At 46.5% G+C, this 56854-nt stretch carries 52 protein-coding genes and 1 pseudogene (1 of these 53 cut by a window edge); 43 read left to right on the top strand and 10 right to left on the bottom strand.

Annotation, left to right across the window (positions count from 1 at the left end):
- The 6 genes from J3U76_RS03775 to J3U76_RS03800 all read left to right on the top strand — a co-directional run.
- Window positions 1–78: the 3' portion of a prepilin-type N-terminal cleavage/methylation domain-containing protein gene (locus tag J3U76_RS03775; RefSeq protein ID WP_208004495.1), read on the top strand. 435 nt of this gene lie to the left of the window's left edge; 78 of the gene's 513 nt are visible here — the last part of the coding sequence; its start codon lies beyond the left edge, outside the window; the stop codon is at window positions 76–78.
- Between the two features lie 13 nt (window positions 79–91).
- Window positions 92–658 carry a type IV pilus modification PilV family protein gene (locus J3U76_RS03780; RefSeq protein WP_208004496.1) on the top strand — a complete coding sequence of 189 codons (567 nt, stop codon included), beginning with the start codon at window positions 92–94 and terminating at the stop codon, window positions 656–658.
- Window positions 655–1518 (top strand): PilW family protein, encoded by an 864-nt coding sequence (locus tag J3U76_RS03785; protein WP_208004497.1) that lies wholly within the window; start codon window positions 655–657, stop codon window positions 1516–1518. Before J3U76_RS03780 ends, J3U76_RS03785 begins: the two co-directional genes overlap by 4 nt.
- Window positions 1508–1987 carry an MSHA biogenesis protein MshP gene (locus tag J3U76_RS03790; RefSeq protein ID WP_208004498.1) on the top strand — a complete coding sequence of 160 codons (480 nt, stop codon included), beginning with the start codon at window positions 1508–1510 and terminating at the stop codon, window positions 1985–1987. Before J3U76_RS03785 ends, J3U76_RS03790 begins: the two co-directional genes overlap by 11 nt.
- Before the next feature lie 9 nt (window positions 1988–1996).
- Window positions 1997–5875 (top strand): DUF6701 domain-containing protein, encoded by a 3879-nt coding sequence (locus tag J3U76_RS03795; RefSeq protein ID WP_208004499.1) that lies wholly within the window; start codon window positions 1997–1999, stop codon window positions 5873–5875.
- 271 nt (window positions 5876–6146) lie between these two features.
- Window positions 6147–7931, top strand: a complete 1785-nt coding sequence (locus J3U76_RS03800; protein WP_341534303.1) for a putative bifunctional diguanylate cyclase/phosphodiesterase — start codon at window positions 6147–6149, stop codon at window positions 7929–7931.
- Between the two features lie 496 nt (window positions 7932–8427).
- Here the strand turns inward: J3U76_RS03800 and mnmH are convergent, their stop codons facing one another.
- Together mnmH and selD are read right to left on the bottom strand one after the other, a co-directional pair.
- Complete coding sequence (gene mnmH, locus J3U76_RS03805) at window positions 8428–9531, bottom strand: tRNA 2-selenouridine(34) synthase MnmH (protein WP_341534304.1); 1104 nt, start codon at window positions 9529–9531, stop codon at window positions 8428–8430.
- The gene (selD, locus tag J3U76_RS03810) at window positions 9524–10561 is read right to left on the bottom strand and encodes a selenide, water dikinase SelD (RefSeq protein ID WP_208004501.1); all 1038 of its coding nucleotides are present in this window, start codon (window positions 10559–10561) and stop codon (window positions 9524–9526) included. Before selD ends, mnmH begins: the two co-directional genes overlap by 8 nt.
- Window positions 10562–10703: 142 nt before the next feature.
- On the opposite strand from selD, the gene J3U76_RS03815 reads away from it, so the two are divergent.
- From J3U76_RS03815 to arsB, 4 genes are all read left to right on the top strand, one after another.
- Window positions 10704–11036, top strand: a complete 333-nt coding sequence (locus J3U76_RS03815) for a metalloregulator ArsR/SmtB family transcription factor (protein WP_208004502.1) — start codon at window positions 10704–10706, stop codon at window positions 11034–11036.
- Window positions 11036–11527, top strand: coding sequence for an arsenate reductase ArsC (locus tag J3U76_RS03820; RefSeq protein ID WP_208004503.1), 492 nt, complete (start codon window positions 11036–11038; stop codon window positions 11525–11527). Before J3U76_RS03815 ends, J3U76_RS03820 begins: the two co-directional genes overlap by 1 nt.
- On the top strand, window positions 11524–12243 hold the full coding sequence (arsH, locus tag J3U76_RS03825) for an arsenical resistance protein ArsH (protein WP_208004504.1): 720 nt from the start codon (window positions 11524–11526) through the stop codon (window positions 12241–12243). Before J3U76_RS03820 ends, arsH begins: the two co-directional genes overlap by 4 nt.
- 101 nt (window positions 12244–12344) lie before the next feature.
- Window positions 12345–13373 (top strand): ACR3 family arsenite efflux transporter, encoded by a 1029-nt coding sequence (arsB, locus tag J3U76_RS03830; RefSeq protein WP_208004505.1) that lies wholly within the window; start codon window positions 12345–12347, stop codon window positions 13371–13373.
- Between the two features lie 183 nt (window positions 13374–13556).
- Here the strand turns inward: arsB and J3U76_RS03835 are convergent, their stop codons facing one another.
- Window positions 13557–15077 carry a fumarate hydratase gene (locus tag J3U76_RS03835; RefSeq protein ID WP_208004506.1) on the bottom strand — a complete coding sequence of 507 codons (1521 nt, stop codon included), beginning with the start codon at window positions 15075–15077 and terminating at the stop codon, window positions 13557–13559.
- 159 nt (window positions 15078–15236) lie between these two features.
- Here J3U76_RS03835 and pabB point away from each other — a divergent pair, with 159 nt between their 5' ends.
- The 3 genes from pabB to J3U76_RS03850 all read left to right on the top strand — a co-directional run bounded on the left by pabB (window position 15237) and on the right by J3U76_RS03850 (window position 18832).
- Window positions 15237–16625, top strand: a complete 1389-nt coding sequence (gene pabB / locus J3U76_RS03840; protein WP_208004507.1) for an aminodeoxychorismate synthase component I — start codon at window positions 15237–15239, stop codon at window positions 16623–16625.
- Between the two features lie 78 nt (window positions 16626–16703).
- Window positions 16704–17267, top strand: coding sequence for a CoA pyrophosphatase (locus J3U76_RS03845; protein ID WP_208004508.1), 564 nt, complete (start codon window positions 16704–16706; stop codon window positions 17265–17267).
- Between the two features lie 164 nt (window positions 17268–17431).
- Entirely contained in the window at window positions 17432–18832 is a 1401-nt protein-coding gene (locus J3U76_RS03850) for an L-serine ammonia-lyase (RefSeq protein ID WP_208004509.1), read from the top strand.
- 772 nt (window positions 18833–19604) lie between these two features.
- Here the strand turns inward: J3U76_RS03850 and metG are convergent.
- Window positions 19605–21644, bottom strand: coding sequence for a methionine--tRNA ligase (gene metG / locus J3U76_RS03855; protein WP_208004510.1), 2040 nt, complete (start codon window positions 21642–21644; stop codon window positions 19605–19607).
- Between the two features lie 248 nt (window positions 21645–21892).
- On the opposite strand from metG, the gene apbC reads away from it, so the two are divergent.
- The 4 genes from apbC (at window position 21893) to J3U76_RS03875 (ending at window position 26199) form a co-directional block, all read left to right on the top strand.
- Window positions 21893–22966, top strand: a complete 1074-nt coding sequence (gene apbC, locus J3U76_RS03860; RefSeq protein WP_208004511.1) for an iron-sulfur cluster carrier protein ApbC — start codon at window positions 21893–21895, stop codon at window positions 22964–22966.
- A 94-nt stretch (window positions 22967–23060) separates the two neighbouring features.
- On the top strand, window positions 23061–23642 hold the full coding sequence (gene dcd / locus J3U76_RS03865) for a dCTP deaminase (protein WP_208004512.1): 582 nt from the start codon (window positions 23061–23063) through the stop codon (window positions 23640–23642).
- A 26-nt stretch (window positions 23643–23668) separates the two neighbouring features.
- Window positions 23669–25627, top strand: a complete 1959-nt coding sequence (locus tag J3U76_RS03870) for an AsmA family protein (protein WP_208004513.1) — start codon at window positions 23669–23671, stop codon at window positions 25625–25627.
- Window positions 25628–25704: 77 nt separating this feature from the next.
- Window positions 25705–26199 carry a low molecular weight protein-tyrosine-phosphatase gene (locus J3U76_RS03875; RefSeq protein ID WP_243454035.1) on the top strand — a complete coding sequence of 165 codons (495 nt, stop codon included), beginning with the start codon at window positions 25705–25707 and terminating at the stop codon, window positions 26197–26199.
- A 320-nt stretch (window positions 26200–26519) separates the two neighbouring features.
- Here J3U76_RS03875 and J3U76_RS03880 read toward each other — a convergent pair whose 3' ends face one another.
- Both J3U76_RS03880 and rne read right to left on the bottom strand, forming a co-directional pair.
- Complete coding sequence (locus J3U76_RS03880) at window positions 26520–27512, bottom strand: transposase (protein ID WP_208004515.1); 993 nt, start codon at window positions 27510–27512, stop codon at window positions 26520–26522.
- A 252-nt stretch (window positions 27513–27764) separates the two neighbouring features.
- Window positions 27765–30929 carry a ribonuclease E gene (rne, locus tag J3U76_RS03885; RefSeq protein WP_208004516.1) on the bottom strand — a complete coding sequence of 1055 codons (3165 nt, stop codon included), beginning with the start codon at window positions 30927–30929 and terminating at the stop codon, window positions 27765–27767.
- 333 nt (window positions 30930–31262) lie between these two features.
- Between rne and rluC the strand changes: the two genes are divergently transcribed.
- Both rluC and J3U76_RS03895 read left to right on the top strand, forming a co-directional pair.
- Window positions 31263–32213 (top strand): 23S rRNA pseudouridine(955/2504/2580) synthase RluC, encoded by a 951-nt coding sequence (gene rluC, locus J3U76_RS03890; RefSeq protein ID WP_208004517.1) that lies wholly within the window; start codon window positions 31263–31265, stop codon window positions 32211–32213.
- Entirely contained in the window at window positions 32213–32857 is a 645-nt protein-coding gene (locus J3U76_RS03895) for an HAD family hydrolase (RefSeq protein ID WP_208004518.1), read from the top strand. Before rluC ends, J3U76_RS03895 begins: the two co-directional genes overlap by 1 nt.
- 53 nt (window positions 32858–32910) lie before the next feature.
- On the opposite strand, the gene J3U76_RS03900 is transcribed toward J3U76_RS03895, so the two are convergent.
- Window positions 32911–33489: a Maf family protein gene (locus J3U76_RS03900; RefSeq protein ID WP_208004519.1), complete on the bottom strand. Its 579-nt coding sequence runs from the start codon at window positions 33487–33489 to the stop codon at window positions 32911–32913.
- Window positions 33490–33672: 183 nt separating this feature from the next.
- Between J3U76_RS03900 and yceD the strand changes: the two genes are divergently transcribed.
- From yceD to J3U76_RS03975, 15 genes are all read left to right on the top strand, one after another.
- Window positions 33673–34194, top strand: coding sequence for a 23S rRNA accumulation protein YceD (gene yceD, locus J3U76_RS03905; protein WP_208004520.1), 522 nt, complete (start codon window positions 33673–33675; stop codon window positions 34192–34194).
- A 21-nt stretch (window positions 34195–34215) separates the two neighbouring features.
- Window positions 34216–34386 carry a 50S ribosomal protein L32 gene (rpmF, locus tag J3U76_RS03910; protein WP_208004521.1) on the top strand — a complete coding sequence of 57 codons (171 nt, stop codon included), beginning with the start codon at window positions 34216–34218 and terminating at the stop codon, window positions 34384–34386.
- A 6-nt stretch (window positions 34387–34392) separates the two neighbouring features.
- Window positions 34393–35403, top strand: coding sequence for a phosphate acyltransferase PlsX (gene plsX / locus J3U76_RS03915; protein WP_208004522.1), 1011 nt, complete (start codon window positions 34393–34395; stop codon window positions 35401–35403).
- 5 nt (window positions 35404–35408) lie between these two features.
- Window positions 35409–36368 carry a beta-ketoacyl-ACP synthase III gene (locus J3U76_RS03920; protein ID WP_208004523.1) on the top strand — a complete coding sequence of 320 codons (960 nt, stop codon included), beginning with the start codon at window positions 35409–35411 and terminating at the stop codon, window positions 36366–36368.
- 46 nt (window positions 36369–36414) lie between these two features.
- Entirely contained in the window at window positions 36415–37365 is a 951-nt protein-coding gene (gene fabD / locus J3U76_RS03925) for an ACP S-malonyltransferase (protein ID WP_208004524.1), read from the top strand.
- Window positions 37366–37461: 96 nt separating this feature from the next.
- Window positions 37462–38196 carry a 3-oxoacyl-ACP reductase FabG gene (gene fabG / locus J3U76_RS03930; protein WP_208004525.1) on the top strand — a complete coding sequence of 245 codons (735 nt, stop codon included), beginning with the start codon at window positions 37462–37464 and terminating at the stop codon, window positions 38194–38196.
- Window positions 38197–38354: 158 nt separating this feature from the next.
- Window positions 38355–38591, top strand: a complete 237-nt coding sequence (gene acpP / locus J3U76_RS03935; protein WP_208004526.1) for an acyl carrier protein — start codon at window positions 38355–38357, stop codon at window positions 38589–38591.
- Between the two features lie 71 nt (window positions 38592–38662).
- Entirely contained in the window at window positions 38663–39904 is a 1242-nt protein-coding gene (gene fabF / locus J3U76_RS03940) for a beta-ketoacyl-ACP synthase II (protein ID WP_208004527.1), read from the top strand.
- A gap of 58 nt (window positions 39905–39962) precedes the next feature.
- Window positions 39963–40793 (top strand): aminodeoxychorismate lyase, encoded by an 831-nt coding sequence (gene pabC, locus J3U76_RS03945; protein ID WP_208004528.1) that lies wholly within the window; start codon window positions 39963–39965, stop codon window positions 40791–40793.
- Window positions 40777–41790 carry an endolytic transglycosylase MltG gene (gene mltG, locus J3U76_RS03950; protein ID WP_208004529.1) on the top strand — a complete coding sequence of 338 codons (1014 nt, stop codon included), beginning with the start codon at window positions 40777–40779 and terminating at the stop codon, window positions 41788–41790. The genes pabC and mltG overlap by 17 nt, the downstream gene beginning before the upstream one ends.
- Before the next feature lie 5 nt (window positions 41791–41795).
- Window positions 41796–42419, top strand: a complete 624-nt coding sequence (gene tmk, locus J3U76_RS03955) for a dTMP kinase (RefSeq protein ID WP_208004530.1) — start codon at window positions 41796–41798, stop codon at window positions 42417–42419.
- Window positions 42404–43384 carry a DNA polymerase III subunit delta' gene (gene holB, locus J3U76_RS03960; RefSeq protein ID WP_208004531.1) on the top strand — a complete coding sequence of 327 codons (981 nt, stop codon included), beginning with the start codon at window positions 42404–42406 and terminating at the stop codon, window positions 43382–43384. Before tmk ends, holB begins: the two co-directional genes overlap by 16 nt.
- A gap of 47 nt (window positions 43385–43431) precedes the next feature.
- Window positions 43432–44223 (top strand): TatD family hydrolase, encoded by a 792-nt coding sequence (locus J3U76_RS03965; protein ID WP_208004532.1) that lies wholly within the window; start codon window positions 43432–43434, stop codon window positions 44221–44223.
- 79 nt (window positions 44224–44302) lie between these two features.
- Window positions 44303–44713 (top strand): NfeD family protein, encoded by a 411-nt coding sequence (locus tag J3U76_RS03970; protein ID WP_208004533.1) that lies wholly within the window; start codon window positions 44303–44305, stop codon window positions 44711–44713.
- An 18-nt stretch (window positions 44714–44731) separates the two neighbouring features.
- Complete coding sequence (locus J3U76_RS03975; RefSeq protein WP_208004534.1) at window positions 44732–45685, top strand: SPFH domain-containing protein; 954 nt, start codon at window positions 44732–44734, stop codon at window positions 45683–45685.
- Window positions 45686–46287: 602 nt separating this feature from the next.
- On the opposite strand, the gene J3U76_RS03980 is transcribed toward J3U76_RS03975, so the two are convergent.
- The 3 genes from J3U76_RS03980 to J3U76_RS03990 form a co-directional block, all read right to left on the bottom strand.
- Window positions 46288–47280 carry an integron integrase gene (locus J3U76_RS03980; protein WP_243454036.1) on the bottom strand — a complete coding sequence of 331 codons (993 nt, stop codon included), beginning with the start codon at window positions 47278–47280 and terminating at the stop codon, window positions 46288–46290.
- Between the two features lie 339 nt (window positions 47281–47619).
- A complete protein-coding gene (locus J3U76_RS03985) occupies window positions 47620–48060 on the bottom strand; it encodes a hypothetical protein (protein WP_007991293.1) in 441 nt (146 codons plus the stop codon).
- A 175-nt stretch (window positions 48061–48235) separates the two neighbouring features.
- Window positions 48236–48694 (bottom strand): hypothetical protein, encoded by a 459-nt coding sequence (locus tag J3U76_RS03990; protein WP_188927230.1) that lies wholly within the window; start codon window positions 48692–48694, stop codon window positions 48236–48238.
- A 139-nt stretch (window positions 48695–48833) separates the two neighbouring features.
- Here J3U76_RS03990 and J3U76_RS03995 point away from each other — a divergent pair, with 139 nt between their 5' ends.
- The 9 genes and pseudogenes from J3U76_RS03995 to J3U76_RS04035 all read left to right on the top strand — a co-directional run.
- The gene (locus J3U76_RS03995) at window positions 48834–49271 is read left to right on the top strand and encodes a hypothetical protein (protein WP_208004535.1); all 438 of its coding nucleotides are present in this window, start codon (window positions 48834–48836) and stop codon (window positions 49269–49271) included.
- 127 nt (window positions 49272–49398) lie between these two features.
- Window positions 49399–49710 (top strand): heavy metal-binding domain-containing protein, encoded by a 312-nt coding sequence (locus J3U76_RS04000; protein ID WP_208004536.1) that lies wholly within the window; start codon window positions 49399–49401, stop codon window positions 49708–49710.
- Between the two features lie 127 nt (window positions 49711–49837).
- Complete coding sequence (locus J3U76_RS04005; RefSeq protein ID WP_208004537.1) at window positions 49838–50365, top strand: GNAT family N-acetyltransferase; 528 nt, start codon at window positions 49838–49840, stop codon at window positions 50363–50365.
- A gap of 128 nt (window positions 50366–50493) precedes the next feature.
- On the top strand, window positions 50494–52704 hold the full coding sequence (locus J3U76_RS04010) for an AAA family ATPase (protein WP_208004538.1): 2211 nt from the start codon (window positions 50494–50496) through the stop codon (window positions 52702–52704).
- 2 nt (window positions 52705–52706) lie between these two features.
- A complete protein-coding gene (locus J3U76_RS04015; protein WP_208004539.1) occupies window positions 52707–54509 on the top strand; it encodes a UvrD-helicase domain-containing protein in 1803 nt (600 codons plus the stop codon).
- 178 nt (window positions 54510–54687) lie between these two features.
- On the top strand, window positions 54688–55638 hold the full coding sequence (locus J3U76_RS14660) for a DUF5655 domain-containing protein (RefSeq protein ID WP_208004540.1): 951 nt from the start codon (window positions 54688–54690) through the stop codon (window positions 55636–55638).
- Window positions 55639–55711: 73 nt separating this feature from the next.
- The gene (locus tag J3U76_RS04025) at window positions 55712–56038 is read left to right on the top strand and encodes a type II toxin-antitoxin system RelE/ParE family toxin (protein ID WP_208004567.1); all 327 of its coding nucleotides are present in this window, start codon (window positions 55712–55714) and stop codon (window positions 56036–56038) included.
- Window positions 56031–56336, top strand: coding sequence for a helix-turn-helix domain-containing protein (locus J3U76_RS04030; RefSeq protein ID WP_208004541.1), 306 nt, complete (start codon window positions 56031–56033; stop codon window positions 56334–56336). Before J3U76_RS04025 ends, J3U76_RS04030 begins: the two co-directional genes overlap by 8 nt.
- Window positions 56337–56453: 117 nt before the next feature.
- Window positions 56454–56854, top strand: a pseudogene (locus J3U76_RS04035) (hypothetical protein); the annotation flags it as partial.

The raw sequence follows: 56854 nt of genomic DNA on the forward strand, positions 1-56854 counted from the left end.
GAGAGCGGCTGTGAATTACTTGTTGGCAATAAATATAAACTGCGCATCGAATCGGAGGGTTATATACATGGTTTATAAAGGTGCGCACTTAATGACGGTTTCGAATAAACAAGCGGGCTTTTCCTTGTTCGAACTAGTATTAGGCATTGTGTTGCTGGGTATTTTGATGGCTGGCTCCTTGGCCATGCTGATTAACCTAGCACCTAAAACCGTTGATCCGGCGATGGAAGTGCGCGCTGCACAATTGGCGCAGCGCTTGTTAAACGATATTTCACTGCAAAAGTATGATCACAATAATAGCCATCTTGCCTGTGGCACTACCAATGCAGAGCTATGTACGCTGCCAGAAAACTATGGGCCTGATGTTGCTGAGTTAGCATTAGCCGATTTTAATGATGTGGATGATTACGATACCACTGCCATTTGTGCGGCCAGCTTTAAACCCAGCAGCTGCAATAATGACTGGATTGCCGCTTGTTGGTTTACCGAGCAATGTGATGATAACAGTAATGCTTATAGCGGTTTTATGGTGAACATTGCCGTTAAGCCCCATGTGTTTGACACGCAAGCAGACTCCGCTAAGCAAATAGAGATTGCCGTACGCCAACCCAGTGGCAACGTATGGCAATATGCGGTACTAAGGGGTAACTACCCATGAGCCTTTTCATAAACTCAGCTACCAGCGCTCCTATTAGTAAACAGCGCGGCTTTACCCTAATAGAGCTGGTGATCGCCATGACCATTATGGCGGTGGTGTCGGTGTTTTCGATTAAATTTATCACCAATAGCGTGGGTATCTATCAGCAAGGTAAAGATCGCGAGCAATTAATGAGCGATGTGCGCTTTGGCATAGAGCGACTCAACCGCGAAGTGCGCAACGCCGTACCCGGCTCATTGCGTATTGAAGATATAGCAGGTAATAAAAAAGGCACTGATGCTTGTGTGCGTTTTTGGCCTATCGACACCGCTCGGCGTTATACAGATATTGAGCCGGGCACACCCTCTACAAAAGATAACGTGATTATACCCGCTCGACCCGATGAGTTAGATGAAAGTGGTCACCGGACTGATAAGCTTGAATATTACCCCAGCAGCTGGATGATTATTTCGCCCATCGGTTTAGACTCAAGAGACCAAGTTTGTCTTGATGCCCCAGCGGACACCGCTTGCGCAGTGCAGATTATTGCTGAACCAATACCTGCAAATGGTACAGACTTAGAGTTTTCGGTCGATAAAATATCAAGGTCCAGTAATCAACGAGTATTTTTTGCCAAAGACCAAGTGCGTTACTGCATTACGGCAGAAAAAAAACTTACTCGAGCCAATGGGCTGATTGGCGAGTCTTTTGACCAACCAGTACTCATGGCCGAACATATTTCCAAGGGAGATTTCTCCGAGGGCAGCAATACAGGTGAAGACGCAGATTTATATTCGCAGTTAACCTTTAACTTAACCGCCAGTAACAATAACGAACACATTAGCTTTAGTCATAAAATAAGGCTGTATAATGCGCCATAACCCAATATCTGGCTTACCTAACACAGTGCCCAAAAAGCAAGCTGGCAGTATGCTGCTAATTGTTGTATTTATGATGGTAGTACTCGCATTATTGGTGACCACTATGGGCAGCTTTTTATCAGACAGCAGTCAAAAAACCAGTGTAGAAGTACGCGCCACCCGCGCGTTAATGGCGGCCCAAAGTGGCTTAGAGTATGGTTTTTATAAAGTGGGTAATGCAGACAAGGATAATCCGACTGCCGTCGCGGAGATGTGTAACAACATCGATAAATATTCTCTGCCATTTGACGATATTAAAGGGCTGGATCAATGCACTGCGACCGTAACTTGCACTACGGTACCAGATAGCAAAACCTATACGATCAAAAGTGAAGGCAACTGCGGTGAACCATTAACTGCCAGCCATTCCAAGGACGACACCAGCACAGATTTCGCCGTTAGCCGCACATTAACGGCCGAGGCTCAATAAGGAGTTTTTATGTTAAGGATAGTCAGTTCGTTATCAGCTTCTTTATTAGCTGTGCTAATCACCACGCAACCGGCAAGTGCGATAGATATAGATAACAGCGCCTTGTTTCCTGCGGTAGCTCAAGGGCACAGCTGTAACGGTCGTAACGTATCCACACAGCTCGACATGCAAGACGATACACAAATAAACAACCTATCGGGGCAGCCGCTTGATTTTTGTAGTCAAGACATACAAGACGGTAAGAATAAATGTGACGGTAAAAAATGTTACATCACTGGTGACGCTAATGAAGTAGAAAAAATAGATTCAAATGTTTTTAACTTCAATGAGTCAGCTGATAACAAAAAGCCTTGGCCGGGTATTGTAAATAAGACCATAAGGCTAACAAGTGGTGACTATGAGGTTGAAAGTTTAGACTACCAAGATTATTCAGAACTGTCATTTGATACTGATGGTAAAGTGCGCATCTTTGTTAAAGATAGTTTTACGGTGCAAGACAGTAATTTGTTTTTCACTGGTGATATAGACTTTTATGTCAAGGATGATTTTGATTTTCAAGATTCTACAATTATTCTTGATGGTAATGTAAATGTATTTGTAAAAGACAGTTTTAAGTTCGATAAATCAATGGCTAAGCTTAACGGTACTTTGCATTTTTATTTGAAGCAGAGTGTTGGGTTTGATGATGCTGTTGTGGAAAGATCATTAGGTAGCGAATTTTATGTGTATGCTAAAAAAGAAATAAAAATACAAGGTGAATCCAGTATAGATGGTTATATTTATACTGGAGATGATTTGGATTTACAGGATGATGTGATAATTAATGGCAGAGTAACGGCTAAAAGATTGCTCATGGAAGATAACGCTGTTATTAATGGAAATGTGCAAAGCACAGTCGAACAATGCTTTTTTGATGATTTTAATCAGGGTGGCAGCATCAACGACTCATGGGCCAGATTAAGTAACCAACCTGACTTTTCGCCCAGCATAGTCGATAAAAGACTGCGGTTAACCGAAGGTAAGCAAAGACAGGCAATGGCGATAAGCTACCAAAAAGTATTTCCTGCAAAAAACAATCGCTTTGTTGTTGAGTTTGATCATTACGCTTGGGTGGAAAAAGACAGCAAAAAAACTAGTAATGAGCCTAGTCGAGGGGCAGACGGCATTGCACTCGTGTTTTCAGATACGGCCGTAAAGCCTAAACCTGGCGCCGACGGTGGTCCCCTTGGTTACGGTTTTCGTAAGTCAGGAGCCAATGCCAGCGATGGCTTTGCTGGTGGTTGGATGGCCATCGGCATTGATGAGTACGGTAACTTTATTCGTGAGGGGGGCGATGTTCAACAGAGCAGGCAACAACCTCATAGCGTTGTGCTTAGAGGTTCAGGTAGCAAGAAATCAGGATATAACGTACTTGCCAGTGATCATCAAAGTGACGTTACCATCGATAGTAAAAGAGAATGTTTTAATTGGGAATGGAGTTGGGGTTGGAAGTGTGTTGAATACAGCAGTGAACCTAGACCGCATCGCTACCAAGTTACCTTCGACAGCACGGTGAAAGGTAAAGCTCTCGTAACAGTAAAAAGAAACAAAGATCCTAATCATTCTCAAGATTATGAAGACGTGTTAATTAATGAGCTTAATGTGCTGGGGTTGAATGGTCAGGCAGAACTGCCAGAGAGCTTTTATTTTACTATTACGGGTTCTACCGGTGGTTCGGTGAATATTCATGAACTTGACAATACTAGTATCTGTGCTGCGCGCATTAATGATGTAGATGTACAAATAGATCATTTTAGGTTTGATTTTGCTGAGCAAACAACCCCTTCATGTAGGGAGAAGCAGGTAACCATTACCGCCTGTGTGAGTGAAGACTGTGCAACAAAATACAATAAAGCCGTTAGTGTGGTGTTAGATGATGACTATGGCGCTCTAGAATGGACGGGTGGTAACGAAGTGACCTTTAAACGTAGTACATCTTTATCTTTAAAGGGCTTAAAAGATGCGACGCTAGATATATTAAGCTCTAACCCAGATTCCGCGCTACTTAAAGATACTTTATGCAAGGTAGGAAACAGTGGCTATTCGCAGGGGAATTGTAAGATTTTGTTCTCCTCTGAAGGTAAAGAATTAAAGCTGACCATTGATGATGCTTATGCAGGTCAGGTTGTTGAAGCCACGCTAGAGCCACAAGATGCCTGTGCTGCCATGTATGAAGGTGAAGATGAGACAATTAAAGATGTAACTTTTAAAATGTCTCATTCAGAGCCAGAAGAACTGGAAACTTCGCCTAGCTTAACGATCACTAATAAAAGCCAAGGCACTAATAAAGATGAAAATCATGAGCTAAAACAGGGCGGTTCTATTACGGTTAAAGACGTGGTATTTGGTAAAGATGGTAAAGCAACGGTATCATTTTTATATCCAGAGGCAGGAAAGAACAATATTGAAGCGACAGTAGTAGGGGAGGCTATCTCGGGTGCGAGCAGCCTAGTAACCGTTCCTAAAGGTCTCTGTGTAGCCAGCCAAGGGCAATGTTCTGACGCTGATGCCAGTTGTCCGCCTTTTGTTGCCGCCGGTGAAGACTTCGCGCTTAATATTAAAGCTTATGGCTTCAATGAAACAGTTGATGATGCTTGCTCTATGCCTGCATTACAAAACTACGTTCAAGATGTCGATTTATCTTTAAACTTACTGGCGCCAAGTGGAGAAGAACTAGGTGAGATTAAACCAAGCCCTTATACCCATACTGCAGACAGTGCTGTTGATTTTAAAAACTCTACAGAAGAGATGAAAGATAAAGGTGTTACTGTTGCGATTAGTGAGGTGGGCGTGTTTGAAGTAATAGCGACACCTCAAGGAAAATACTTAGGATCAGACTTGCCGATAGAAGCAGGAACCAGTCAACCTATCGGTCGCTTCTATCCTGAGCGTTTCGTACTATATAACGGCACAGTTGAGTCAGATAATGGTGACACGACACAAAGCTATATGGATCAGACTTTTGATATCAACTTTGACCTTAGGGCGGAAAATAAAGCCGAAGACCCCGTGAAAAACTACGTGGGTGCCTTTGCGAAAGGCAATGTGACATTAAACACGTGGGCTAAAGCCAAGGTAGAATTAAATGATTGGGTGAATGACCAAGATTATAACCATCGTATCCACCCTAAGCTCCACAATGTTAGCAATATTTGGAGTAAGGGAGAGCTGAACTTTAGTCGTATAAAAGAAAGCAAATTTATACGTAATAACGGTAGCCCTGATGGTCCTTATGAGTTGGACTTTGAGCTCGATTTTAATGATGGTGAAAAAACAAAAGACGGTAAAAAAGCGGAACTAAGTAAGTTGTTTGATACTCGCGGGTCAAATGTAGATAATAACTGTAGCCAAAGTACGGGTTGTAATAAATTGTTATTAGGCAAGCAAACGGTAAGCCATGGACAGATAGAGGCGCCCGATGCGAGTGGCCCAGTGAATGAAGCTTTATCGGCGCCATTACAAATCCAGTATTGGAATAGTCAAAAAGGCACTGATGGTGGCTGGGATGACTTTTCAGAAGATAACTGGACGACATTGACGATGACGGACAAGGTGAGTTTTCCTGAGCATAACTACACTCACCCAACTTTAGTCGTGAATGGTCAAGTGAACGTTGATGCAGGATTAGACCGAGGTACAGCAACCGGTACGGGTGAAAAGGCAGTTATGGAAGCTGGGCTGATCAGTTTAAACGTTGGCGCACCGGGTGTTGCCAGCACCATTAAGTATCAGCTGAACTTAAATGGGCTCCCGTGGCTTAAGCCTTTAGGTGATGCTGCCACCGAAGGCCAAATTAGATTTGGCAACAGCCCCGGTAATAGCAGCGTGATTTATCGCCGCGAGCAATAACGTTAAATAATGCTCTGTGTGGGGTAAGCGAATATTCAATATAATAACAAAGGCGCTACGGCGCCTTTTTTATTGCTTATGTGGTAAGTTTGACTTAGCGCAAATTGCACAGAGCAATAACGTTTATATTAGTGCGTTCACCAGATTAGTGTGATGGATCACACAGCTGCACGCTATGATTTCAAGATATTGGTTGATACAATAATTTTACTTATTGTACACATATGCTTAATGTCAGCTGTGTTCAGTCGTTAGGTAAGGAAGCCCCACAGTGAAAAACACGACACAAGATCAAAAAGGACCTTTTAAAAAAGCTCAGCTAACGCTGGCTTCTTCTGCGTATGAACCATTTAGTGCCACTCAGCCTGCGCCTTATAATGTGTTTTTTAAACGCCAGCTGTTGCAACACTTGTTGGAGAACTCGGTAGAGTCGGTAATGGTAACCACGGCCGATGGCACCATAGAGCGTGTCAATAAAGCCTTTAGCGACATTACCGGTTATAGCGCTGAAGAGGCCATTGGCAATCGACCCAGCTTGGTGCAGTCTTCTCGTCATGGTCAAAGCTTTTACGCAGCCATGTGGCAGCAGTTGAATGAGACGGGCAGCTGGAGTGGCAAGGTGTGGAATCGCCGTAAATCGGGCGAGGTCTATTTACAGTGGCTAACCATTAATACCCTTAAAGATGAACAGGGCACAGTCACGCACCATGTGGCCATTGGCCGTGATTTGACCAATCAAAGGTCAGTGCGCGATGAACCAAGCTTGTTTACCTTTAAAGACCCTTTAACCCAGCTGGGTAATCGGCAGTTATTTACCAGTCGTCTCGATCAGGCCTTGGCTGAGGCTGAGCGCAACCATATTCGCATTGCGTTAATGGTGGTCGATATTGGTCGCTTCCGACAAATTAATGAACAACTAGGCCTAGCCTGGGGTGATGATATTTTGCGCCAGCAAGCGCGCATATTACAAGCGGCGGTGGATGAAGCCGACACCTTAGTGCGCCTGCAAGGGGATATGTTTGCCATTATTCGCCACAGCCGTGCTCAAGACGCCGCCATGGCGCATTTGGCTGATAAATTACTGGGATTAATGTCGCAACCCATAGTGCTGGCCGACAACAATGTAGTGAGTTTACAGCCCAGTATTGGTATTGCGGTGTACCCGCGAGACAGTGAAGATAACGCCGGCTTATTACAAGCTGCAGAGCATGCACATGCTATGGCTAAGCGCGCGGGGCGCAACCGCTTTCAGTTTGTAGATTTACGCCAGCACGACTTGCACCACCGCGAGTTAAATATAGAGCACAGCTTACATCACATACTTAATCATACCGATGGTGAAGGGCTAAGCCTACATTATCAGCCGCAGGTAAGGCCGGTTGATGGCAAAATAATGGCCATGGAGGCGCTAATTCGTTGGCAACACCCCAAGCTGGGTTTTGTATCGCCGGCTGAATTTATTCCCATAGCCGAGCAAAGCGGACTTTCGGTATGCCTAGATCGTTGGGTGATAGAGCAAGTATGCTTGCAGGTGGCTAAGTGGCATCAATTACCGACTTTGGTGCCGGTAGTGTCGGTTAACTTAAGTGCGCCGCAATTTAGTGAGCCGGATTTTGTTGAATGGTTGCAAGCCTGTATTAAACGCTGTGGCATTACCCCAGAGTGCATTAAGTTAGAAGTGACCGAAACCACCATGATGGCGCATACTGATAACTGCATTGCTATGTTAGGTCAGTTACGAGAGCTTGGCTTTAAAATATCGTTAGATGATTTTGGCACTGGCTATTCTGCTTTGGCGTTTTTACATCAGTTTCCGCTTGATGAGCTAAAAATTGACCGTACTTTTATGGTCGAAGCCAGCCAAAGCCGGCGCGCGCATTTGTTATTAAAAACCATTGTTAGTTTGGCGCAAGAGTTATCACTTAATTTGGTGGTGGAAGGGGTAGAGCAGCAAGAGCAATTAGACTCTCTTGCTGATTTTGGCCCGTTAACCGTGCAAGGTTATTTTTATTACCGCCCCATGCCCGCGAGTGAAGTCGTGGCTTTGTTACGTTAATAGAAAGCTTAGAGTTGGAAGCTATCTATTATTTTCGGTTTTACTTCCAGCTTCAAGCTTATTGCTGCCCGTTATGGATTGCCGCGTCGCTACGCTCCTCGCAATGACGGCCGAAGTGAAAGCTCTCAGCCGTAAGCGGTCAGCTTTCAGTTAAAGAAAATACAACCGAGTGTAGGGTCGAATTTATTCGACCAAAAGAGCGCTGTACGTTTTACGCGGTACGCCTTACGTTAAAGAAAACACCGGTTTTGGTTTTGTTGCTAATTGGCAAAAGCGCCGTCTAACTACAGGCCGCTGTGTCTGTGCTGGCACCCATAGTCGCCGCACCTGAGGTGTCGGAGACAATAGAAGAGGACGACGACTGTGATTAAACCGAAAAAGGGTCGGAGTCATTTTATCAACCAGGTGGCGTCAGTTATTAGACCAGCAGGTAGCTAACGCCATAAAAAACAGTCGGTTGTGAGCATGTAGCCTTTAGTTTGAAGTGAAATTTCTATTAAATGACTCCGACCCCTTTATGCTCTTTTAGCCAGTGGGCGAGTTCGTCTTCGTTGCCGCGCATGACTATGCGATCTTCTTTGCTGGCTTGATGATGACGGTAGATAGGGTCGTAGTAGCGGCCAAGAAGCTCGGTTATCCACTCTTGATGGCCGTCGCAACCAAAGCCTAAAATTTGCTGATTAATGGCATCGGTTATTTGTTGCGATAATCGGCGCCAGTCTCTATCGCCCAAGCGTTTATACAAACGTTTTAAGCTATCTTGCAAGTATCCACTTAACCGTGAAATATCCTGGTTAAAATGCGCCAGCATAACCTCTACATAGTCGTGCTGAATTTGTTTTACACGCTGCTCGAATGGCACTTCTAATAACAAGACAGGCACTTGCTGCATGCGCTCATATAAACGCTTGGGCAAGGGGCAGCGTCCGACCATGGCACTTTCATCTTCCACTAACCAAGACTCAATGCCGGCACGGCGCTGTTTAAGGCGGGCGATGGCTAAGCGATTTTCAAAGTTGATGGGGGTAGGTTGAGGCTCAGCCCAATGACCAAAGCTGGAGCCTCTGTGGTGGGCGAAGCCTTCTATGTCTAACGACAAGGGGCTGCGTGTCAGCCAGTCGGTTTTGCCGCTGCCAGTTAAGCCCGATAACACAAAACCTGGCTGCTCAAAGCCGGTGTCTAGCTCGGTAATTAGCCGCCGACGCAGGGCTTTATAGCCGCCTTTTACTCGAGTAACGGGGCGACCCGCTTGTGCTAACCATTGCTGCACGGTTTGGCTACGTAAGCCCCCTCTAAAGCAATAAATTACCCCTGTGGGGTGGGCGTCTAACCAATTAAGCCAAGCCGTTAGCCTCTGCTGGCGCAACTCACCGGCCACCAGTTTGTGGCCAAGCGCAATGGCGCAAGCTTGCCCTTGCTGCTTATAGCAGGTGCCCACTTGTGCGCGTTCGTCGTTACTCATTAGTGGTAAGTTAGTGGCCTTAGGAAAGGCCCCTTCAATAAATTCGATGGGGGCGCGCAAATCCAGCAGGGGAGTATCATTGGCTAATAATTGTTCGTAATCATCCGTTAATGCACAGCCTTGGCTTAACTCACTCACCCAGCACCTCAATGCGGTATTCGCCGGCGTCAATAAGCTCGCCAATGGCATTCAGTTGCAAGTTGTGTTGTTCGGCCAGTTGTAAAAAGTCATTGACCGCACTTGGCTTAACCGCCACTAATAAACCGCCACTGGTTTGGGGGTCGCACAACAGCTGTTGCTGGCGTGGGGTTAAGGGAGCCAGTTTGTCGCCGTAAGCATCAAAGTTGCGCAAGGTGCCACCGGGTACGGCACCGGCTTGTAAATAATGATCCACACCAGGCAGCAGCGGAATGTGCTCCATCTGCAATCTCGCGCTCACATTGGCGCCTTCACACACTTCCACTAAATGACCCATAAGACCAAAGCCGGTCACGTCTGTCATGGCGTTCACTCCCGACAGTTTGGCAAAGTCTTGGCCGGGTTTATTAAGTTGGCACATGACGTCTGCAGCAAGGCTTGCGTGCTCGGGCAGTAATACGCCTTTCTTTTGTGCGGTAGATAAAATACCAATGCCTAACGGCTTAGTTAAAAATAAAATATCGCCGGCGGCGGCGGTGTCGTTACGCTTTATTTGATCGAGTGGCACTTGACCGGTAACGGCTAAGCCAAAAATAGGCTCGGGGGCGTCAATGCTATGGCCACCCGCCAGCGAAATACCGGCATCTCTACAGGCTTGGCGACCACCGTCTACCACTTGTTGGGCAATCTCGGGGGCGAGCAGGTTGACCGGCCAGCCTAAAATGGCAATGGCCACCACTGGGGTGCCACCCATGGCATACACATCGCTAATGGCGTTGGTGGCGGCAATGCGACCAAAGGTGAAAGGGTCGTCCACAATCGGCATAAAGAAGTCTGTGGTCGAGATAATGCCCATGCCATTACCCACATCCACTACGGCGGCGTCGTCTCGGCTGCTGGTGCCTACCACTAAGTTGGGATCATTAAAGTGCGGCAGCTGGCTGTGTAAAATGGTACCCAATACTTTGGGAGAAATTTTGCAGCCACAGCCTGCGCCATGGCTGTATTGAGTCAGGCGAATTGGTTCCACTTGAGCTTCCTTAATGTTGCGAAGGTGAGTCCCAATACTACTCCTAACCCTGCAAGGTGTGAAATTAAAACCCAATCTATAAATATTGACATGCGGTTTATCATATATATGATAAACCGCATGTGAGTTGGGAGGATAAGATATGTCGCCATTGGTGTTGTTTAAGTGCCTTGCCGATGACACGCGCTTAAAGTCGATGTTGCTGATTAGTATGCATCAAGAGTTGTGCGTGTGTGATTTACAACAAGCCTTGCAGTTAAGCCAGCCTAAGGTGTCTCGTCATTTAGCCGAGCTACGCAAATGTGAGCTACTAATGGATGAGCGCCGGGGTAAGTGGGTGTATTACCGTTTGCACCCGCATTTATCTGACTGGGCACGCGAGGTGTTGGCGAATACGGCCAAGCAACATGCTGATTATTTGCGTGAGTGTACCCAACAATTAACGAACGATGTGTCTCGATGTGAGCGTAACTAATGAAAATTTTATATATCTGTACCCATAATCGCTGCCGTAGCATTTTATCTGAGGCAGTAACGCAGCACAAAGGCCAAGGGCTGCTAGAAGCCAGAAGCGCGGGCAGTCAGCCCAGTGGTGAGGTGCATCCGCTTTCGCTGACTTATTTGGCCGAGGCAGGCATTGCCACGGTGGGGTTACAAAGCCAGTCGTGGGATGAGTTTGCCGACTTTGCTCCCGATGTGGTGATTACGGTGTGCGATTCGGCGGCGCAAGAAACTTGTCCTGTTTGGTTTGGTGATTGCCTGGTGGTGCATTGGGGCTTGGCTGATCCTTCTAAATTGGTGGGCAGCGAAGAACAAAAAGCCATCGCCTTTCGCCAGACCATTCAACAAATAGAGCACAGAGTCGAACAATTACTGGCCATTGCCCGCCAAGCGCCTGAGCAATGGGGTCATTCCCTACAACAAGCCTTACCCCAGTCTTTACAAAAAACAGGAGTGAACGCATGAGCCTTACTGATTTAAGTTTACCTAATATTGATACGCAACAGTTTCAAATACCTGATTTTTCTACATTGGGGCCAGAGGCCAGTACCCATAAGCCACGTATTTTGTTGTTGTATGGATCTTTGCGCGAGCGCTCGTTTAGCCGCTTGGTGGTAGAAGAGTCTGCGCGTTTACTTATTGCCATGGGCGCCGAGATTAAAATATTTGACCCGCACGGCTTACCGCTGCCAGACGGTGACGATGTTGAACACCCTAAAGTACAAGAGCTAAGAGACTTAGTGACTTGGTCTGAGGGGCAGGTGTGGTGTTCGCCCGAGCGCCACGGTGCCATGACGGGGGTAATGAAAAGCCAAATTGATTGGATCCCGTTAAGCTTAGGTGCGGTGCGACCCACCCAAGGTAAAACCTTGGCTGTAATGCAGGTGTGTGGTGGCTCTCAGTCATTTAATGCGGTAAATCAGCTACGCATTTTAGGGCGCTGGATGCGCATGCTCACTATTCCTAACCAGTCATCGGTGGCCAAGGCGTTTAATGAGTTTGATGAACATAACCGCATGTTGCCCTCATCTTATTACAATCGCATTGTGGATGTGTTGGAAGAGCTGATGAAGTTTACTTTATTAACCCGTGATAACAGCGCGTATTTAACCAATCGTTATTCTGAGCGGGTAGAAACTGCCGAGCAGTTAATGGCCAGAGTGAATCAAAGCGCTCTTTAGTTTTTACGCAAGCTTATACAAGACACCAGATACGCAAAGCAGTATTGGTGTGTTGGTATTGCGCATAATGTAAGGCGTATCGCATGAACGGGGAATGTTAGATGGGTGTATTTGAGCGGTTTTTATCGGTGTGGGTCGGGTTAGCTATTGTGGTGGGAGTCTTATTAGGCTCCTTAATGCCGGGTGTGTTTAACCTAATTGCCGGGCTAGAGTATGCTCACGTGAATCTAGTGGTGGCGGCGCTGATTTGGTTAATGATTTACCCCATGATGCTGCAAATTGACTTTAGCGCGGTAAAAAACGTGGGTAAAAAGCCCAAAGGTTTATTGTTAACCTTAGTGATCAACTGGTTAGTTAAGCCCTTTACCATGGCGGCCATTGGCTGGTTATTTTTTAGAGTGTTATTTGCGCCTTGGGTAGACCCTAATACGGCAGGGGAATACATTGCCGGCATGATCTTGCTGGGCGTGGCGCCTTGTACCGCTATGGTGTTTGTATGGAGCCAGCTCACGCGGGGCGATGCCAACTATACGCTGGTGCAGGTATCAATTAATAACCTGATCATGGTGTTTGCATTTGCACCTTTGGCGGCATTATTACTGGGGATGAACGAAATTCAAGTGCCGTGGAATACCCTGTTATTATCGGTGTTGTTGTATGTGGTGTTGCCATTAGTTGCCGGTGTGGCCACCCGCTTTATTTGGCAAAAAGTACAACGCCAACAGGCACAACCCTTGCCAGTGTCTTACTTGGCCGAGCGCTGTAAGCCTTGGTCTATTTTGGGTTTGCTGACCACAGTGGTGTTGTTGTTTGGTTTGCAAGCGCCTGCAATTATGGCCGAGCCGCTTGTAATAGTGCTGATTGCCATTCCGTTATTAATACAAACCTACGGTATTTTTGCCTTGGCGTATTGGCTGGCGTATCGTTTTAAGCTGTCCCACGCCGTTGCCGCTCCTGCTTGTATGATTGGTACCTCTAACTTTTTTGAGTTAGCGGTGGCGGTCGCCATTGGTGTGTTTGGTCTGCATTCGGGGGCCGCGTTAGCGACAGTGGTGGGGGTATTGGTTGAAGTGCCCGTTATGCTATCGCTGGTGTGGTTTGCCAATCGTACTCGGCATAGATTTGCCTAAACAACCATAAAGGGGTCGGAGTCATTTAATGGCAATGTAAGCGGTGAGTCTAATGCTATACCCTCACAAGTTACGCCTCTATACTGTTAAAATGACTCCGACCCATTTTTAATGCTTACAAAAACACCGAGCTTAGGCTCGGTGTTTTTTTAGCTTGCTTTTAGCTTTAGGCTTCCAGCTTTACTACTCGCTTAATTTTGCATCAAGCTCTGCTATTTTCGCTTTCCAAATAGCCGGGCCGGTAACGTGGGCGTTGTTGCCCTCTGAATCGACCGCTACGGTAACGGGCATGTCTTCTACTTCAAACTCGTAGATGGCTTCCATCCCTAAATCTTCAAACGCTACTACGCGGGCTTTTTTCACCGCTTTTGCGACTAAGTAAGCGGCACCGCCTACGGCCATAAGGTACACGGCTTTGTGCTGCTGAATGGAGTCCACGGTTGCCGGGCCACGCTCTGCTTTACCTACCATGCCAAGCAAACCGGCTTGCTCTAACATCATGTCGGTAAATTTATCCATGCGGGTGGCGGTGGTAGGGCCGGCAGGGCCAACGGCTTCGTTGCCAATGGCATCTACTGGGCCAACGTAATAGATAAAACGATCTTTAAAATCAACCGGCAAGGGCTCGCCTTTGGTCAGCATTTCTTGAATGCGCTTGTGTGCGGCATCTCGACCGGTGAGTAATTTGCCCGAGAGCAGTACGGTTTCGCCCATTTTCCACTCGGCAATATCTTCACGCGTTAGGGTGTCTAAATTAGCACGGCGGGCGCTGTCTCCTACTTCCCAAGTGACTTCTGGCCAGTCTTCAAGCTTGGGCGGCGTTAGCTCTGCTGGGCCCGAGCCGTCTAGGTGAAAGTGAACGTGGCGGGTGGCGGCACAGTTAGGGATCATCACCACCGGCTTAGATGCCGCATGGGTAGGGGCAGTTTTAACTTTAATATCCACCACCGTGGTTAAGCCACCCAGGCCTTGAGCACCAATGCCGAGCTTGTTGGCTTTTTCAAAAATCTCTAAACGCAGTTTTTCTTCGGTGGTGCTTGCGCCGCGCTCTATTAAGTCGTGAATATCGACCGGATCCATTAAGGATTCTTTGGCCATGACGGCCGCTTTTTCGGCGGTGCCGCCAATGCCAATGCCCAGCATGCCCGGCGGACACCAGCCCGCACCCATGGTGGGCAGTGTGTTTAGCACCCACTCGGTTACGTCGTCTGAGGGGTTAAGCATCACCATTTTCGATTTGTTTTCAGAGCCGCCACCTTTAGCAGCAATGGCCACTTCTACTTCATTGCCCGGCACCATGTCGATGTGGACCACAGATGGGGTATTGTCTTTGGTATTAAGGCGTTTGCCTGCCGGATCGGCAACAATAGAGGCGCGCAGCGGGTTATCGGCGTTGAGGTATGCGCGGCGCACCCCTTCATCCACCATTTCTTGTACGGTTAAGTCACTGTCCCATTGCACTTGCATACCAATTTTAACAAAGCAGGTCACAATGCCGGTGTCTTGGCACAAGGGGCGATGGCCTTCGGCTGACATGCGCGAGTTAATTAAAATTTGCGCAATGGCGTCTTTGGCTGCCTGACTTTGTTCTTTGTTATAGGCTTTTTCTAGCGCCTGCACAAAGTCTAATGGATGATAGTAAGAAATATATTGCAGGGCATCGGCAACGGAGTCGATAAAATCCTGTTTTTTAATAATGCTCATCATGTTCCTCGCAGGTTCGCTATTCGCGCTATTTAAGAGACAAATGTCCCTTGGGCGATGCTTATATTGTTATAATGGCCGCTATGATACGCTTTACGCCCCTAAGCTGGCCAGCCCAAGCGCCAGACCAAATGCCAAAATTGTCGAGTAGATTACATAATGGGACTGCCTTTACATATTCACAGCCAAGCTTTTACCGGCTCTGTGCATGATTTTTTTTCGCCTATTGCTCATTTACCTTGGGCTATGTTGTTAGAGTCGGGGGGCAATCATGGTGCAGATAGTCGTTTTCATATTATGAGTGCTCAGCCGTTGGCAACCTTAGTCACCGAGGCTGACAGCACCCTGATCACCCACCAAGAGACACAGCATCACTCGACTGACTCTCCCTTTATGTTACTTAAAGCCTGGCAAGATGCAGTTATTGGTGAGGTGAGCCTGCCAGAAACCCACTCGCATTTGCCATTTGTGGGCGGGGCCTTGGGCTTATTTAGTTACGATTTAGGCCGTTGGGTAGAGCGCATGCCTCACACCGCCATAAATGAACTGGCCACCCCCGATATGGCGGTGGGGTTATTTGATTGGGCTTGGGTGATTGATTGCGAGCAACAGCAGGCGCATTTAGTGGTGCTAGGAGATCAAGCGGCATTGACGGCGCGATTAAACTGGTGGCAGGCACAACAGGCATGCGCTAACGCTCTAGCCCCCGCGCCTTTTAAACTCACTGCACAGTGGCAAGCGAATCAAAGCCAACAGCAATATGTTGACAGTTTTAATCGGGTGCAAGCTTATTTGCAGGCGGGCGATTGCTATCAAATTAACTTAACGCTGCGCTTTAAGAGCCACTTTAGTGGTGACATTTGGCAGGCTTATCGGCAGCTAAGTGCGCATAATCAAGCGCCATTTTCGGCATTTTTACAATTACCCAGCAGCACCTTATTAAGCTTATCTCCCGAGCGTTTTATCGCCCTTGAAGGGCGGCGGGTAGAAACCAAGCCCATTAAGGGCACACGACCAAGAGGGGCCACGGCACAGCAAGACCAAGCACTGGCCAATGAGCTGGCCAATGCGCCTAAAGATCGTGCCGAAAATGTGATGATAGTGGACTTACTGCGCAACGACATTGGCCGCGTGTGTGTGCCAGGTTCGGTGAAGGTGCCGTCATTGTTTGCCATTGAGTCATTTCCAGCGGTGCACCATTTAGTATCTACCATTACCGGTGAGCTAGCTGAGGGCTTAACGGGTGCCGATTTATTAGCGGCGACCTTTCCCGGGGGCTCTATTACTGGTGCTCCTAAAGTGCGAGCCATGGAGATTATTGAAGAGCTAGAAACTCACCGCCGTCATGCCTATTGCGGCAGTGTTGGGTATATCAGTGCCCATGGGCGCATGGATACCAGCATTACCATTCGCACCTTGGTGGCAGAGCAAGATCGCTTATATTGCTGGGCCGGTGGCGGCGTGGTGGCCGACTCAACCGCAGAGGATGAATACCAAGAGCTATTTGATAAGCTGGGCAAAATATTGCCCATGTTGGCCGCGCTATAGTTGGCCGTGCTATAGCTGGCCGCGCTATAGTTGACTACGCTATCAAAGCGCAACGCTTTAGGTTGTAGGTGTTAAACAATGCAGTTAGATGAATTAAAAACTCGACTTAATTTATTGCCGCCCTTGGCTGATCCGCATTTGCCCGATAATGCCTATCCGGCGGCGGTGATGATGCCGGTACTGCCCACTGCACAAGGGCTGACGCTTATTTTAACGCGCCGTAGTCGCCATTTGCGCCACCACCCCGGCCAAGTGTGCTTTCCTGGTGGCCGGGTAGACAGTACTGATATGAGTTTATGGGAGGCGGCGCTGCGCGAAAGTTTTGAAGAAATTGGCTTGTTACCCGAGCAATGCCAGCTATTGGCGCAGTTGCAGGCTCAGCATACTATTTCTGACTTTGCCCTTACCCCTTTTGTGGGGCTGGTGCAGGGAGAGGTGAATTTTAAGCTTAACCCTGGTGAAGTCGACGAGCTGTTTCAAGTGCCACTTGAATACCTGTTAGAGGTGCGCCATCACCACCTATTTACTGTTAATCGTAAAGGCCTGCCTCAACAGGTGGTGTTTATACGCTGGCATAATACTTGGATTTGGGGCATTACCGCGGCCATTATTCATCAACTTGCGCGACAGATAGCGCGCTAATATGTGATGCTAATCACATATTAAACTGGCTTACCGCTTACCTGTAAAATGTTATTGGGTTGTAGCTAAGTTAACATTACCATTGTGCTATTAATTGTTGAGCCAGTGGTGATTTATGCTTAAACGCCATGGCTCGGCTAACTCAGCCGTGTTTTGGAGTGGTTATGATCAGCGTTTTCGATATGTTTAGTATTGGTATTGGCCCGTCTTCGTCGCATACAGTCGGGCCAATGCGCGCGGCCCATCACTTTGTGAGCGAGCTTGCCAAACAGGGCACGCTTAGCCAAGTTGAACGTGTTGAAGTAGAGCTATTTGGCTCTTTAGGCCAAACCGGTATCGGGCATGGTACTGGTAAAGCGGTGATATTAGGCTTATCCGGTTTTGAGCCCGAACGCATTGATATTGACCTTATTCCAGACTTGTTAGCTAACGCTGAGCAGCACCAGCAACTGCTATTGAATCAAACCCACCCCGTGCATTTTCCTCGCAGTGGCGCCATTATTTTTCATCGTCGGAAAAGCTTGCCGCTGCATAGCAATGGTATGCGTTGTTGTGCTTTTGCTAAAGCGACGGATGAGCATGCAGCCCCTTTGCTTGCCGAGCAGTGTTATTATTCAATTGGCGGGGGCTTTATTGTTAAAGCAGAAGATTTCGCCAACACTCAAGCCAGTGCGGCGGCGCAGTCGAGCGCGAAAGCTGTGCCCTTTGCATTTAACAGTGGCTCTCAGCTACTGCAATTGTGCCAAGCCAATGGTATGTCGATCAGTAGTTTAATGATGGCCAATGAAAGGGTGCATCGCAGTGAACAAGAGATTATGCAGGGCTTGCGTCATATTTGGCAGGTAATGCAAGCCTGTGTGACTCGCGGCTGCAAAACCGAGGGGCTCTTGCCCGGTGGGCTTAAATTGCGCCGCCGAGCGCCTGCTTTGCTGCGTAAATTAACCAGTGAGTCTGGGTATAATCAAGACCCCTTAAGTGTGATGGAGTGGGTTGATTTATATGCCATGGCGGTCAATGAAGAGAATGCCGCTGGTGGCCGTGTGGTAACAGCGCCAACCAATGGCGCGGCGGGCATTTTACCGGCGGTGCTGCATTATTATCACCACTTTGTGCAACCGGTGGACGATGATGTATTAGTAACATATTTTTTAACCGCAGCTGCAATTGGTATTTTATATAAAGAAAATGCGTCTATTTCTGGGGCCGAAGTGGGTTGTCAGGGAGAAGTGGGCGTGGCCTGCTCTATGGCGGCTGCCGCACTTACGGCCGTGGTGGGCGGTACCATTGAGCAAGTAGAAAACGCCGCTGAAATTGGCATGGAGCATAACCTAGGCCTAACCTGTGACCCTGTTGGCGGCTTGGTACAAGTGCCTTGCATTGAGCGCAATGCCATGGGCGCGGTAAAAGCCATTAACGCCAGCCGGCTGGCGCTACGAGGCGACGGTGAGCATAAGGTGTCATTAGATAAAGTGATTAAAACCATGCGCGACACCGGCCGCGACATGAAAAGTAAATATAAAGAAACCGCCCGCGGCGGGTTAGCGGTTAATATCACCGAGTGCTAGCCGTTTGAACAAGGGACTAGGGATGGGGGAATAGGGAGTACTAATAACTAGCGAACTAAATAAGTAGTCTGTATTACTTGCTGAAAAAGCCAAACAAAGGGTCCACTCCACCGACTCTCTGCGGGGCTAATGACACTCACATTATCAGCCTACTGCGAACATTCACTGGATGTTCGGTTAAGCTGATACTGCTCGTCACGGCGAGTAAACTCGCCCCATCTAACTTCAGCACATAACATCCGACCGCCATGGATGGCGGAAGTGCCAAATGGCAGGAGCATTTTTCGGCCCTGTCATGTGATGGTCGGTAGAGTAGATCCCTTTATCCGGCCATAAGCCACTGAGTCGCCTATTAGCAGGCTCTACAGATATTTTTGTAAATACCCTGTTGGGCGTCAAGACTTTGCACGATATGGTTATGAGCCCTTATTTCGTCTTTGCGAGCGTAGCGCGGCAACCCATTTCGAAAGGAAGCGCTACATCTAACGCGGACCGCTTTACGTTAAAGAAAAACTGCGGTTTTGTTTTTTTCATCAGGCGCTCAGCGTAAAGCGTACGGCTGCTTGTTAGATGGATTGCCGCGTCGCTGCGCTCCTCGCAATGACGGTTTAAGGGCATGCGAGTTGGAATAAGGCTTTGGGTATTAGCTTACTCATTCTTAAAATAAAAAAACACCGAGCTTTTGGCTCGGTGTTTTTTGTGTTAACTGACAGCTGAACGTTGATGGCTTAGATCTGATGGCTTAAATCTGACAGCTTTCCGTCCTTGGGTATTACTTAATCCGCATACCGGGCTGTGCGCCAGCTTGGGGCTCTAAAATCCACAGGTCTTTACCACCGGGGCCGGCGGCTAATACCATGCCTTCACTTAAACCAAAGCGCATTTTGCGCGGGGCAAGGTTGGCCACCATAACCGTGAGCTTGCCTTCTAAGTCTTCTGGGCTATAGGCAGACTTAATGCCGGCAAACACTTGACGAGTTTCGCCGCCTAAATCTAGTTCAAGGCGTAACAACTTGTCGGCTTTCGGCACGGCTTCGGCTTTAGTGATTAACGCCACCCGCAAGTCGATTTTGGCAAAATCATCAAAGCTGATGGTCTCGCTAATAGGATCATCCACCAAAGGACCCGACACGGGGGCGGCGCTTAAGCTTTGCTCTACGGCTAAGTCTTCTTTTGAGTCTTCCACCATGGCGGCAACTTTATCGGCGTCCATGCGGCTAAACAATGATTTAAATGAGCTTAGCGTATGATCAACTAAAGGCGCAGCTAGGGCATCCCAAGTTAGGCTGGTGTTTAAAAAGGCTTCGCTGCGTTGGGCAAGCTCTGGCATAACGGGCTTTAAGTAAGTCATTAAACAACGGAATAAGTTAATGCCCACCGAGCAAATTGCTTGTAGTTCTTCGTCTTGCCCTTCTTGCTTGGCAACCACCCAAGGCGCTTTTTCATCAATATAACGATTCGCTTTATCGGCTAGCGCCATAATTTCGCGGATGGCACGACCAAATTCACGCTGTTCATAATACTGACCAATACGCTCACCGGCGTCGGCAAATTCAGCATACAAAGCAGGCTCGGCGCATTGGGCGGACAATTGGCCGTTAAAGCGTTTTTTAATAAAGCCGGCATTACGAGAAGCCAGGTTCACCAATTTGTTGACTACGTCGCTGTTTACGCGGGCCACAAAGTCGGTCAGGTTTAAGTCTAAATCGTCAATGCGGCTAGTCAGCTTGGCCGCGTAGTAATAACGCAAACATTCAGGGTCTAAGTGCTTAAGGTAGGTATCTGCCTTAATAAAGGTGCCTTTCGACTTAGACATTTTGGCGCCATCGACGGTGACATAGCCGTGCACAAAAATATTGGTGGGCTTGCGAAAGTCACTGCCGTCTAGCATGGCTGGCCAAAACAGGCTGTGGAAATAAACAATGTCTTTACCAATAAAGTGGTATAGCTCTGTGGTGCTGTCTTTGTGCCAGTATTCGTCAAAGTTGATGTCACCGCGTTTATCGCAGTAGTTTTTAAACGAGCCCATGTAACCGATGGGGGCGTCTAACCATACATAAAAATATTTACCCGGTGCATCCGGAATTTCAAAGCCAAAGTAAGGCGCATCTCGGGTAATATCCCACTGCTGTAAGCCAGACTCAAACCACTCTTCTAGCTTATTCGCCATTTCTTCTTGAAGCGCCCCAGAGCGAGTCCAAGCTTTTAACATGCCACTAAACTGGGGCAGGTCAAAAAAGAAATGCTCACTGTCTTTCATTATGGGTGTGGCACCCGACACGGCAGAGCGTGGGTCGATAAGCTCGGTAGGGCTATAGGTTGCCGCGCACACATCGCAGTTATCACCGTATTGATCTTCGGCTTTACAGCTTGGGCAAGTGCCTTTTACGAAACGGTCAGGCAAAAACATGTTTTGCTCGGGATCGTAAAGTTGAGAGATAGTGCGGCTTTCAATAAAGCCGTTGTTTTTTAAACGACCATAAATAAGCTCGGCAAACTCGCGGTTTTCGGTGCTGTGAGTGGTGTGATAATTGTCGAAACCAATGTTAAAACGATTAAAGTCGGCTTGGTGCTCTTTTTGTACTTCGGCAATCAGCTGTTCAGGATCGATACCCAGTTGCTTTGCCTTAAGCATAATGGGGGTGCCATGAGCATCATCAGCACAAATAAAATGAACGGTTTGGCCACGCATTCGCTGATAACGAACCCAGATATCCGCCTGAATATGCTCCAGCATATGACCAAGGTGGATTGAACCATTGGCATAGGGGAGGGCGCAGGTGACAAGTATCTTACGAGGTTCGGTAGCCATAATATCCATTCTAATTGAGTTAACGTAACGGGACAGATTATGTTACCCGAGTTTTTTTCGGTTATACACACTTTGCCCGCTTTTTAGCAGCAAAAGCAGAGATTAGAGCCACAGTGCCAAGCAAATGCTGCAAATATGCGCAGTCGCTGAAAAATAATGTGCCGTGTGTCTGTCCCTTGGGTGTTATAGCTTACGCCTTGGTGGGCTTTTTGATAGAGTGTTGGCCAGATTAAATATGGGGTAATAGCATGAATAATGAACAGATTATGACGGCATTAGGCCAATTTATACCTGCGCATTGGGCGCGTGATCCTGTGAGTGCGGGGTTTGTTCGAGGTGTGACACTCACCGATGAAGTATTAGTTATAAAGCTGGTGCTGCCTTTTGTGGACTATCAGCTTGAAAAAAGCATGAGTCAAATTGACAGCCAGCTGTGTGAGATCAGCGGTGCTAAAAGTGTACATTGGAAAATAAGCCATGATGTGGCCACCCTTGCGCCGGCGGGTGAGTCTAACAGTGTCGCGGGTGTGCGTAATATTATTGCGGTGTCGTCGGGCAAAGGCGGGGTGGGTAAATCGACCACCTCGGTTAACTTAGCGCTGGCGTTGGCGCGCTTAGGCGCGCGAGTAGGAATATTGGATGCCGATGTGTATGGCCCCTCTATTCCTATGATGTTGGGCGTGACCAAAGAAAAGCCCGCCAGTGATGATGGTAAAACCATGGCGCCTATTAATGCCCATGGTATTGTTGCCAACAGCATTGGCTTTTTAGTTAAAGAAGGCGATGCCACCATATGGCGTGGCCCTATGGCCAGTAAGGCGTTAGCGCAAATTTTGCGTGAAACCCGCTGGGGGGATTTGGATTATCTTATTGTCGACTTACCGCCCGGTACTGGGGACATTCAACTGACCATGGCGCAAGATGTGCCTACTACTGCTGCTGTTGTGGTAACCACACCGCAAAACGTGGCACTCGCCGATGCGGTTAAAGGCATTAGTATGTTCCGCAAAGTGAATATTCCAGTGGTGGGCGTGATAGAAAATATGAGCTATCACCAGTGCACTCAGTGCGGTCATCAAGAAGCGTTATTTGGTGAGGGTGGGGGCTTGCGTGCCTCACAAGAGCATCAGGTGCCATTAATTGGTCAGCTGCCATTAGATGCCAGCATTGGTCGACAAATGGACAGCGGTACCCCCACTTTGGTCGCTGAGCCTGAGGGCGATTTATCTCAATTGTATTTAACCATGGCGGCGCGTATTGCCAGTGGTGTGTACTTTAGTGGTAACGCCGTGCCTACTCGCCTGTATACTCGAGCAGTTTAATCACCTTGCTGCTATGGCTTTTGAATGTTAATTGCCTGATAGGGCAAACATAGTCGCGATAGCAGCGATATTTATATTTAATGAGGAAGTTGTAATGCGTCTTTGTGACCGCGATATTAAGCGTTATTTGGCAGAAGGAAAGATTCAAATTAGTCCAGAGCCAGATCCTGAGCGGATTAGTGGCGTAACGGTTGATGTATTGCTTGGCAACGAGTTTCGGGTTTTTCAGGCGCATACTGCTCCTTATATCGACTTAAGTGGCCCTAAAGCGGAAGTCTCCGATGCCATTGATAGAGTGATGAGTGATGAAATAGTCATTGCCGATGGCGATGCTTTTTTTCTGCATCCGGGTGAATTGGCATTAGCAGTAACACTTGAATCCATTACCTTGCCCGATAATATTGTGGGCTGGTTAGATGGCCGCTCTTCGCTAGCACGACTGGGGTTAATGGTACATGCCACGGCTCACCGTATTGATCCGGGCTGGTCTGGACGCATTGTGCTTGAGTTTTATAATGGCGGTAAGCTTCCATTAGCATTGCGCCCTCATATGGTGATTGGTGCCCTTAACTTTGAAACCATGTCTGGCTCTGCTGAGCATCCTTATATGAGCCGTGCGAATGCTAAATATAAGGCGCAACAAGGGGCGGACGCGAGTCGCATTAATCAAGACTAACTGTGATGCACACACGGGATAAATAAATGAAAAAGCTACTTTACGGTATTGGCGGCTTAGTATTGCTGCTGGTATTGGCGCTGGTTGTATTGACCCAGGTGATTGATACTGAGCGTGTTAAGCAGGTATTAATAGAGCAAACCCGAGAAAAAACGGGCCGTGTCTTGGTCATTAATGGCGATTTAAGCTGGCGCTTTTTTCCATCTATTGGCTTTACAGTAAAAGACGCAGCCTTACTTAACCCCCCCGGGTTTGCCAAAGGCAACACCTTGTCGGTGGGCGAGGTGAGCTTAGATGTCGCCCTTAAGCCATTGTTTGATAATCAATTAAATATTGGCGAAGCTGTGCTGGGCAATGCACGGCTGCACTTAATTACCCGTGCCGATGGGGTGACAAACATTGATGACTTGCGTGAGTTGTTAGCCGAATCGGGTGATAATACCGATGTGCAAGATACAAGGGCAGACAGTGAGACAAGTGACTCGGCTAGCGAACCAGAAGCGTCGCATTCCTCGATGCAAGTGAGCTTGGCTGGGGTTAAGGTTGCCGATGCTGAAGTGATTATTCAAAACGACATGAAGGCTAAGCTGACGCGTTTAAGCCGTGTTAATTTTACCCTGAGTGATTTTGCCCCGGGTAATAGGGTGCCGCTTAGTTTATCGGGTAATTTGTTTACCGATGATATTCAAGCCAATATTAAGGCCACTGGCCAGTTTTGGTTGGCGCCAGAGCTAGACCGATTACAATTAAACGATCTCGATTTATTGGTGGGTACCACAGGCCGCGCCATTCCGGGTAATAAACAGTTTAAGTTACAAGGTGATTTGGCTTATCACTTAAACAACAAACTGGCGACCTTTAAAGAAGTGAACCTCGATATTGGTGAACTGGTGGTGACCGGTGAGCTTGCGGTGCGTCATCAAGCCCAACCAGAGCTCTCTTTTAAGCTAGATACCGACTTGCTCGATATTGATGCGCTACAGGCTGATTGGCGCGCGACCCCAGCAACTGAAACCCCGCAAGATGCTAAAGCAGCCGTCAGCCAAAATGCGCCACCGGCGACCTTGTCATCAGCCGTCCCTTCTGCTGAGCCTGATATGTCATTTTTGCAAACGATTAAGGTAGAAGGCGAACTGACAGCGGATAAGGTACAAGCCAGTGGTATAGAGCTTGAGCAGCTGGATATTCTCATTCATCTTGATCAGGGCAAGGTCACGCTTGACTCGGTGCAGGCACAATTATATGAAGGTCAAATTGATGCCAAGGCTGAGTTAGATGTGTCGCGTGAACCCGCACGCTTTTGGGTAAAGCAAACCTTAACAGGCATTAATGCCCATGAGTTGCTGAATGCGGCCGCCGATGTAGATTACTTAGAAGGGCGTGGCAATTTAACCTTTAACTTAACCGGCTCAGGCTTAACTGCTGCAGCCATAAAGCAAAGCGTAAAAGGTACGGCGGGCATTAAAATAACGGATGGTGCTTTGCAGGGGGTGAACATCGCCTCACTTATTCGCCGCGCCCATGCCAAGGTAAAAGGCTTGCCAGTGCCGGCGAAAGATCAGATAGAAAAAACCGACTTTAGCGCGTTAACGGCCGACTTTGCTATTGCTAAGGGCACAGTAAGCACTGATAACTTGCACATGGCCTCTCCTTTATTGCGTATAGACGGCGAAGGTGAAACCAACTTACTTGATCAATCGCTTAATATTTTAATGAACACCGCTATTGTTGGTAGCCTGAAAGGGCAAAATGGCGAAGAGCTGAGCGAGTTAAAAAATGTGTTGCTGCCAATACGTATTAGCGGGTCGTACCAAGACCCCGAATATAGCTTAGATTTACAAAAACTGTTCGATGTGTATTTGAGTGAAAAAGCCGATAAAGAAATTGAACGTGCCAAACGTAAACTGGGCGATAAGTTAGGAGATAAATTAGGCGACAAACTCGGTGATAAGTTACCCGGTTTGTTCGACAAGCTAGGGCTTTAATCAAACTGCGCTAAGTAGCTTGCTGGTATCGCCTTGTTCGCTTAGCGCATTGTTACTCATTTATGGGAGTGCGTTTGTTGAAAAATAATAACAAGACACCCAACACAAGTAACCAGACAGCCAAGGTATTAATGGTGTGTTTAGGTAATATTTGTCGCTCACCTACTGCAGAAGCAGTATTACGTCAGCAAGCCGCCAAGGCGGGCGTTGCTTTACAAATCGATTCGGCAGGCACCTATGGCGGGCATGCTGGCGCTTTGCCAGACGCGCGGTCGCGAGCAGCAGGTGAGCTGCGAGGTTATGATTTTAGTGGCATTTATTCTCGCCAGGTGCAAGTTGATGATTTTGCTCAGTTTGATCTGATCCTTGCCGCAGATAACAGTAATCTCAACAATCTAAAACAACTGTGCCCAGCTGAACATCAGCACAAACTAAGGCTCTTATTGAGTTTTAGTCAACAGGCGACCCAAGAAGTCCCCGATCCGTATTATGGTGGTGAGCAAGGTTTTGAGCAGGTATTAGATTTAGTTGAGTCAGCTTGTGAAGGCATTTTGGCGCAATACACTCAATGAGATAGTCATAACTACTAATGAGACAGTCATATTTAGTAAGACTGTCCTGATTATAGTTAAAATAGGACAGTCATATTTTACAAGACTGTCAAGATTACTGTTAATGCGGCTTCATTTGAGTTTATCTATGGTGATTAATGAATTTTATGCATAGGTTGTTAGGCGAGTGATGTCGAAATAACGATGAGATAAGGTAAAAATAAGTAATTATGTACAGAAAGGCTAAACATTGGGCAGCACAAAGCCACTCGAGTGTGAGTGTTGTGATTGTATGATATTTTTTACCGTGACTGACTACAGCAAGTTCAGCTTAGGCGCCCTTAGTTAGGCCAATGTTGGCAGCAACTGAGATATGAGCGCCGCTTTCGGCCTAAGTGCTGGTGATATTGAGTCACATTTTCAAGCGTGCCCACAGGCCCGGTAAACAAGTACTTAAATTCTTGTGTTATTTTTTGCCAGTTTTCTAGAGGAATATTTAGCCTTTCGAGAATGTTAGCGGTACTTTCATGAATAAAGCCTCGTTTATCATCTCGCTGTATTCGTCCCATGTCGTTTACGAGGGTAATGTAGTCTTTAACATCAAAGAGTAAGCCTTTACGTTGCCTGCTTAGGGTATCGTGAATTTTTTGTTCATTACCAATAAAAGGCAACAGGTTGTCTGGTTGCTTACTTTTGTGTGCTGCATCAATACGTTGCTTAATACTGGTGTAGTGCGAATCTTCGGGTGTGTTAGCCATTTTTGCCCGAACTGGATTTAAGTCAACGTAAGTCATACAGGCCAATACCGCAGCCTCATCCAGCAGAGCTTGAGACTTAAAGCGGCCCTCCCAAAAGTGTCCTGTACAGTCATCTTCTTCGTTGGCGGTTCGTGCCATAGGTTCATTTAACGCGCGCATAAACCAGCTAATACTGATTAATCGGCTACGATACTCAGCTATTCGTTCATTCAATCTATCAAGCTCATAGGTTTCAATAGGCTCGTTTTTGGCAAATTTTTGAGTGATGTATGTGCCTTTAAATAACCCATGCCATTGTTTTACAACTTTTTTATCGCTCCATCTCTGTACTTTATCCATATCGACATGTAGCACTACATGCAAATGGTTCGACATGACCGCGTAGGCTGCTACATCAATCGAAAACTGCTGTGAGAGGTATAGTATTCGTTTCTCTAGCCATTTACGGCGACGCTCAAAGCTGCGGCCTGTGGCGTTATCTATACCGCATAAAAATGCGCCTCTAACCGTGCGGCTCACGCAGTGATAAAAGGGAGTGTCTTCTAAACTAATTTGCTCTGATCGTGGTTTAGGCATCCTTGCCTCCTTAAGCTACACCTTCTAAGTAGATTAAGTATAGGTGGCTGGTTAATAAGTAGCCAGATGCTCAGAAGGGGCTGATTAACTTAACAGTGAGTGGAATGAGAGTCTGAGTTTTAGCGCTGATAAAGACAGGCATATTAGTGCTTTTTGCAAGTTTAAGTTAACTCGTTATTTAGCATTATGATCATTATATTTTAGACATAAAAAAGGCTCCCTTAGGAGCCTTTTTGGCGTAGTAGTCATTAATTAATGACTACTAGGTTTGCTCATGGGAGCTGATGCAGTACTTTTAGCTGCAGTGCTTCCTGCATGGCGACCACTGCTTGTTACCGTCTCGCGTAACAAAGGTGGATATTCGGGCTTCACGTAGGGAGCTTGTTCAACCACACTTGGTTTAGTCATGGGAGCTGATGCCTGCTTAGCACTTTGATATAAGCCGGTGAGTGCTTTTGCCGCTGGCGCTACAGTTTGCTCTGCTACAGATTCAGGCTTTGCTTCAGGCTCAGCTTGTGGCTTTGCTTCAGGCTCAGCTTGTGGCTTTGCTTCAGGCTCAGCTTGTGGCTTTGCTTCAGGTTCAGCTTGTGGCTTTGCTTCAGGTTCAGCTTGTGGCTTTGCTTCAGGTTCAGCTTGTGGCTTTGCTTCAGGCTCAGCTTGTGGCTTTGCTTCAGGCTCAGCTTGTGGCTTTGCTTCAGGTTCAGCTTGTGGCTTTGCTTCAGGCTCAGCTTGTGGCTTTGCTTCAGGTTCAGCTTGTGGCTTTGCTTCAGGTTCAGCTTGTGGCTTTGCTTCAGGTTCAGCTTGTGGCTTTGCTTCAGGTTCAGCTTGCGGCTTGGCTTCAGGTTCAGCTTGCAGCTTTGCTTCAGGCTCAGCTTGCAGCTTTGCTTCAGGCTCAGCTTGCGGCTTGGCTTCAGGCTCAGCTTGTGGCTTTGCTTCAGGCTCAACAGGTTTGGCTGCTGTGGCTTGGGCTTCTTGTGCGGCTACATCTTCTGCTGATGCAACCCACTTATCTTCACCTTCACGAGCGATAAGCGCAGCTATGCTGTTTTCACGACGACGGCGACGATTGTCTTCATTCATCCGCTTGCGCTTAGGCATAGGGTTGCGCTTGTGCGAAGACGTTTGCTCTTTGTTTGCTGTATCAACCGCGCCAGTCTCTGGTTGTTGCGTATTTGTTTCAACCGGCTTGCCGTCGTTATCTACACGTACTTGCTTACGCATTTGACGGCGCTGACGACGCTCGGCCACATTTTGCACTTTTTGCTCGCTGTGTTGAGCTTCTGCTGTGGTCGTTTGTTGTGTGTTTTTCTGCTGAGCACCTTGTGATTGTTGAGCGCCCTGCTGTTGAGTACTTGGCTGCTGCTGAGTACTTTGTTGCTGAGTGCTCTCACGGCGAGGCTTACGACGTTCGCGACGAGTGCGCTCATGCTTGTTGCTGGTGTCGTTGGTATCTTGAGATTTACTTTCAGGTGCTGCCTTCGCTTTATTATGGCGTTCTTCATCTCGAGGCTTGCGATTGTTTTGACGATCGCTACGTTCACGACGTTCATTATTACGATCATTCGCATTGCTTTGCTGGCGGCTATTAGAGCGACCATTATTACGGTTATTATTGCGATTGTTGTTGCGGTTATTACGGTCGTTATTACGTGCTGGGCGATCTTTTTGCTCAGGTGTTGCAGCCGGGATAACAGCTTGCTGAGGTTCAGTAGTGCCTTTAAACCAGCTAGAAACCGCACACATAATACGGCTGAGTAACCCTGTTTGAGTTTGCTCAGGCGCAGGAGTGCTAGGGTTATCTTCCTTTGTTGTTGGAGCAGGAGTAGGGGCCGTAAAGCCTTGCAAAGCGGGCTGCTCACTGCGTGAAGATGCTTTGCTATCTCGTGGTGTGTAGGCGGGCTTGTCAACCGATGTTTTTAAATGAAAGCTGCTAACACTTTCTTCGTCGCCGCTGCGTACCCGTGCCACTTCAAAGTGGGGCGTTTCTAATTGCTCGTTAGGAATAATATAAATACTAACTTTATAGCGCTGCTCAAGATCGGCAATAGCTTGGCGCTTTTCATTAAGCAAGTAAGCAGCTACATCAACCGGTACTTGACCATGAATTTGGCCGGTATTGTCTTTTAGCGCTTCTTCTTCAATAAGGCGCAAAATAGCCAGTGCCAGTGATTCATTATCACGAATAGTGCCTTGGCCTAAGCAGCGAGGACAAACGTGTGTGCTCGACTCACCTAAAGAAGGGCGTAGGCGCTGGCGAGACATTTCCAATAAGCCAAAGCGAGAAATACGTCCTAATTGAATGCGAGCACGGTCTTGGCGCACCGCATCGCGAACGCGATTTTCAACTTCGCGTTGATGGCGTACTGGCGTCATATCAATAAAGTCGATGACCACCAAGCCACCTAAGTCGCGCAGGCGTAACTGACGGGCAATTTCATCGGCCGCTTCTAAGTTGGTTTGTAGCGCCGTTTCTTCTATGTCGCCGCCTTTGGTGGCGCGTGAAGAGTTAATATCAATACTGGTGAGCGCTTCGGTGGGGTCAATAACAATACTGCCACCAGAAGGCAGGCGCACTTCGCGTTGAAAAGCCGACTCTATTTGGCTTTCAATTTGAAAGTGGCTAAACATAGGCACATCGCCTTCGTATAGCTTAACGCGGCTTACAAAGTCGGGACGCACCAGTTCAATGTGCTTTTGAGCACGCTCAAAAATCACCGGGTTATCAATTAAAATCTCACCAATATCGCGGCGCAAGTAGTCGCGAATGGCGCGCACAATGACGTTACTTTCTTGGTGAATTAAAAAGGGGGCAGTCCCGCCTTCTGCGGCTTCTTGAATAGCAGACCAGTGTGTTTGCAAGACGTGCAAATCCCACTCTAGCTCTTCAGCCGACTTGCCCACGCCAGCCGTACGCACAATTAGGCCCATGCCGTCGGGTAAATCAAGCTGAGATAGCGCTTGTTTTAGCTCGGTGCGCTCATCACCTTCAATGCGACGAGATATGCCACCAGCACGAGGATTATTAGGCATTAATACCAAATAAGAACCAGCCAGACTGATAAAGGTAGTTAGCGCGGCCCCTTTATTGCCGCGCTCTTCTTTATCAATTTGCACAATAACTTCTTGGCCTTCCTTAACTACCTCTTTGATATTAGGGCGACCTTGGTAGGTGTAACCGGCAGGGAAGTAGTTGCGGGCAATTTCTTTTAAAGGCAAAAAGCCATGTCGGTCGGCACCATAATCAACAAAAGCGGCTTCAAGGCTGGGCTCTACGCGAGTAATTTTACCTTTGTAGATATTGGCTTTCTTTTGTTCATGGCCTGGGCTTTCAATGTCTAAATCGTAGAGTTTTTGCCCATCTACTAAGGCTACGCGCAACTCTTCTTCTTGAGTGGCGTTAATTAGCATTCTTTTCATTAATGACTCTTTTTATAAGTTTTTACTGTTTTTTACAGTGTTGGTATGTCCCTGATGTCACCAATTTATTCCGACGAACACCGGCCTCGAGTCTGTTAGCGTAACGGGTGCAGCCTCTCGGCTGGGCACGCTTGAGGCGCTTATTCAGGTGTTGTTCACGATAAGGGAGAGCCCAAAGGTCGCGAATAAATTGGGTTATCTGGGGTATCTTGCATTGCTTCCCCCCATTTAGGGCAAGCATTAAATTCTAGGTTATTATCACACTTTAACGGTAATTTTAGCAAGGCGCCTTTTTTGCATTAAATTACGCCCGCTAATGATAGAATGCGAACCATGAAAATAGAACAAAATCACAGTGTACGGTTGCTCACCATAGAGGCTGAGTATGAAGGGCAACGCATAGATAATTTTTTACGAACTCAGCTTAAAGGCGTTCCCAAAAGCCTGATTTATCGAATTGTGCGCAAAGGCGAGGTAAGAGTTAATAAAAAACGTATTAAACCTGAGTATAAACTCATCACAGGTGATGTAGTTAGGGTGCCACCGGTGCGTGTTGCAGAACGCGAGCATTCGGTTCCTGAAAACAAACAACAAGAAGTGCAGTCACTAGAATCCGCCATTATCTATGAAGATGATGCACTAATTGTTATTAATAAGCCGTCGGGCATGGCTGTGCACGGTGGCAGTGGCTTAAGTTTTGGCTTAATTGAAGGTTTGCGGGCGCTCCGGCCTCAAGCGCGTTTTTTAGAGTTGGCACATCGCCTAGACAGAGATACTTCTGGGCTATTACTGGTGGCGAAAAAGCGCAGTATGTTGCGTAACCTGCATGAGCAGCTGCGTGACAAAACCATGAATAAATATTACCAAGCTTTAGTGCTCGGACAGTGGTCACCTAAGCAAAAAGCCGTGAAGGCGCCGTTAAGAAAATATGAACTGCCCTCGGGTGAACGCACGGTTAAGGTAGATACTAAAGAGGGTAAGCCGTCAGACACCCGTTTTAAAATTCTACAAACTTTTGCCGATGCAACCTTAATCGAATGTAGCCCCATTACTGGGCGAACGCATCAAATTCGCGTGCATACTTTACATGCAGGGCACCCCATTGCTGGGGATAATCGTTATGGTGATGCTCAGTTTGATGAGCAAATGCGTCGTTTAGGGCTTAAACGCTTATTTTTGCATGCCTGTCGGTTGCGCTTTTATCACCCCGGTCGCGATGAACACATGGTGGTTGAAGCGCCGCTTGCGCCCTCGCTACAAAAACTACTCACTAAAATGAGGTGATGATGAAATATCGTCTGGTTATTTTTGATTGGGACGGCACTGTTATGGATTCGGTTGCGCGTATTGTCTCCAGCATGGAGGCGGCGGCCCGTGACTGTCAGCTAACCGTGCCCACGGCTGCCGCGGTGCGTGATATTATTGGTTTAAGCTTATATAAGGCGTTTCCTATTTTATTTGGACACTTAAATGAGCAGGAAACAGCCGCTTTAGTGGCGGCTTATCGTCGTCATTATATGGAGCTTAATACCACGCCAACGCCATTATTTGCAGGGGCAGAGGAGTTAATAAAAAGCCTACATCAAGCCGGCTATCTATTAGCGGTGGCCACGGGGAAATATCGCGTGGGGTTGGACGCCGTTTTAGCCAGCACCCAACTAGGCGGGTATTTTCATGCCACACGCGGTGCCGACCAAGCGTTATCTAAGCCTAACCCGCTTATGCTTGAGCAAATTTTAGCTGAGCTTAAATTGACGCCCGCGGATGCGGTGATGGTGGGGGATTCAAGCTATGACCTGGCGATGGCGCAAGCCATTGGCATGGATCGTATTGGTGTAACCTATGGTGTGCACGATGCTGCTACATTATGCCAACATACCCCGATAGCGTTAATTGATGATGTTCGTGAGCTAAAAAATTGGATCTAGTTTAAGTGAGAAAGCTGGAAGGGGTTTTACCCTTAGCTTCTAGCTTCTAGCTTTTAAGGTACTGCGATCCCACATTGGTCTAATAGCTCGACCAAGGCGATTAAAGGTAAGCCCACCAGACTATTAGGGTCGCGGCCATCCATGCGCTTAAATAAGCTAATGCCTAAGCCCTCGCACTTAAAAGCTCCGGCACAATCTAGGGCCGGTTCTAATGCTAAGTAGCGTGCTATTTGTGCCTCAGATAAGTCACGAAAGGTGACCGAAAAAGGCTCAACCACTGAGTGCATTTTTTGTTGAGCTGCATCATATACCGCAAGCCCAGTATAAAAGGTGAGTGTTTGGCCGCTGGCTGCTAATAGTTGAGCTTTAGCGTTTGCTAAGATACCGGGCTTGCCAAGGATCTGTCCTTGATTTACACATACCTGATCGGAGCCAATAATTAGCGCCTTGGGTTCATGTTGCGCCACCGCATAGGCTTTTTGCTCTGCTAAGCGCTGCACCAGTTCTGCTGCGGTTTCTAAGGGATGAGCGGTTTCGTCAATATTGGGGCTCATACAAGTAAAGTCGAGCCCCAGTTTATGTAATAACTGCTGACGATAAACAGATGAAGAAGCAAGAATAAGCACAGGCATAACGTTACTGTAAATATGATAAAAGTAAGGCTGGCAGTGTAGCAGTTTACGTTTATTAACGAGTAGGTGTTTAAAGTTATCTCACCAACAAAGCACTTAACACTGGCTACGTCTTCACTATTTATCGATATAAATCTATTTTTCTTTGACTATAATGACGTCTCTCTATAATATGCGCGCCTTATGGAAAAGGTAAAGTTGCCCAATAAGGTTGATCCCGCTCGCTGCGCGCAAAATCGTCTGAAATATAAAGGCGAATATAGCGCTGCGCTAATGTCCAGACTGGCGGAGTCAACAAAAGGTATCCATGGTGATATCGACGTGTCTCTAGACTTTGGTACCGATGCCCAAGGGCTACGTATTGTTTCGGGGTCTACCCGAGCGCATGTGTCGCTCCAGTGCCAAAGATGTAATGAGCTGTTTGATACCACTATAGAATCCGAATTTACATACACGCCACTGCGCGCTAATGCAGAGGCGCCAGAGTTGCCGGAAGATTACGACATTATCGAAGTGGATGAGGCTGGTGAAGTCAGCTTAGTCGAATTGATTGAGGATGAGCTCATTCTTAGCGTTCCTCAGATACCTACTCATGAAAATGAGCAATGTTCTGAGGGTCAATTTGATCAAAGTTTTGGTAAACTACCCACCGTGGAAGAGCGTCCGAATCCTTTTGCGATTTTGGAAGAATTAAAACGTAAGTAACTGATTTAGGAGTGAAGTCAAATGGCCGTACAAAAGAGTAAAGTATCTCGTGCCGTTCGTGGCAGCCGCCGTGGACACGATTCATTGACAGCTGCACAGTTGTCTGAAGACAAAACTACCGGTGAATTACACCGTCGTCACCACGTAACAGCTGATGGCTTTTACCGCGGTGTAAAGGTTATTAATAAGTAATATCCTTTGTCGCAGCTAATTGTTGCGTTAGATATGATGGGGGGCGATTATGGCCCCTCTATAACAGTGCCTGCCGCCGTGCAGGCGCTGTCGCTTCTGCCCGATCTCAATTTGCTCTTGTTTGGTCTAGAAGACGAACTTGCCCCTTGGTTATCTCGTTTTCAATTAGACAAACACTCGCGTGTGCAGGTGCAATATTGCAGTCAGCAGGTGGGCAATGATGATAAAGCCGCTTATGCCCTACGCCATCTAACCGACTCATCTATGCGCAATGCGCTTAATGCCTTGGCATTAGGGCGTGCTTGCGCCTGCGTGAGTAGTGGTAATACCGGTGCGCTTATGGCGATGGCCATAAGAACACTCAGTACCTTACCCGGTGTAGACAGACCCGCATTAATAACGCGACTGCCTCAAATAGGAGGGGGTTATGCTTTATTGCTGGATGTTGGGGCCAATATTAGTTGTAATGCCGAGCAGTTAGTACAATTTGCCTTAATGGGCGAACAAACGGCACAGCAAACCTTAGGGATTACACATCCGCGCATTGCCTTGCTTAATGTTGGTGCTGAAGCCAACAAAGGAAATGAAGCGGTGCGCCAAGCCGGATTACGTTTGCGTGAACACGCTGAGTTAGACTATAGCGGTTACATTGAAGGTAATGAATTATTTTTGGGGCGAGCCGATGTTATTGTGTGTGATGGATTTGTGGGTAACGTCGCCCTAAAAACCAGCGAAGGAGTGGCAAAGCTATTGCTTGGCCAACGTAGGAGAAGTGGTTTTTTAAGCAAGTTCTTAACGTTTTGTTTAAAAAAACGCCTCTCACATCTGAACCCCGACCAGTATAACGGTGCAAGTCTGATAGGATTACGCGCCAGTGTGGTAAAAAGCCATGGCAGTGCCGGCTCATCCGCCTTTTTAAATGCGATCTTACAGGCGGTAGGTCAAATAGAATACAACCTGCCTGCGAGTATCGCGCACCGTTTTGATACTGCCTTACAGGACAGCCACCTAAGATAATGCCTATGAACAGTAAAATATTGGGAACTGGCAGCTACCTGCCACAAGCGGTACGTACCAATGCCGATTTAGAAAAAATGGTAGACACCAGCGATAGCTGGATAGTTGAGCGCACTGGTATTCGTGAGCGCCGCATTGCCGGTGCCGATGAAACCATTGCCACCATGTCACATCAAGCCGCACTTAATGCGCTAGAAGCGGCAGGCGTTAACGCTGCAGATCTGGACATGATAGTACTGGCCACCACCAGTAACGAAAACGCCTTTCCGGCAGCAGCTTGTGAAGTGCAAGCGCTATTGGAAGTGCCTGGCATTCCTGCTTTTGACTTATCTGCGGCCTGTGCCGGTTTTAGCTATGCCTTGAGTGTGGCGGATCAATTTATTAAAAGCGGGAGCGCTCGTCATATTTTAGTGATTGGCGCCGATGCCTTATCTCGTCAATGTGATCCTGAAGATCGCGGCACTGTGATTTTATTTGGTGATGGTGCCGGTGCGGTTGTACTGGGTGCTAGCGAAGAGCAGGGCATCTTATCCACGCATTTACACGCCGATGGCCGCTATGGCGATATGTTAAAGTTGCCCCACCGCCAGCCAGGTGCGTGTGCTAGTAATAGCAATGCATTTATGAGCATGAAAGGCAATGATGTTTTTAAGGTTGCGGTATCACGCTTAAGTGAAATTGTGACTCAGACCTTAGAAGCTAACAATATAGATAAGACCGAGCTGGACTGGTTGGTCCCTCATCAGGCAAATTACCGTATTATTAATGCCACCGCACGCAAATTAGGCATGTCACTAGACAGTGTCATTCTTACCTTAGACCGACATGGCAACACTTCTGCGGCCAGTGTGCCCATCGCATTAGATGAAGGGGTGCGTGATGGTCGTATCCAGCGAGGCCATTTGGTATTGCTAGAAGCCTTTGGTGGTGGTTTTGCATGGGGTTCAGCCCTAGTGCGTTTTTAAGCCTGAGTCTGATGTAAACCTAGGACGCTTTTAAAAAGGACAAACAATGACATTTGCCATTACTTTTCCCGGTCAGGGATCTCAAACCGTAGGTATGCTCGCGGAGTTATTAGCGGAATATAGCAGCGTAAAAGAGACCTTTGCCGAGGCATCTTCTGCCTTGGGGTATGATCTTGCTGAATTAGTGCTTAACGGACCGGCAGAAGAGTTAAATAAAACATGGCGCACTCAGCCTGCTTTATTAACTGCATCAGTCGCTATTTGGCGCTTATGGCAGCAAGAGGGCGGTGAGCAGCCTGCGGTTATGGCAGGCCACAGTTTAGGTGAGTACTCGGCACTGGTTTGTGCTGGTGTATTAAGCTTAAGCGACGCGGTTAAATTAGTTGAACTGCGTGGTCAATTAATGCAAGAAGCCGTGCCCGAAGGTACTGGGGCTATGTCGGCCATTATTGGCTTAGATAACGACGCCATTATTGCCAACTGCGAAAAAGCCCAACAAGGTGAAGTGGTATCCGCCGTTAACTTTAATTCGCCAGGCCAAGTGGTCATTGCCGGTAACAAAGCCGCGGTAGAGCGTGCCAATGTGTTGATGAAAGAAAGCGGTGCTAAACGTGCGCTTCCTTTGCCGGTGAGTGTTCCTTCGCATTGTGCACTCATGCGCAGCGCTGCCGAACAGCTTGAGCAAACTTTGGCCAGCATGACTTTTAATGAGCCGACTACTCCGGTCATTAACAATGTCGATGTCAAGCAGGAAACCTGTGCTCGCGCTATTAAAGATGCCTTGGTTCGTCAGCTTTATAGCCCAGTACGTTGGACAGAAACTGTAGAGACCATGGTCTCTCAAGGGGTGACTTTGTCACTTGAAATGGGCCCCGGTAAGGTATTGTCTGGCTTAGCTAAACGTATCGATAAACGAGTAACAGGGCTGGCGGTTAATGATACTGCCAGCTTACAAAGCGCCTTGTCTGCAGTGTCGAGCTTGACCGTACAGGCGTAATTTTTATATATCAATATCGGCTGGCAAGTGATCTAAGTGGTAGGTTGCATAGTGAAGTATACCTAGCCAGCTGTTGCGAATACTGAAGGAGTCTTAATGAGTTTTTCCGGTAAGGTGGTACTGGTAACAGGTGCAAGCCGCGGCATTGGCCGTGCAACCGCCGAATTATTTGTTAGTCGTGGTGCCACTGTGGTGGGTACGGCAACCAGTGAAAAGGGCGCCAACGCCATTAGCGAGTATTTAGGCGATAACGGCACCGGCTTGGTATTAAACGTTACCGACCCCGCATCACTCGATGAGTTGCTAAAAACCATTAAAGCCGATTATGGCGATATTGATGTATTGGTGAATAATGCCGGTATTACCCGCGATAACTTGTTAATGCGCATGAAAGAAGACGAGTGGCAAGACATTATTGACACTAACTTAACCTCGGTCTTTCGGGTGTCTAAAGCAGTACTACGAGCCATGATGAAAAAACGCCAAGGGCGCATTGTTACTATTGGCTCTGTAGTGGGGACTATGGGCAATGGCGGCCAAGCAAACTATGCCGCTGCTAAAGCGGGATTAATTGGTTTTAGTAAGTCACTGGGGCGTGAAGTGGCGTCTCGTGGTATTACCGTTAATGTGGTGTCACCTGGGTTCATTGAAACCGATATGACACGCGCATTGAATGAAGAGCAAAGGGAAGGTATCTTGTCGCAAGTGCCGGCACAACGTTTGGGTGATCCCAAAGAAATTGCCTCTGCTGTGGCTTTTTTAGCCTCAGATGAAGCAAGCTATATTACAGGTGAAACGCTGCACGTAAATGGTGGCATGTACATGGTGTGATGAAAATCTCCGCAGTTGCGGACTGTTTGATGGAAAATGCCGCACATTTGGTGTTTTTTCTGGTTTGACCAGCGTTAAATGGTCTTGCAAACCACGGTTATTTTAATACACTACCGCAACGACACGCACTAGCGTATTTCTAAAGGATAATACTGGTCATGAGCAATATTGAAGAACGTGTAAAAAAAATCATCATTGAACAACTGGGCGTTAAAGAAGACGAAGTTAAATCTGAAGCTTCTTTCGTTGATGACTTAGGTGCAGACTCTCTGGACACCGTTGAGTTAGTAATGGCTTTGGAAGAAGAATTCGATACTGAAATTCCTGATGAAGAAGCTGAAAAAATCACTACCGTTAAAGCGGCTGTTGATTACATCAACGCTAACCAAGAGTAATAAACCTGTGCCGGAGTGGCCATTAGCTGCTTCGGCATTTTTCTTATATTAACCCATTCGGAGACGTTCCTGTGTCCAAACGCAGAGTCGTGGTGACAGGTCTCGGTATGCTCTCACCTGTTGGTAACACGGTTGATGCCGGCTGGCAGGCCCTGTTAGCAGGCCAAAGTGGCATTAGCAATATTGAGCACTTTGATACTACCGAATATGGCACCAAATTCGCAGGCCTGGTCAAGGACTTCGTTCCCGAAGATCATGGTATCGCAAAAAAAGAAGCCCGTAAGATGGATTTATTCATCCAGTACGGGGTGGCTGCAGGTTTGCAAGCCATGGCCGATTCAGGCCTAGAGATTAATGACACCAATGCCGATCGCGTTGGTGTATCCATTGGTTCAGGCATTGGCGGGTTGGGCTTAATTGAGCATAACCACACCAATCTTCTGGCCAGCGGCCCGCGTAAATTAAGCCCGTTTTTTGTTCCTTCTACCATCATTAATATGGTGTCGGGGCATTTATCTATTATGAGTGGCTTACGCGGCCCTAATATTGCTGCAACCACTGCTTGTACCACAGGTACCCACAGCATTGGTATTGCTGCACGCATGATTGCCTACGGTGATGCCGATGCCATGTTGGCCGGCGGCACCGAAAAAGCGTCCACCACCATGGGTATGGGGGGCTTCTCTGCCGCTCGTGCCTTGTCTACGCGTAATGACGAGCCACAAAAAGCCAGCCGCCCTTGGGATAAAGGCCGTGATGGTTTTGTGCTAGGTGACGGCGCAGGTGTTATGATGCTGGAAGAATACGAGCATGCTAAAGCCCGTGGTGCCACCATTTATGCCGAGCTAGTTGGCTTTGGTATGAGTGGTGACTCACACCACATGACAGCGCCACCGGCTGATGGCAGTGGGGCGGCTAAGTCAATGGCCAATGCCATTAAAGATGCCGGCATTGAAGCATCCGCCATTGGTTACGTTAATGCCCACGGCACCTCTACGCCTTTGGGCGATGTAGCCGAGCTGCGAGGTGTTAAATCGGTATTTGGTGACCATGCTCAGCAGTTAATGGTGAGCTCGACTAAATCGATGACGGGTCACTTGTTAGGCGCCGCCGGGGCAGTAGAAGCTATTTTTAGCGTCTTGGCACTGCGCGACCAAATTGCGCCGCCTACCATTAACTTGGATGATCCCGATGATGAATGCGATTTAGACTTGGTTCCTCATACGGCTAAAAAAGGTCAATTTGAGTATGCATTATCCAACTCCTTCGGGTTTGGTGGCACTAATGGCTCATTGATTTTTAAACGCATATAATGGCCCGTAGGCCAATCCCAAGCCCGGCCCTAGTGCCGGGCTTTTTTATGGGGGTAAGATGCATATTTTTATTACCGACAGCACTGGGGCTTATAAAAAAGCCACAGATGCCGAGTCGCTGGCATCAGTAAGCCGGGGGTGGCAATTAGGGGATGCGCACTTTAGTACCCTGCATGCCTGCCAAGGCCGCCTTATTAATTGGTCTTATCATGTGGCTCGATTACAACAGGCCTGCCAACGTTTACACATGAGCATGCCGAATGCAGATAAGCTGCGCGCGCTGGCTGAGGCGATGATTGATGCTCAAAGTGATCGGGTTTTGCGCATCACCTTGGTTCGCGGTATAGGAGGGCGCGGCTACAGTATAGCAGGCTGTGGCGCGCCGGCACTGGTGTTAAACTGTGCCCCCTTTCCTGCTCATTACTATCAGTGGCGACAGCAGGGCGTTAGTTTAGGCATATGCCAAGGGCGTTTAGGAAATAGCCCATTACTTGCCGGGCTAAAAACCGTCAATCGTCTAGAGCAGGTGCTATTAAAGGCCGAGTTAGATGCTCAGCAATGGCCTGAAGCTTTAGTACTCGATGCCACAGATAATGTGATAGAAGCCGTAACCGCCAATGTGTTTTGGCGCGAGGGAGAGCGTATTTTTACTCCCGATCTCACTAACGCAGGTGTATGCGGTACGCTGCGGGCTTGGTGTCAGCATTATTTAGGCTCACGTTTAACCGTGACGCACAGCCCGCTTAAGCGCTTGTTAGCCGCTGATGAAGTTTGGTTAACGAATGCACTAATGGGCATAGTGCCGGTGACGGCCATTGGGGCTCAGAAAATATCGAGCTCAACAATTATCACACAGGAATTACAGCAGGCTTATGAACACACTCATTAAATGGTTGGCACGATTATTTTTATTGGCGGTGCTCGCGATTGCCGGCCTTGTATTCTATGGCTATACCCAGTGGCAAGCGTTAGAAGAAATGACCATAGCCGAACAAGAAGAGGCGTCTTTATTTGTAGTTAAGCGCGGCGAAACGACCTTTCATTTAATTAACCGTCTGGCTAATGAACCTGTGCCGGCACTAACTCGTAAAGTCTGGCTGCGCTTTCATCCCGAGCTGGCCGCAGTGCGCCAAGGCACCTATCAGCTTGATAAGAACACCAGCTTGCGTGAAGCATTAATGACCATGGTAAGAGGCGATGTGTATCGTTTACAAGTGACCTTGGTTGAGGGGCTGCGCATTGGTGATTGGCAGAAAAAACTTGCCCATGCCGAGCATTTAACGGTCACACTCAGTGACGCGACTGAGGCTGAGGTTGCCAAGCAACTGGGTCTCTCTGGCGATAAGGTAGAAGGGCGATTATTACCCGAAACCTACAGCTATACCCCCGGCGATACCGACTTGTCTATTTTGCAGCGCGCGCACCGTGACATGGAGCAGTTTTTAGCGGACGCGTGGCAGCAACGTCGCCCCGACTTACCGATAAAGACCCCGTTTGAAGCATTGATTTTAGCCTCCATTATTGAAAAAGAGTCGGGAGTAGCCGATGAGCGACCGCTTATTGCCTCGGTATTTGTGAACCGTTTGCGTGCCAATATGCGGCTGCAAACCGATCCCACTGTTATTTATGGCATGGGTGAAGCGTATGACGGCAATATCCGCAAAAAAGATTTACAGACCCATACGCCTTATAACACCTATCAAATTGATGGTTTACCTCCAGGCCCCATTGCTATGCCCAGCAAAGAAGCCATTAGTGCCGCTTTGCAGCCAGTAGACAGCAAGTATTATTATTTTGTGGCGAAAGGCAAAGAGGGGCGTCATCATTTTTCTAAGTCACTGCGCGAACATAATAATGCCGTGCGTCGCTATATTTTAAAAAGGTAACATAAATGAGCCAATTTATTGTGATTGAAGGGCTCGAAGGGGCCGGCAAAAGCACGGTGCAAGGGCATGTGGTTGACTGGCTTGAGAGCAAGGGGTTAACCGTATTGCGCACCCGTGAACCTGGCGGTACGCCTTTAGCCGAAAAAATGCGCAGCTTGGTTAAAGAAGTGCATGAAGAGCCCTTAACCATGGAAGCCGAGTTGCTGCTTATGTACGCGGCACGGGTACAGCTGGTTAAAGGCTGCATTCAACCGGCATTGGCGGCTAACACTTGGGTGGTGGGCGATCGACATGACTGGTCGTCTTTGGCTTATCAGGGCGGTGGCCGAGGCATAGATGTGGCGTTGATTAGCCAAATAAAACAGGCGGTATTAGGCGACTTTACACCCAATTTAGTCTTGTACCTGGATATTGACCCGGCTCAAGGCTTAGCGCGAGCGCGTATACGGGGCGAGTTAGATCGCATAGAGCAAGAGCAGTTAAGCTTTTTTGAGCGTACCCGCGCCGGTTATTTAGCCTTGGCTGATAATAACCCAGACTGTGAGATTATTGATGCCAGTCAAAGTGAGGCTGAAGTAAAAGCGGCCGTATTAGCCTGTTTGGAGCGTCGCTTGTGTACCCTTGGTTAACGCAACCGCTAGCACAATTAACCCGCTTAATTGTTGATCAGCAATTAGGGCATGCGCTGCTATTAAAGGGCATAGATGGCTTGGGCAAACGTGAGCTTGCTCAACACTTAGCCAAGGCTTTATTATGCCAACATACTGGTGTTGATATTAATGCAACAGCGTCGGTACCTTGTGGGCATTGTCATAGCTGCCAATTAGTTGCAGCTGGCAGTCACTCTGATTTACACCTTATTAGTACCGATCAACGCAGTATTAGTGTTGATACGATTCGCCAGCTCACCCAAATACTTAGCGAAAGTGCGCAATTAGGCCAAGGTAAAGTGGCAGTTATTGAACAAGCCGAAAAAATGACCGAAGCGGCGGCGAATGCATTATTAAAAACCCTAGAAGAGCCCGCAGGCCAATCAAGTATAGTGCTGGTTAGCTCACAGCCCGAGCGCTTATTGCCCACTATTCATAGCCGGTGCCAGCCCTGGTTGATACCAGTACCCGACTCAGCGCAGGTGTTACATTGGTTGGCCGAGCAGGGCGTGGCCACCGATAATGCAGCCACAAATATTACCGCGCTTAATGTCAACCAAGGCTCGCCCCTTAATACCCGTCACTACTTAGCCGAGGGCGTTGATCAGCGCCGGCGTGAACTACTGCAACAGTGCGCACAACTGAGGCGAGAGCCCCAGCTACTAAATACGGTACAAACAGGGTTGTTAGCACAGCCTGTGCATATTGTTTGGCTGCAATTATTGCTACAAGATGCATTACAATTATCATTGGGTTTGTCGACGGCTCAGTTACGTTTAGCAGACAGTGAGGCTGTGTGTCGCGATATGAGCGAATTAGGCACGGCTAAACTCACTCATATGTTGGATGAGTTAATGCAGTGGCGTCGTCGTTTACAGCCCACAGTGGGGCGGCCTGTTAATGCCGGGTTACAGCTAACACAATGGCTTACTCACCTCACGTGAAACAGCGTATTGCTGTAAGTTTTTATCGTTAATAACAGGAGACAGTTTTGCTCGTTGATTCTCATTGCCACCTAGACAAACTTGAATACGGCATCAAGCACCAAGATATGGCCGAGGCCATACAAAAAGCGGCTAACCGGGGTGTTAACCACATGCTTTGCGTCAGTGTGGGGCTGGCTACTTTTCCTGATATGCTGGCAGCCATTAAGCCCTACCCACAGGTGTTTGCCTCTTGTGGGGTACATCCTTTACATCAAGGGGATGAGCCTAACGACCCCGAGTTATTGCATCAATTAGCGGCCGACCCATCCGTGGTGGCCATTGGCGAAACAGGGCTTGATTATTTTTATGCTCCTGAGTCTGCCGAATTACAACGTCGCTCTTTTAAGCAGCATGTAGCAGCGGCAGTGGCACTAAATAAACCATTGATTATTCATACCCGCAATGCCCAGCAAGACACCCTAGATATTTTGCGTGAAGGTGGTGCCGATAAAGTAGGGGGGGTATTACATTGCTTTACTGAATCTTTAGAGATGGCAGAAGCGGCAATAGCGCTTGGTTTTTATATTTCTATATCTGGCATTATTACCTTTAATAGCGCCAAAGCACTGCGTGAAGTGGTGAAAGCCTTGCCGCTAGAGCGGCTACTGGTAGAAACTGACTCCCCATGGCTTGCGCCTGTGCCGTTTCGTGGTGAAGAAAACGAACCTGCGTATACCCGCACAGTGGCAGAGTTTATTGCCAAACTAAAAGGCCTAACGGTAGAAGAAGTGTCGGCGCAAACCACCGCCAATTTCTTTGAGTTATTTAAGCTTGCCAAGCCACAAACTAAGCGTTAGTTAAATCGGTACCAAGGTTAGCCTGCACAGCCGCTGAGTGTTATGGTTAAATAATATACTTTACCTTAGGAGAACGACTTTGCTTGCATGGCATGGATGGCTGATTGCCGCCTTGGTACTCTTATTATTAGAGTTAACGGGTACCGGCTTTATCGCCTTTGCCCTTGGCTTAGCCGCCTTAATTACCATGGCGGCAGCTTGGCTTAATATTGGCCTGAGTGCTCAGTGGTTTATTTTTGCGATAAGCGCGCTCATATTGGCCCCGGTACTTAAATACCTATTTCGCCGTTACGCGCCTTCAAAACGCACCAGCTTTTTAGCAGGAGAAGCGCAACAATACGGTGAAATTGTGCAGCTAGACTCAGGGGATTACCGCCTTAAACTTGAAGCGGATTTGTTTATGGTGCGCAGCCAATCGGGCGCTAAGTTAACGGTTGGCAGCCAAGTTAAAATACTACGCTTTGATGGCATTACCGCTATTATTGCCTAACAGGGAGCTTTTATAACAATGGATATAACATTCTTAATTGCAGTTATATTGACGGTAGTTGTGGTGGTGTTTGTTGCCAAAGGACTCATGATAGTGCAGCAGTCAGAGGCGGTGGTAATTGAGCGTTTAGGGAGCTATAACAAAACTCTAAGCCCTGGGGTAAATTGGATCATCCCCATTATTGATAAGCCTCGCTCTATTAAAGTACGCCGTTATCGCGCCATTCGCGGCGAAAATGTGGCAATAGTGCAAGAAGAAACTCGCATCGACAGACGCGAAACCGTACTCGACTTTCCTGGTCAATCTGTGGTGACCGCAGATAACGTCAGTGTTAATGTTAACGGTGCCTTGTATTTTCAGGTGATTGATCCTGAGCGCGCCGTGTATCAAACCGAAAACCTTATTCAAGCGATCGAAATTTTAGCCAAAACCTCACTGCGTTCTGAAATGGGTAAAATGGAGCTCGATAAATTGTTTGAGTCTCGCCAAGAGATTAATGACAAACTGCAAGTGGTCATGGACGAGGCTGGCAATAAGTGGGGCGTAAAAGTCACCCGAGTTGAAATTCAAGACATCATTATTCCAGCTGAAGTGGAAGACGCTATGCGCAAGCAAATGGCGGCAGAGCGCGAACGCCGAGCCTTAGTATTGCGTGCCAGTGGTGAGCGAGAAGCCGCTATTGCTAAAGCAGAAGGGGAAAAACGCTCCAGCATTTTAGTGGCCGAGGGCAGTAAAGAAGCCGCCATTTTAATGGCAGAAGGCCAACGCAAAGCCATAGATGAAGTGCTATCAGCGGCTAATGAGCAACTAGACCCACAATTAATGATTGGTTACTTACTGGGGCTAGAATACTTAAAAACCTTACCAGAAATTGGTAAAGAGGGTGACCGCATCTTTTTACCCTTTGAAGCCAGCAGCGTATTAGGCGCCGTAGGCAGCATAGAATCCCTACTCAATATGCCTAAAAAATAACAACATAGCGCGGCGACGTGGCAATCCATGTAATAGACAGTAATAAGCTTGAAGCTTGAGGCTAGAAGCGGGAAGTAAATAAAAACACCAAAATTAATTCAGTGTTTTTTGTCCAACTCCGAGCTTCTGGCTTCACGCTTTCAACTATGTCTTGGCCTTCAACCATCAGTTAAATCATTTTCTTTAACTTCCAGCTGACCGCTTACGGCTGACAGCTCCCCAAAGGGACGCAGACAGCTATACGTTACCCGCCATACGCCGTACGTGAAAACCAAAAGTGTTTTCTTTAACGTACGGCGTACCGCGTTAAACGCATAGCTTTCCTTTAGCCGTCATTGCGAGGAGCGCAGCGACGCGGCAATCCATGTAACAGACAGCTGTACGTTGCCCGCCATACGCTGTACGCACAAACCAAACCAGTGTTTTCTAACGTATAGCGTACAGAGTTAAACGTACGACTCCCAAAGGAGCATTTCATTTTGCCACGCATAATGCTTATAATGCTAAGCTTCAATTGAGCCAAGCGAATATTGCAGCTAGTGTCTCATAACCAATATGAGGCAATAGTCGCCTGCAAGACTCGGCGGTAGCCTGCCAGCTTGCTAAAAACCGTCGTCGACAGGACTTCGTACCCCGAAGCCACCCTTACGTACCACATGCGTATAAATTTCAGTGGTACGTACATCGGCATGGCCCAGTAACTTTTGAATGGTGCGAATATCGTATCCCACCTCAAGTAATCGGGTAGCAAAGCTGTGACGAAAAACATGGCTATTTGCTTGTTTATAAATACCAGCTTTACGAATGGCAGCCCCTATAGCTCGCTGCACACCGCGATCCAATAAGTGGTGACGACGAACCACATTGCTGCGTGGATCTATGGCCAACTTGTCAGCCTGAAACAAGTATTGCCAAGCCGGCTCTTTAGCTGCGCTTTGATACTTGCGGTTCAGTGCAAAGGGTAGATAAACCTCGCCATGGCCATTGGCTAAATCCTGCTTATGCTGTATCAGGCAGGCTTCAATTTGCAGAGCCAGTGACTTTAGCAATGAGTCCGGTAGCAGAGTTACTCTGTCCTTATCGCCTTTACCACTGCGCACTATAATTTGTTGCATGCCAAAATCGATATCTTTTACTCTCAGCCGCAACGCTTCGTTAATCCGCAGACCTGAGCCGTACATTAGGCACGCCACCAGTTGTGGAATGCCTTCCAAATGGCTCATTACGGCTTTAACTTCATCATGAGTAAAAACGGTTGGTAGGCGGCGAGGCTTTCTTGCCAGTTCAAACGACAGCTCCCCCAACGGTTGCTGAAGAAATTCCCGAAACAGAAAAACGAGCGCATTCAGCGCGGTGCGTTGTGTACTTACGCTGTTGTTGCGCTGTACCGCGAGATGAGAAAGAAACTGCTCTACCTCTGCTGTGGAACAGGTAGCGGGGTGGCGCATTTCATTAAAGCGAATAAACCGTTTAATCCAATGGCAATAGGTTTGCTCAGTTTTGTAGGCTAGATTTCGGCTACGGATCAAAAGCCGCAGTTGATCCATAAAGCGAACAGGCTTGTCTGGCAGTTTTGGTGGTATATCGATAATCATGCGCTCACCTCTATGCTGTTTTAATATACAGTAGTTTAGTTGCTGCAGCGATAATTACCCAATGAAAAACGGAGTTATACGACAATTGTCGTATAACTCCGCACTATTTACTTTATAAAGCTTACAAGTTACTGAAAAATATGGAATAGTTGGTACGCATTAAAAATGAATAAGCGAACAACCACTTTGCGTAAAAAGCGACACTTGACGCTTATTTCTCGAAGCTCCACTTTTGTGTGGCTATAAGCCATTGATAAGCTTATGATTTTAACGAAGATGTCTATGCTTAGCAAAAATAAGCGCATTCTGCATAGATGTCATTTGTCGTTTAATTAGCTGTTATGTGTATATGTTAACTGACGGAGAGGTTTTTGCTATTTGCAATTTATGTAAATAATCTTGAGCAAGCTCTAAGTTGTCATTTGATATACCACGTTGCTGATTAAATTCCATTTGCCCTTTTATCGACTCGAACATATCAAATTTTTCATTCATGATTGCGTCTGATTTAGTTGCATTCCGTAGTGTACCATTATCATTTACTAGTATAAGGGCTTGTGCACCAAAAGTCGCACTAGGTTCATCGGGAAATAATGCACCAGATAATATGGCAGCTTCATTTCGAGACATATTACTTGGGTCTATATATTGGGCTAATTCATGTATAGAGGATACTTCTTGCGCAACCATAGCACTTTGGGTTTTATTGTCCGGCAAAGAATTGCCGGTTTTATATGCTTCTTTTGCCGGAGTCATATAAGTAGTACTGGTAATTTGCATTTTAGCCTCTAAAATAATAAGTTTTCAATTATCAAGCGAAATTTGTGCCAACAGTGTTGTGAGTGTTCTGCTAGACACACATAACAAGAAAATAAACTAGGAAAAATAGAGTTTGCCGATTTTTTGCAAAGAACCGCAAAAAAGCGTCCAACTCAATTTTCCTGTTATTTAGGCGTTATGTGTACTCATTGATACTCGGCGTGTTACGGGCGACTTGAACTTTCTCTAAAAAGGAATAAGCATCCTCAAGTAAGTCTGTTGGCAAATTCATACTTTTATTAAAGTCAATTCTAGCTGTAAGCGTTTCGAACATGTTGAATTTATTATTCATTTTAGCATCCGCTTCCGGCGTTCCAGTTGTGTCGATTACACTCCCATCACTATTAACCTTTAGAAGTGGCGGGGGGAGGAATGCTGAGCTTAAATCACCCTCGCCAGCTTTCATTAAGGCGCTGGCAAGAGCCATTGACTCGTTGTAGTTCATATTCTTTGGGTCAAATGTTTCGGCAAGTTCACGAGCTAGCGGTTGGTTGGATTGTGTGTTGCCAGTCATCGTTGTTTGGGGCGGCATATTGTTGCCGCTTTTTTGTGTTGGTGTTATAGCTGAAGTCGCTATTGCACTTCCAATTTGCATGGTTAGCCCCTAGTATCATTAGTTAAAAATTAAGTGTTGCAAGGTGTATGCCATTAAACTAGTGAAGCCAAACACATAACAAGTGCAGGCACGGCGACGCCTACTACATTGCGCCTTCGGCTCCATTTCGCAGGCGCGCATGCTGCAAGCGTTAAATTTTACCATGAATAAAAGACGTTTCAAAAAAGCACTGAGAAGTTTAGAAATTGATTTGGGTGGTGCTCTAAAACAAAAGAATTTAGACTTATCTAGTCCGGAGTTCATTGGTCGGCTCGATTTTTGGATAAGCTACTATGTTACAACGCTCCTAAGAGCGACACGGGAACCCGATGAGCTTTGGTGTGATGGTTCTAGATGGGTAGATGGTCATCATGTTCTGGATTTTTCGAAGCTCAGAGAATACAAGTATTCTTTGAAGTGTTTACTAGATCTTCAGGATGATGAAAGTACGTATAATGGCGAGCTTAACTTTACGTTTGAATACAACAATGAATTTCAAAGGTTTTTAAATTTTAGAGCTTCGTTATTAGTTGAAAATAGAGAGTATGTATATTCATCATATAGCATCCAAATTTAACAAGTCGTGCCAGTCGGACAGTTTGTTCCGTGGCTTTTTTTGTGCTGGTCGCGATGCTAGCACAAAAAGCCACTCCACAAACTGCCGCTGCACTCAGCGTTAAAAGTACAGACGTTAAGGAGGGCGTATGGGGTTATTTGGTTCTGGCGGTTCCACCGCCTCTGTGGCGCACATTAAAGGATGTTACACGTCAGAAAGCGTCCCAGGGCGCACAATTTCAAAATCTTTTGGCCTAGTCGAAGTTACTCAGAAAGGGGTGGCGGGCGATATTCCTGAGCGATCAGAAACTATCTTTAACAGCCTGCTTTCTGTTGCTGAAGCTCTTGGGGCCAATGCAGTGGTAAACGTAAGGGTTGTTACAGGCTCCTACCAGCAGCAGGGGTCAGGTTGGCAGTATTCATACGTTATTGCCTATGGCGATGCAGTAATTTTGGCATAACGTGACCTGTAATCAGTTTCTTTTGTGGGCCGGAGGAAAACATGGACGGTCGTCCTAGATCTTTTAACAAGTGCAGGCACGGCGACGCCCTTTACATTCCGCCTTCGGCTCCATTCCAAGGGCGCGCATGCTGCAAGCGTTAGGCATCAATATGGTAATAGTCGGACCTAATTTACAAAAAGAGAAAGACTGCGAAACTATTTTGCGCTCTTTACCTAATTGGTTTGGGATAGAGGAGTCCATACAGATGTATGTTCGAGACTCTGCATTAGTACCTAGCTTCGGTTTTGAGTCCGGTTCAACACTGAGCGGCTTTATCTCCCTAAAAGAGCATTTTCCCAGAGCTTGGGAAGTGCATTGCATAGCTGTACAGGCCACGGATAGGAACGGAGGTGTTGGTTCTGAACTACTAAACCATGCGGAGCTATGGCTGGCATCAAAGGGGGTTCGGTTTCTTCAAATTAAGACAATTGCCGATACCTCAGCAGACCCATTCTACGCAGAAACGAGAGAGTTCTACTTGAGAAGAGGTTACGAACCCATTGAAGTATTTCCCGAGCTATGGGGGCCAACTAATCCTGCGTTGCAGTTGGTAAAAGTTCTAAAACTGCCTAACAAACGCCTTCAAAGCGACGCGGCGCAGCCGCGCACGTGAGGCGGGCGTTATGTGCCTGTGTTACTCGGAAATAATGAGTACTGCTTTAGAATCAATAAGTAAATAGGCATATATCAGTTCAATATTTTTCTAGAAATATAATGCAGTAATCAGATTCCAGAGGACGTATGCACATTACAAAGCTCTCCCTAGTAAATTACAGAAACTTTAAAAACGTAAAGTTTCTGTTTAATAAGGGAATAAATACAATTATTGGCGAGAATGGTTCTGGTAAGACTAACTTATTCCGCGCGATGAGGTTGCTGCTTGATAATTCAATGCCTCGCTCGGCAACTAAGCTTGCCGAAGGAGATTTTTGTAGGGCATTAGGTGACTGGCGTGGTCACTGGATCGTTATTAGTATTGAGTTTAATGACATTGCTGGTGATGAAGCTAGTCAGTCACTATTTCTTCATGGTGCAGGGAATGCGGAAGATGAAGTTGTTACTAGAGCAACATACAATCTGATTTTCAGACCTAAAGCAAACATCCGTCAAGCATTGGCACAACTTACAATAGGGGATGCCGCTGCTCTAGAAAGTTATTTGGCTGGTATAACTATTGATGATTATGAAACCGTTCTTACTGGCAAAAGTGTCGCTGATTTCAATGACCCAGTTGTATACAAAAGCATAGTTGGCGATTTCGAGAGAGTCGATTTTCCTAGGGGGTTAAATAACCCTGATGTTGGTATACGGTTGCCGAACATCCTCAATATGCCTAATGAAGTTTCGTTTACCTTTATTAAAGCACTAAGGGATGTAGTATCGGACTTTCATAGCAACAGAACCAATCCTTTGCTCACACTATTAAAAAGTAAATCCGGAAACATTAGTCAACCTGATTTCCAGCCTATTGCAGATTTAATTGGGACATTAAATAACGAGATTGAAGCTCTATCAGACATTTGTGACGTTCGTGATGATATTGTAACTACTATCAGTGATACGGTAGGCGATACATATTCACCTAATTCAATCTCTATTCGCTCTAGTTTGAGTGACGAGTCTGATCAGTTATTTCAATCATTAAAACTCTTTGTCTCAGAGTCAAATGATGGCTACGAGGGGACCATACATGAAATGAGTTTAGGCGGTGCCAACCTACTCTTTCTCACACTAAAGCTACTAGAATTCAAATACCAAAAAGCAAATCAATCTATTGCTAACTTTTTACTAATTGAAGAACCAGAAGCACACATCCACACACATATTCAAAAGTCACTTTTCGACAACATCAACTATGAAAACACTCAGATAATATATTCAACTCACTCATCACACATATCAGAAGTGAGTAATATTAAGAACATGAACATTGTAGGCTTTGTTGATAGTACCTGTGAAGTATTTCAACCTTCAGTAGGGCTTAGTGACGAGAAAGCGGGATTCGTTCAACGTTACCTTGATGCCATCCGTAGTAACTTACTGTTTGCCCGAAGTGTTGTTTTAGTCGAAGGAGATGCTGAAGAGATCCTTATTCCTATTCTACTGAAAAAAGTTTTAGGATTGAGCTTAGATGAAATAGGTATCACTCTAGTCAACATCAGAAGTACTGGCTTCGAGAATATTGCAATGTTATTTGACAATGAAAGAATCAAAAAACGTTGCAGCATTATCACAGACTTAGATGAAGCCTTCTTTGATACCACGATTTATCCTACAGATAGTTACTTAGATAAAAAGAAGAAAGAGAAAGCCCTCGGCTCTCAAGAAACAGGCTTTGCTCGTAAAGGAAGGCTTGATGACTTCTGTCAAAATAACCCTTGGATTTCGATTTTTTATGCAGATCATACGTTTGAGGTTGATTTCATACAGTCATCCAACAGCAATTACCTCAAAAGAATTGTCGGAGATGTGTACACTCAGCAAGCTACGATAAATACTGCTACAAATGAACTATCTTCAACTGATATTGCAATCTCAGGTTCAAGAGCATTAACTATGGCAAACTATCAAGGTAAAGGTTGGTTTGCCCTTACGCTAGGTAAAGTGATTGACTTTAAAGTAGCTATACCAGAGTACATTTTCAATGCCATCAAGTTTGCGCACGGCGACTTCAATGCAGGACTTACTTTCAAAATACTTAAGCACCGTTACGACTCAGTCATTGAACATGTCAAATTCGGCAGAAAAACCATCGAAAGGTTGAATGCAGAGGGTAATACGGCTTTAACACAGCAATGGGAAACATATTTGACTCCATATGAGACTGGCTTAGCAGTATTCACTCCTAAGTGGGAAGCATTTAATCCAGTCGATGGCGACATATCTACACTCAAGATCGACCTAATGAATGATTTACCTTCTGAGCAAAACGATATATTAGCAAGGATCTAATCATGTTTATGTGGGATGAAGGTGATCTAAACGATGAACAGATTGCAGCGATTAACGAGCCGAATAATGTGTTCTTAGTTGCATGTCCGGGAAGTGGTAAAACTAGGACTCTTACCTACAAAATTGCTTCTGAGCTTTCAGGTTTAGAGGATCCTAAAAAATGGGTCGTGGCCATTACCTACACGCATAGAGCTGCTGATGAGATTCGCGAGCGAATTGAAATTATTGGTGTAGACACATCTCAGTTGTGGATCGGTACTATTCATGCGTTTTGTTTGGAATGGATATTGAAGCCATATGGCCTATATCATGACAAGCTGAAAAACGGATTTAAAATAGTTAACTCTTATGATTCTGAAGAAATAATATCTCAAATATGTTCTAGCATTCGTACCGAACGTATTAGGTATGGTGAGTGTAGTCATTTCTACACTCCTCGAGGATTAACATTGACTTGCGCTGGAAGTAAAATTTCACTAGCCAGACAGGTATTAGATGAATATCACAGCCATCTTGCAGAAAGTGATCAAATAGACTTTGAGCAAATTCTATATTTTGCTCATGAAATCCTATCAAGTAATTCATCTATTGCTAAGATACTGGCAAATTTGTTCTCTTATGTTCTTGTTGATGAATATCAAGATACTAAAGAGGTACAGTATTCAATTATTGCGAGTATTATAAAAGCTAGCCAAGGTCGGGTGAGAACCTTCATCGTTGGTGATCCAAACCAAGCTATCTACGGTTCGCTCGGTGGCTACGCAATAACACAGTTGGAACTTGAGCAGTTAGCCGAAGTGTCATTTACTCCAATGGCATTAGATAAGAACTATAGAAGCTCAAGAAAGATCATAGACTATTATCGTAATTTTAATGTTACCCCTAGTGCAACTGTTGCTGAAGGTGAACATCGCGATCACCCTAGCATTATTACTTATGATCAGATTACTCATAAGGATAACTTGGTTGAGCAAGTCAGCCGTCATATTGAGCATAGCGTTCAAAATCTGGGTATCTTAGAGAAGGAAATTTGCGTCATTGCACCTTGGTGGATGCACTTGGCTGCACTAACTCGTAACTTGGTAAACAGGTTGCCTCTATATAGTTTCGATGGACCTGGTCTTGTACCTTTTTCAAGAGATATAGATAACTTTTGGTTCAAGTTGACTCAAATTATCCTAACAGAGCCATCGCCTAATATGTATGTTAAGCGTCTTCGTTGGGCATCTGATGTCTTATATGACATGGAACTTGCACTGGTCGATGTTCATTCGATCCCCCCAAAACAGTTACTAAAGACAGTTAACTCTATTTCGATAGATGAAGACGACGGCCTCGCTTATCTACGTGCATTCTTTGAAGCACTATTTGGCGAATTGGGAATAGATTTCATGCTATATCCAATGCTAAAGGAACATCACGAATCATTCTTCAATAGTACACAGGATAGGATTGATAGGCTAAGGAACGAGAATGCATTATTTGCAACAGACATTGAGGCTTTTCGCAAAGCATTTAAACCCAGAACTGGTATCAAAGTGTCAACAATACATGGAGTAAAGGGAGGTGAATATGATGTTGTGATCTCCTTTGGTCTTCTTCAAGATTTGGTTCCGAATTTCAATGACCCATCTATTGAAAGTGCTAAAAAGTTGCTCTATGTAATTGGTTCTAGAGCCAGAAAGAACCTACACCTTATTTCAGAAAAAGGAAGGATGTCAGGTTATGGTCAATATAGAAGAGAGCGCCAGCCTACAGAAGTCCTACACCAGTTGAATTTTGCATACGATCCAAATTTAATATGACACATGAGAGTTGAAAGCTTGGATATTTGTTGGTTGATAATTTTGCACATAACAAGCAACTAAACGCGGATTCGGATTAAGGTCACGTGTTTTGCAAAAACACGCAAAACAACGTGCCAGCAAACCTCACCGGTTAGTTGGGCATTAGAAGCCCAAGAAACAATGGAGTAAACATCAAGTGCCGATTTTCGATATTTCAGGAGACCAGCTATCTGCCGTCGAGCAGAAGAACTTTTCTCTGGAAAAGGATTTGCAGTCCCTGATTGAGAAAAATCTCGAAACGGTCTTCAATTGCAGATTTGTTGCCAGTGAATTTTCAACTGGTGCACAGCATGCAGGCCGAATTGATAGCCTCGCTCTTTCAGAAGAAGATAATCCCGTTATCATCGAGTACAAAAAAGTCGAATCATCGGAGCTTATTAACCAAAGCCTTTTCTACTTGCACTGGATTCAAGACCACAAAGGTGATTTTGAGATTGCGGTACAAAAGCGGTTGGAAAGCGCTGTAAAGGTCGATTGGTCTGACGTTAGGGTTATTTGCATCGCCCCAAACTATAAGAAATATGATTTGCATGCAGTGCAGGTGATGGGCGCAAATATCGAGCTATGGAAATACCGTTTGTTCTCCAACAATTCTCTCTATATTGAAGAAGTTTTCCATGCTGCTAAATCAGCAGCGGTTTCGACGTCTACGAGCACCACTGAAAATGGATATAAAAATCCAGTTATGGTTGAGGCCGGAAAAAAAGCTGCGCTAACTCGTGCTACGGCAACTTATACATTTGGTGAAAGGCTTGAAGGTAAAAGTGAAGAAATCCAGGAATTAACTGCAAGCATACGAGAATTCATTATTGGCTTGGATGAATCCATTGAAGAAGTCCCAAAAAAGTTTTACGTTGCTTACAAGATTTCGCAGAATATCGCCTGCATGGAAGTCAAAGGAAAGAATATTAAGCTATTTTTGAAACTTAAGCCTTCTGATATTCCTGATGGCACCAAAAACTATCGAGACGTAACCTCAATAGGTCATTACGGTACTGGTGATGTAGAGTTTACCGTATCGTCCGAATCCGAGTTCGAGCCAGTTAAAGAGTTTGTTGCAATGGCTTACAACAAGGTCGGTGGCTAATGGCTTCTAACTAGGCTGTTATGTTCTCCACGTCACCCTTTGACACTGTTATCATTTATGATAACCTTTGCCTATGATATGGAGAGTCACATTTTTCAACGAGAAGGTTAGAGAGGAGACTCTCGGGTTTCCGGATGGGATATTGGCAGACTTTCTCCATATAGCAGAAATCATTGAGAAGTTTGGCCCGACGATCGGAAAGCCCTATACAGCTCCTATGGGCTCAGGGCTGTTTGAGATACGGGCTCGAGGTAAAGAAGGCATAGGTAGATCGCTTTTTTGTACGGTCAAAGGCCAAGAGTTAATCATCCTGAACTCTTTCGTCAAGAAGACCCAAAAGACACCAAAGAAGGAAATTGATAAGGCTCGTAAACGAATGAAGGAGTTAAGAAATGACTAGACCAACATTGAAATCCTTCAAGGAAGAAGCGCTAAAGCGTGAGGGCGTCAAGAATAGCTATGACGAACTCTCTTCGGCGTACGAAGTGCGCAAGCAACTGATCGCACTCCGGCAACAAGCCGGCCTCACGCAAGAGCAAATTGCGGAAATTTTACAGACTAAGAAAAGTAATATTTCCAGACTGGAAAGTGTAAGCTCAAACATCTCTCCCAAGCTCTCTACACTTACTGATTATGCAGCGGCAATGGGTTATAAATTGAAAATTGAGTTTGTGCCAGATAATGAAGCACGAACATAACAAACTGTTTCTGAGCGACCAAGGTAATTTGTCACGGCGCTTGCTTGCGCAACCACTGCGCCAATCTACCTTGGCGCCAGAACAAGGGCGTTAGGCAGTACACGGAGCGTAAGTTCTATGGATTCACAAGACCAAGAAGAAAGGCTTGTCGCGGCAAGGCGAGGCAAGTGGTCTCGTTCAGGAGTGCCGCATCGGGGTTGGCATTGTGTCGACATTGAAGATCTAGGATCGCCTCAAGTCGAATGTGGTATGTGCGAATCTCAGAGCATTCGCTACGTCCATCATATGGAGCATCCCGCTTACCCAGAAGTACTTGAAGTTGGCTGTGTTTGTGCTGGCCATATGGAAGAAGATGTTGCTGCTGCAAGAACACGCGAAGCTTCAATGATAACCCCCTCTGTCACCCTAGTTGTCCGGTTGGCAATTCAGCCTAATTTTATATCAATAGGGCCGGTGTGGGAGTTATTATGTCATTGTATTCTGAAGAGCGTAAAGCAGCGGTTGTCAGTAAGTTATTG

This window comes from Oceanisphaera pacifica, from assembly GCF_017498065.1.
In the GTDB taxonomy this organism is placed as follows: Bacteria; Pseudomonadota; Gammaproteobacteria; order Enterobacterales; family Aeromonadaceae; genus Oceanimonas; species Oceanimonas pacifica.

Bases quoted from the DNA above. Each gene is read 5' to 3' on its own strand.
- J3U76_RS03780 (WP_208004496.1), top strand. From the start codon at position 92: ATGACGGTTTCGAATAAACAAGCGGGCTTTTCCTTGTTCGAACTAGTA.
- J3U76_RS03785 (WP_208004497.1), top strand. From the start codon at position 655: ATGAGCCTTTTCATAAACTCAGCTACCAGCGCTCCTATTAGTAAACAG.
- J3U76_RS03790 (WP_208004498.1), top strand. From the start codon at position 1,508: ATGCGCCATAACCCAATATCTGGCTTACCTAACACAGTGCCCAAAAAG.
- J3U76_RS03795 (WP_208004499.1), top strand. From the start codon at position 1,997: ATGTTAAGGATAGTCAGTTCGTTATCAGCTTCTTTATTAGCTGTGCTA.
- J3U76_RS03815 (WP_208004502.1), top strand. From the start codon at position 10,704: ATGTCGCCATTGGTGTTGTTTAAGTGCCTTGCCGATGACACGCGCTTA.
- J3U76_RS03820 (WP_208004503.1), top strand. From the start codon at position 11,036: ATGAAAATTTTATATATCTGTACCCATAATCGCTGCCGTAGCATTTTA.
- arsH (WP_208004504.1), top strand. From the start codon at position 11,524: ATGAGCCTTACTGATTTAAGTTTACCTAATATTGATACGCAACAGTTT.
- arsB (WP_208004505.1), top strand. From the start codon at position 12,345: ATGGGTGTATTTGAGCGGTTTTTATCGGTGTGGGTCGGGTTAGCTATT.
- J3U76_RS03835 (WP_208004506.1), bottom strand. From the start codon at position 15,077: ATGAGCATTATTAAAAAACAGGATTTTATCGACTCCGTTGCCGATGCC.
- pabB (WP_208004507.1), top strand. From the start codon at position 15,237: ATGGGACTGCCTTTACATATTCACAGCCAAGCTTTTACCGGCTCTGTG.
- J3U76_RS03845 (WP_208004508.1), top strand. From the start codon at position 16,704: ATGCAGTTAGATGAATTAAAAACTCGACTTAATTTATTGCCGCCCTTG.
- J3U76_RS03850 (WP_208004509.1), top strand. From the start codon at position 17,432: ATGATCAGCGTTTTCGATATGTTTAGTATTGGTATTGGCCCGTCTTCG.
- metG (WP_208004510.1), bottom strand. From the start codon at position 21,644: ATGGCTACCGAACCTCGTAAGATACTTGTCACCTGCGCCCTCCCCTAT.
- apbC (WP_208004511.1), top strand. From the start codon at position 21,893: ATGAATAATGAACAGATTATGACGGCATTAGGCCAATTTATACCTGCG.
- dcd (WP_208004512.1), top strand. From the start codon at position 23,061: ATGCGTCTTTGTGACCGCGATATTAAGCGTTATTTGGCAGAAGGAAAG.
- J3U76_RS03870 (WP_208004513.1), top strand. From the start codon at position 23,669: ATGAAAAAGCTACTTTACGGTATTGGCGGCTTAGTATTGCTGCTGGTA.
- J3U76_RS03880 (WP_208004515.1), bottom strand. From the start codon at position 27,512: ATGCCTAAACCACGATCAGAGCAAATTAGTTTAGAAGACACTCCCTTT.
- rne (WP_208004516.1), bottom strand. From the start codon at position 30,929: ATGAAAAGAATGCTAATTAACGCCACTCAAGAAGAAGAGTTGCGCGTA.
- rluC (WP_208004517.1), top strand. From the start codon at position 31,263: ATGAAAATAGAACAAAATCACAGTGTACGGTTGCTCACCATAGAGGCT.
- J3U76_RS03895 (WP_208004518.1), top strand. From the start codon at position 32,213: ATGATGAAATATCGTCTGGTTATTTTTGATTGGGACGGCACTGTTATG.
- J3U76_RS03900 (WP_208004519.1), bottom strand. From the start codon at position 33,489: ATGCCTGTGCTTATTCTTGCTTCTTCATCTGTTTATCGTCAGCAGTTA.
- yceD (WP_208004520.1), top strand. From the start codon at position 33,673: ATGGAAAAGGTAAAGTTGCCCAATAAGGTTGATCCCGCTCGCTGCGCG.
- rpmF (WP_208004521.1), top strand. From the start codon at position 34,216: ATGGCCGTACAAAAGAGTAAAGTATCTCGTGCCGTTCGTGGCAGCCGC.
- J3U76_RS03920 (WP_208004523.1), top strand. From the start codon at position 35,409: ATGAACAGTAAAATATTGGGAACTGGCAGCTACCTGCCACAAGCGGTA.
- fabD (WP_208004524.1), top strand. From the start codon at position 36,415: ATGACATTTGCCATTACTTTTCCCGGTCAGGGATCTCAAACCGTAGGT.
- fabG (WP_208004525.1), top strand. From the start codon at position 37,462: ATGAGTTTTTCCGGTAAGGTGGTACTGGTAACAGGTGCAAGCCGCGGC.
- acpP (WP_208004526.1), top strand. From the start codon at position 38,355: ATGAGCAATATTGAAGAACGTGTAAAAAAAATCATCATTGAACAACTG.
- pabC (WP_208004528.1), top strand. From the start codon at position 39,963: ATGCATATTTTTATTACCGACAGCACTGGGGCTTATAAAAAAGCCACA.
- mltG (WP_208004529.1), top strand. From the start codon at position 40,777: ATGAACACACTCATTAAATGGTTGGCACGATTATTTTTATTGGCGGTG.
- tmk (WP_208004530.1), top strand. From the start codon at position 41,796: ATGAGCCAATTTATTGTGATTGAAGGGCTCGAAGGGGCCGGCAAAAGC.
- J3U76_RS03975 (WP_208004534.1), top strand. From the start codon at position 44,732: ATGGATATAACATTCTTAATTGCAGTTATATTGACGGTAGTTGTGGTG.
- J3U76_RS03980 (WP_243454036.1), bottom strand. From the start codon at position 47,280: ATGATTATCGATATACCACCAAAACTGCCAGACAAGCCTGTTCGCTTT.
- J3U76_RS03985 (WP_007991293.1), bottom strand. From the start codon at position 48,060: ATGCAAATTACCAGTACTACTTATATGACTCCGGCAAAAGAAGCATAT.
- J3U76_RS03990 (WP_188927230.1), bottom strand. From the start codon at position 48,694: ATGCAAATTGGAAGTGCAATAGCGACTTCAGCTATAACACCAACACAA.
- J3U76_RS03995 (WP_208004535.1), top strand. From the start codon at position 48,834: ATGCTGCAAGCGTTAAATTTTACCATGAATAAAAGACGTTTCAAAAAA.
- J3U76_RS04000 (WP_208004536.1), top strand. From the start codon at position 49,399: ATGGGGTTATTTGGTTCTGGCGGTTCCACCGCCTCTGTGGCGCACATT.
- J3U76_RS04005 (WP_208004537.1), top strand. From the start codon at position 49,838: ATGCTGCAAGCGTTAGGCATCAATATGGTAATAGTCGGACCTAATTTA.
- J3U76_RS04010 (WP_208004538.1), top strand. From the start codon at position 50,494: ATGCACATTACAAAGCTCTCCCTAGTAAATTACAGAAACTTTAAAAAC.
- J3U76_RS04015 (WP_208004539.1), top strand. From the start codon at position 52,707: ATGTTTATGTGGGATGAAGGTGATCTAAACGATGAACAGATTGCAGCG.
- J3U76_RS04025 (WP_208004567.1), top strand. From the start codon at position 55,712: ATGATATGGAGAGTCACATTTTTCAACGAGAAGGTTAGAGAGGAGACT.
- J3U76_RS04030 (WP_208004541.1), top strand. From the start codon at position 56,031: ATGACTAGACCAACATTGAAATCCTTCAAGGAAGAAGCGCTAAAGCGT.